At 63.8% G+C, this 54,869-nt stretch carries 60 protein-coding genes and 1 pseudogene (1 of these 61 running past the window's edge); 39 read left to right on the top strand and 22 right to left on the bottom strand.

All coding sequences use genetic code 11. The features are described from left to right. The 3 genes from katE to FB481_RS11075 form a co-directional block, all read right to left on the bottom strand. A protein-coding gene (gene katE, locus FB481_RS11085; protein WP_147176375.1) for a catalase HPII crosses the window boundary here: on the bottom strand, positions 1-202 show its beginning. The gene continues 1,937 nt to the left of window position 1, outside the view; 202 of the gene's 2,139 nt are visible here — the first part of the coding sequence; it begins with the start codon at positions 200-202; its stop codon lies off the left edge, out of view. A 251-nt stretch (positions 203-453) separates the two neighbouring features. Next, a complete protein-coding gene (locus FB481_RS11080; RefSeq protein WP_147176374.1) occupies positions 454-2,910 on the bottom strand; it encodes a glycogen/starch/alpha-glucan phosphorylase in 2,457 nt (818 codons plus the stop codon). A gap of 18 nt (positions 2,911-2,928) precedes the next feature. Continuing rightward, positions 2,929-3,327 carry a DUF2513 domain-containing protein gene (locus tag FB481_RS11075; RefSeq protein ID WP_178109867.1) on the bottom strand — a complete coding sequence of 133 codons (399 nt, stop codon included), beginning with the start codon at positions 3,325-3,327 and terminating at the stop codon, positions 2,929-2,931. A 204-nt stretch (positions 3,328-3,531) separates the two neighbouring features. Between FB481_RS11075 and FB481_RS11070 the strand changes: the two genes are divergently transcribed. Beyond that, positions 3,532-3,909, top strand: a complete 378-nt coding sequence (locus FB481_RS11070; protein WP_147176372.1) for a termination factor Rho — start codon at positions 3,532-3,534, stop codon at positions 3,907-3,909. 11 nt (positions 3,910-3,920) lie between these two features. Continuing rightward, complete coding sequence (locus FB481_RS11065) at positions 3,921-4,181, top strand: DUF2892 domain-containing protein (protein ID WP_147176371.1); 261 nt, start codon at positions 3,921-3,923, stop codon at positions 4,179-4,181. A gap of 4 nt (positions 4,182-4,185) precedes the next feature. On the opposite strand, the gene FB481_RS11060 is transcribed toward FB481_RS11065, so the two are convergent. After that, complete coding sequence (locus FB481_RS11060; protein WP_093501639.1) at positions 4,186-4,578, bottom strand: hypothetical protein; 393 nt, start codon at positions 4,576-4,578, stop codon at positions 4,186-4,188. Positions 4,579-4,779: 201 nt separating this feature from the next. On the opposite strand from FB481_RS11060, the gene FB481_RS11055 reads away from it, so the two are divergent. Beyond that, the gene (locus tag FB481_RS11055; protein WP_093501641.1) at positions 4,780-5,229 is read left to right on the top strand and encodes a MarR family winged helix-turn-helix transcriptional regulator; all 450 of its coding nucleotides are present in this window, start codon (positions 4,780-4,782) and stop codon (positions 5,227-5,229) included. A 189-nt stretch (positions 5,230-5,418) separates the two neighbouring features. Continuing rightward, positions 5,419-5,847, top strand: a complete 429-nt coding sequence (locus FB481_RS11050) for an organic hydroperoxide resistance protein (RefSeq protein WP_073264773.1) — start codon at positions 5,419-5,421, stop codon at positions 5,845-5,847. Between the two features lie 60 nt (positions 5,848-5,907). Here the strand turns inward: FB481_RS11050 and FB481_RS11045 are convergent, their stop codons facing one another. Then, positions 5,908-6,183 carry a putative quinol monooxygenase gene (locus FB481_RS11045; protein ID WP_147176370.1) on the bottom strand — a complete coding sequence of 92 codons (276 nt, stop codon included), beginning with the start codon at positions 6,181-6,183 and terminating at the stop codon, positions 5,908-5,910. A 59-nt stretch (positions 6,184-6,242) separates the two neighbouring features. Then, entirely contained in the window at positions 6,243-6,980 is a 738-nt protein-coding gene (locus FB481_RS11040; protein WP_093501645.1) for an SDR family oxidoreductase, read from the bottom strand. A 276-nt stretch (positions 6,981-7,256) separates the two neighbouring features. Here FB481_RS11040 and FB481_RS11035 point away from each other — a divergent pair, with 276 nt between their 5' ends. Beyond that, positions 7,257-8,168, top strand: a complete 912-nt coding sequence (locus FB481_RS11035) for an AraC family transcriptional regulator (RefSeq protein ID WP_093502504.1) — start codon at positions 7,257-7,259, stop codon at positions 8,166-8,168. Positions 8,169-8,402: 234 nt separating this feature from the next. Here the strand turns inward: FB481_RS11035 and FB481_RS11030 are convergent, their stop codons facing one another. From FB481_RS11030 to dnaX, 6 genes are all read right to left on the bottom strand, one after another. Next, entirely contained in the window at positions 8,403-10,865 is a 2,463-nt protein-coding gene (locus FB481_RS11030; protein ID WP_093501647.1) for a TonB-dependent siderophore receptor, read from the bottom strand. 115 nt (positions 10,866-10,980) lie between these two features. Beyond that, positions 10,981-11,928, bottom strand: a complete 948-nt coding sequence (locus FB481_RS11025) for a FecR domain-containing protein (protein WP_147176369.1) — start codon at positions 11,926-11,928, stop codon at positions 10,981-10,983. 3 nt (positions 11,929-11,931) lie between these two features. Beyond that, positions 11,932-12,438, bottom strand: coding sequence for a sigma-70 family RNA polymerase sigma factor (locus FB481_RS11020; protein ID WP_093501651.1), 507 nt, complete (start codon positions 12,436-12,438; stop codon positions 11,932-11,934). Between the two features lie 102 nt (positions 12,439-12,540). Continuing rightward, on the bottom strand, positions 12,541-13,140 hold the full coding sequence (recR, locus tag FB481_RS11015; RefSeq protein ID WP_147176368.1) for a recombination mediator RecR: 600 nt from the start codon (positions 13,138-13,140) through the stop codon (positions 12,541-12,543). Positions 13,141-13,306: 166 nt separating this feature from the next. Further along, on the bottom strand, positions 13,307-13,633 hold the full coding sequence (locus FB481_RS11010; protein ID WP_042555660.1) for a YbaB/EbfC family nucleoid-associated protein: 327 nt from the start codon (positions 13,631-13,633) through the stop codon (positions 13,307-13,309). A gap of 17 nt (positions 13,634-13,650) precedes the next feature. Further along, positions 13,651-15,780, bottom strand: a complete 2,130-nt coding sequence (gene dnaX, locus FB481_RS11005; RefSeq protein WP_147176367.1) for a DNA polymerase III subunit gamma/tau — start codon at positions 15,778-15,780, stop codon at positions 13,651-13,653. Between the two features lie 585 nt (positions 15,781-16,365). On the opposite strand from dnaX, the gene FB481_RS11000 reads away from it, so the two are divergent. Both FB481_RS11000 and FB481_RS10995 read left to right on the top strand, forming a co-directional pair. Beyond that, positions 16,366-16,587 (top strand): hypothetical protein, encoded by a 222-nt coding sequence (locus FB481_RS11000; RefSeq protein ID WP_147176366.1) that lies wholly within the window; start codon positions 16,366-16,368, stop codon positions 16,585-16,587. Positions 16,588-16,702: 115 nt separating this feature from the next. Next, the gene (locus FB481_RS10995) at positions 16,703-16,990 is read left to right on the top strand and encodes a DUF3509 domain-containing protein (RefSeq protein ID WP_093501658.1); all 288 of its coding nucleotides are present in this window, start codon (positions 16,703-16,705) and stop codon (positions 16,988-16,990) included. A 59-nt stretch (positions 16,991-17,049) separates the two neighbouring features. On the opposite strand, the gene FB481_RS10990 is transcribed toward FB481_RS10995, so the two are convergent. Beyond that, the gene (locus tag FB481_RS10990) at positions 17,050-17,622 is read right to left on the bottom strand and encodes a DUF1287 domain-containing protein (protein ID WP_178109877.1); all 573 of its coding nucleotides are present in this window, start codon (positions 17,620-17,622) and stop codon (positions 17,050-17,052) included. A gap of 181 nt (positions 17,623-17,803) precedes the next feature. On the opposite strand from FB481_RS10990, the gene FB481_RS23180 reads away from it, so the two are divergent. After that, the gene (locus FB481_RS23180) at positions 17,804-17,980 is read left to right on the top strand and encodes a PA1571 family protein (protein WP_167363101.1); all 177 of its coding nucleotides are present in this window, start codon (positions 17,804-17,806) and stop codon (positions 17,978-17,980) included. A gap of 18 nt (positions 17,981-17,998) precedes the next feature. Here the strand turns inward: FB481_RS23180 and pdxB are convergent, their stop codons facing one another. Continuing rightward, positions 17,999-19,150: a 4-phosphoerythronate dehydrogenase PdxB gene (gene pdxB / locus FB481_RS10985; RefSeq protein WP_147176364.1), complete on the bottom strand. Its 1,152-nt coding sequence runs from the start codon at positions 19,148-19,150 to the stop codon at positions 17,999-18,001. Between the two features lie 48 nt (positions 19,151-19,198). On the opposite strand from pdxB, the gene FB481_RS10980 reads away from it, so the two are divergent. Further along, positions 19,199-20,656, top strand: coding sequence for an MATE family efflux transporter (locus FB481_RS10980; protein WP_372239566.1), 1,458 nt, complete (start codon positions 19,199-19,201; stop codon positions 20,654-20,656). Positions 20,657-20,904: 248 nt separating this feature from the next. Here the strand turns inward: FB481_RS10980 and tusA are convergent, their stop codons facing one another. Both tusA and rlmM read right to left on the bottom strand, forming a co-directional pair. After that, positions 20,905-21,147, bottom strand: coding sequence for a sulfurtransferase TusA (gene tusA, locus FB481_RS10975; protein ID WP_147176362.1), 243 nt, complete (start codon positions 21,145-21,147; stop codon positions 20,905-20,907). A 77-nt stretch (positions 21,148-21,224) separates the two neighbouring features. Continuing rightward, a complete protein-coding gene (rlmM, locus tag FB481_RS10970) occupies positions 21,225-22,280 on the bottom strand; it encodes a 23S rRNA (cytidine(2498)-2'-O)-methyltransferase RlmM (protein WP_147176361.1) in 1,056 nt (351 codons plus the stop codon). Positions 22,281-22,523: 243 nt separating this feature from the next. Here rlmM and acnA point away from each other — a divergent pair, with 243 nt between their 5' ends. The 11 genes and pseudogenes from acnA to FB481_RS10920 all read left to right on the top strand — a co-directional run bounded on the left by acnA (position 22,524) and on the right by FB481_RS10920 (position 31,182). Then, the gene (gene acnA / locus FB481_RS10965; protein WP_147176360.1) at positions 22,524-25,262 is read left to right on the top strand and encodes an aconitate hydratase AcnA; all 2,739 of its coding nucleotides are present in this window, start codon (positions 22,524-22,526) and stop codon (positions 25,260-25,262) included. Between the two features lie 333 nt (positions 25,263-25,595). Beyond that, positions 25,596-25,925: pseudogene (locus FB481_RS23570) on the top strand (PAS domain-containing protein); the annotation flags it as partial. Between the two features lie 318 nt (positions 25,926-26,243). Then, the gene (locus FB481_RS23565; RefSeq protein ID WP_371318711.1) at positions 26,244-27,161 is read left to right on the top strand and encodes a methyl-accepting chemotaxis protein; all 918 of its coding nucleotides are present in this window, start codon (positions 26,244-26,246) and stop codon (positions 27,159-27,161) included. A gap of 690 nt (positions 27,162-27,851) precedes the next feature. Continuing rightward, positions 27,852-28,292, top strand: coding sequence for a hypothetical protein (locus tag FB481_RS10955; protein ID WP_147176358.1), 441 nt, complete (start codon positions 27,852-27,854; stop codon positions 28,290-28,292). 110 nt (positions 28,293-28,402) lie between these two features. Beyond that, complete coding sequence (locus tag FB481_RS10950) at positions 28,403-28,723, top strand: hypothetical protein (RefSeq protein ID WP_147176357.1); 321 nt, start codon at positions 28,403-28,405, stop codon at positions 28,721-28,723. Between the two features lie 116 nt (positions 28,724-28,839). After that, entirely contained in the window at positions 28,840-29,334 is a 495-nt protein-coding gene (locus FB481_RS10945) for a DinB family protein (RefSeq protein ID WP_147176356.1), read from the top strand. Positions 29,335-29,375: 41 nt separating this feature from the next. Continuing rightward, on the top strand, positions 29,376-29,714 hold the full coding sequence (locus FB481_RS10940) for a hypothetical protein (protein WP_147176355.1): 339 nt from the start codon (positions 29,376-29,378) through the stop codon (positions 29,712-29,714). A 37-nt stretch (positions 29,715-29,751) separates the two neighbouring features. Further along, a complete protein-coding gene (locus FB481_RS10935) occupies positions 29,752-30,084 on the top strand; it encodes a hypothetical protein (RefSeq protein ID WP_147176354.1) in 333 nt (110 codons plus the stop codon). A gap of 86 nt (positions 30,085-30,170) precedes the next feature. Further along, positions 30,171-30,593 carry a GNAT family N-acetyltransferase gene (locus FB481_RS10930; protein ID WP_147176353.1) on the top strand — a complete coding sequence of 141 codons (423 nt, stop codon included), beginning with the start codon at positions 30,171-30,173 and terminating at the stop codon, positions 30,591-30,593. 29 nt (positions 30,594-30,622) lie between these two features. Further along, positions 30,623-30,784 (top strand): DUF2986 domain-containing protein, encoded by a 162-nt coding sequence (locus FB481_RS10925; protein WP_147176352.1) that lies wholly within the window; start codon positions 30,623-30,625, stop codon positions 30,782-30,784. A gap of 92 nt (positions 30,785-30,876) precedes the next feature. Continuing rightward, positions 30,877-31,182, top strand: coding sequence for a hypothetical protein (locus tag FB481_RS10920; protein ID WP_147176351.1), 306 nt, complete (start codon positions 30,877-30,879; stop codon positions 31,180-31,182). A 12-nt stretch (positions 31,183-31,194) separates the two neighbouring features. On the opposite strand, the gene FB481_RS10915 is transcribed toward FB481_RS10920, so the two are convergent. Next, positions 31,195-31,566: a hypothetical protein gene (locus tag FB481_RS10915; RefSeq protein WP_147176350.1), complete on the bottom strand. Its 372-nt coding sequence runs from the start codon at positions 31,564-31,566 to the stop codon at positions 31,195-31,197. A 78-nt stretch (positions 31,567-31,644) separates the two neighbouring features. After that, positions 31,645-32,340, bottom strand: a complete 696-nt coding sequence (locus FB481_RS10910; protein ID WP_147176349.1) for an alpha/beta family hydrolase — start codon at positions 32,338-32,340, stop codon at positions 31,645-31,647. A gap of 99 nt (positions 32,341-32,439) precedes the next feature. On the opposite strand from FB481_RS10910, the gene ccoN (FB481_RS10905) reads away from it, so the two are divergent. The 15 genes from ccoN (FB481_RS10905) (at position 32,440) to hemN (ending at position 46,870) form a co-directional block, all read left to right on the top strand. Next, positions 32,440-33,879 carry a cytochrome-c oxidase, cbb3-type subunit I gene (gene ccoN / locus FB481_RS10905; RefSeq protein WP_147176348.1) on the top strand — a complete coding sequence of 480 codons (1,440 nt, stop codon included), beginning with the start codon at positions 32,440-32,442 and terminating at the stop codon, positions 33,877-33,879. Beyond that, on the top strand, positions 33,879-34,487 hold the full coding sequence (gene ccoO / locus FB481_RS10900) for a cytochrome-c oxidase, cbb3-type subunit II (RefSeq protein ID WP_073264723.1): 609 nt from the start codon (positions 33,879-33,881) through the stop codon (positions 34,485-34,487). The genes ccoN (FB481_RS10905) and ccoO (FB481_RS10900) overlap by 1 nt, the downstream gene beginning before the upstream one ends. A 4-nt stretch (positions 34,488-34,491) precedes the next feature. After that, positions 34,492-34,677, top strand: coding sequence for a CcoQ/FixQ family Cbb3-type cytochrome c oxidase assembly chaperone (locus FB481_RS10895; protein WP_013791955.1), 186 nt, complete (start codon positions 34,492-34,494; stop codon positions 34,675-34,677). Further along, positions 34,674-35,603, top strand: a complete 930-nt coding sequence (ccoP, locus tag FB481_RS10890) for a cytochrome-c oxidase, cbb3-type subunit III (protein WP_147176347.1) — start codon at positions 34,674-34,676, stop codon at positions 35,601-35,603. Before FB481_RS10895 ends, ccoP (FB481_RS10890) begins: the two co-directional genes overlap by 4 nt. A 164-nt stretch (positions 35,604-35,767) precedes the next feature. Further along, positions 35,768-36,217, top strand: coding sequence for a transposase (locus FB481_RS10885; RefSeq protein ID WP_147176346.1), 450 nt, complete (start codon positions 35,768-35,770; stop codon positions 36,215-36,217). A gap of 291 nt (positions 36,218-36,508) precedes the next feature. Then, positions 36,509-37,963, top strand: a complete 1,455-nt coding sequence (gene ccoN / locus FB481_RS10880) for a cytochrome-c oxidase, cbb3-type subunit I (RefSeq protein ID WP_147176345.1) — start codon at positions 36,509-36,511, stop codon at positions 37,961-37,963. Further along, entirely contained in the window at positions 37,960-38,568 is a 609-nt protein-coding gene (gene ccoO, locus FB481_RS10875; RefSeq protein ID WP_027910389.1) for a cytochrome-c oxidase, cbb3-type subunit II, read from the top strand. The genes ccoN (FB481_RS10880) and ccoO (FB481_RS10875) overlap by 4 nt, the downstream gene beginning before the upstream one ends. A gap of 4 nt (positions 38,569-38,572) precedes the next feature. After that, positions 38,573-38,776, top strand: a complete 204-nt coding sequence (locus FB481_RS10870; protein WP_093501694.1) for a CcoQ/FixQ family Cbb3-type cytochrome c oxidase assembly chaperone — start codon at positions 38,573-38,575, stop codon at positions 38,774-38,776. Beyond that, positions 38,773-39,720, top strand: a complete 948-nt coding sequence (gene ccoP / locus FB481_RS10865; RefSeq protein ID WP_147176344.1) for a cytochrome-c oxidase, cbb3-type subunit III — start codon at positions 38,773-38,775, stop codon at positions 39,718-39,720. The genes FB481_RS10870 and ccoP (FB481_RS10865) overlap by 4 nt, the downstream gene beginning before the upstream one ends. A 180-nt stretch (positions 39,721-39,900) precedes the next feature. Further along, positions 39,901-41,307, top strand: a complete 1,407-nt coding sequence (gene ccoG / locus FB481_RS10860) for a cytochrome c oxidase accessory protein CcoG (RefSeq protein WP_147176343.1) — start codon at positions 39,901-39,903, stop codon at positions 41,305-41,307. Between the two features lie 118 nt (positions 41,308-41,425). After that, positions 41,426-41,932 (top strand): FixH family protein, encoded by a 507-nt coding sequence (locus FB481_RS10855; RefSeq protein ID WP_147176342.1) that lies wholly within the window; start codon positions 41,426-41,428, stop codon positions 41,930-41,932. Further along, on the top strand, positions 41,932-44,370 hold the full coding sequence (locus tag FB481_RS10850; protein WP_178109876.1) for a heavy metal translocating P-type ATPase: 2,439 nt from the start codon (positions 41,932-41,934) through the stop codon (positions 44,368-44,370). The genes FB481_RS10855 and FB481_RS10850 overlap by 1 nt, the downstream gene beginning before the upstream one ends. After that, the gene (gene ccoS / locus FB481_RS10845; protein ID WP_147176340.1) at positions 44,367-44,570 is read left to right on the top strand and encodes a cbb3-type cytochrome oxidase assembly protein CcoS; all 204 of its coding nucleotides are present in this window, start codon (positions 44,367-44,369) and stop codon (positions 44,568-44,570) included. The genes FB481_RS10850 and ccoS overlap by 4 nt, the downstream gene beginning before the upstream one ends. Continuing rightward, entirely contained in the window at positions 44,563-45,246 is a 684-nt protein-coding gene (locus FB481_RS10840) for a sulfite exporter TauE/SafE family protein (protein WP_147176339.1), read from the top strand. Before ccoS ends, FB481_RS10840 begins: the two co-directional genes overlap by 8 nt. 241 nt (positions 45,247-45,487) lie before the next feature. After that, positions 45,488-46,870, top strand: coding sequence for an oxygen-independent coproporphyrinogen III oxidase (hemN, locus tag FB481_RS10835; protein ID WP_147176338.1), 1,383 nt, complete (start codon positions 45,488-45,490; stop codon positions 46,868-46,870). Positions 46,871-46,905: 35 nt separating this feature from the next. Here hemN and FB481_RS10830 read toward each other — a convergent pair whose 3' ends face one another. Next, the gene (locus FB481_RS10830; protein ID WP_256662732.1) at positions 46,906-47,388 is read right to left on the bottom strand and encodes a hypothetical protein; all 483 of its coding nucleotides are present in this window, start codon (positions 47,386-47,388) and stop codon (positions 46,906-46,908) included. 142 nt (positions 47,389-47,530) lie between these two features. Here FB481_RS10830 and fnr point away from each other — a divergent pair, with 142 nt between their 5' ends. Further along, on the top strand, positions 47,531-48,265 hold the full coding sequence (fnr, locus tag FB481_RS10825) for a fumarate/nitrate reduction transcriptional regulator Fnr (RefSeq protein WP_013791968.1): 735 nt from the start codon (positions 47,531-47,533) through the stop codon (positions 48,263-48,265). 26 nt (positions 48,266-48,291) lie between these two features. Continuing rightward, positions 48,292-48,840, top strand: a complete 549-nt coding sequence (locus tag FB481_RS10820) for an adenine phosphoribosyltransferase (protein WP_147176337.1) — start codon at positions 48,292-48,294, stop codon at positions 48,838-48,840. A 172-nt stretch (positions 48,841-49,012) separates the two neighbouring features. Here FB481_RS10820 and FB481_RS10815 read toward each other — a convergent pair whose 3' ends face one another. From FB481_RS10815 to FB481_RS10805, 3 genes are all read right to left on the bottom strand, one after another. Beyond that, positions 49,013-49,966, bottom strand: a complete 954-nt coding sequence (locus tag FB481_RS10815) for an ABC transporter substrate-binding protein (RefSeq protein WP_147176336.1) — start codon at positions 49,964-49,966, stop codon at positions 49,013-49,015. Positions 49,967-50,034: 68 nt separating this feature from the next. Beyond that, entirely contained in the window at positions 50,035-50,979 is a 945-nt protein-coding gene (locus tag FB481_RS10810; protein ID WP_093501718.1) for an ABC transporter substrate-binding protein, read from the bottom strand. A 17-nt stretch (positions 50,980-50,996) separates the two neighbouring features. After that, a complete protein-coding gene (locus tag FB481_RS10805) occupies positions 50,997-52,061 on the bottom strand; it encodes an LLM class flavin-dependent oxidoreductase (protein ID WP_147176608.1) in 1,065 nt (354 codons plus the stop codon). A 390-nt stretch (positions 52,062-52,451) separates the two neighbouring features. On the opposite strand from FB481_RS10805, the gene FB481_RS10800 reads away from it, so the two are divergent. Further along, positions 52,452-53,054 (top strand): cysteine dioxygenase, encoded by a 603-nt coding sequence (locus tag FB481_RS10800; protein WP_147176335.1) that lies wholly within the window; start codon positions 52,452-52,454, stop codon positions 53,052-53,054. Then, a complete protein-coding gene (locus FB481_RS10795) occupies positions 53,051-54,634 on the top strand; it encodes a rhodanese-related sulfurtransferase (protein WP_093501722.1) in 1,584 nt (527 codons plus the stop codon). Before FB481_RS10800 ends, FB481_RS10795 begins: the two co-directional genes overlap by 4 nt. Positions 54,635-54,869: the final 235 nt, after the last annotated feature.

Here is a 54,869-nt window from a genome sequence, read left to right as displayed (position 1 = left end):
CGAGCAGCGACGGACCGCGCTCGCCAGCGCGCAGGCTGTTCTGGTTGTCGGCGATGCGCGTGCCGTGGTCGTTGGTCAGGGCCTGGCCGGTGGCGTCTTCACGGAAACGTTCGAGTTGCTCGATCTTCTTGTTGCTGTTGCCGCGATCGACGGTATCGGTTCCCGCCAACTCGCTGGTACGGCCCTTGTCTTTGGATTCCATCAGTCATCTCTCCTCACATGGGTATCGCCCGCCGGATCGATCGATCGGGGGCAACAGCGTCCTCCGCGCTCAGGCAGGCGCGTTATGGACGTATGGACGCCTCAGGAATGTGAGGCCATGTGAGTAGGGACGTTCGAGTTATTTAGCGAGGCGATGCCCTGCAACAGGACGGACGGCACCAACGCCTGGCCTGAGCATGAAAAAGCCCGGCATGTGCGAGGCATGCCGGGCTTCTCATTGTTGCGCAGCGATCAGTTGTCGATGCCGGACACGTTCCAGATTTCCTTGGCGTACTCGCGAATAGTGCGATCCGAGGAGAACCAGCCGGTGCGCGCGGTGTTGAGCACCGCCGCCTGCCACCAGCGATCCGGCGTGCGCCAGAGGATGTCGACCTTGCGCTGCGCTTCCCAGTAGGCCTGGAAGTCGGCGCAGACCAGAAAACGGTCATGGGCCAGCAGACCGTCGATCAGCCCGGTGTAGCGGCCCGGATCGTCCGGCGAGAACACCCCGGAGCGGATCGCCTCCAAGGCCCCCGCCAGCCGCTCGGAAGCCGCCACCTCAGCGCTCATGTTCAGGTCACGCCGCGAACGGGCCGCGACCTGCTGGGCGGTCATGCCGAAGATGAACATGTTCTCACGGCCGATCTGCTCGGACATCTCCACGTTGGCGCCATCCAGGGTGCCGATGGTCAGCGCGCCGTTGAGGGCGAACTTCATGTTGCTGGTACCCGACGCCTCCAGGCCGGCCGTGGAAATCTGCTCGGAGAGATCCGCTGCCGGGATGATCACCTCGGCCAGGCTGACGTTGTAGTTGGGGATGAACACCACCTTGAGCAGCCCGCGCAGGGTCGGGTCGGCGTTGACGGTGCGGCTGATGTCGTTGGCCAGCTTGATGATCAGCTTGGCCTGGTGATAGCTGGCCGCGGCCTTGCCGGCGAAGATCTTGACCCGCGGTGCCCAGTCGGTGGCCGGGTCGTTGCGCATCGCCTGGTACAGCGCCACGGTGTGCAGCAGGTTGAGCAGTTGGCGCTTGTATTCGTGGATACGCTTGACCTGCACGTCGAAGATCGCCTGGGTGTCCAGGCTGATGCCCATGCGTTCGCGCACCAGTTCCGCCAGGGCCTTCTTGGCGTGCTGGCGCTGGGCGGCGAACTGCTTGCGGAACGACGATTTGGCGGCGAACGGTTCGAGCGAACGCAAGGTGGTTTCCGGCGTGTCGAGCACGCCCTCGCCCAGCGCGCCGACCAGCAGCTCGGTCAGCTGCGGGTTGGCCTGGAACAACCAGCGGCGGAAGGTCACGCCGTTGGTCTTGTTGTTGATGCGCTCCGGGTACAGACGATGGAAGTCGCTGAACACGCTCTTGCGCATCAGGTTGGTGTGCAGCGCCGACACGCCGTTGATGCTATGCGAACCCAGGAATGCCAGGTTGCCCATGCGCACGCGGCGGCCATGATCCTCGTCGATCAGCGAGATGGAGCGCAGCAGGTCGAAATCGTGGATGTCCTTCGCGCGCAGCGAATCGATGTGGTACGCATTGATCAGGTAGATGATCTGCATGTGCCGCGGCAGCAGGCGCTCCATCAGCGATACCGGCCAGGACTCCAGCGCCTCGGGCAGCAGGGTGTGGTTGGTATAAGACAGGGTCGCGGTAGTCAGCTTCCAGGCCTCGAACCACTCCAGGCGGTACACGTCGACCAGCAGGCGCATCAGCTCGGCCACGGCGATGGCCGGGTGAGTATCGTTGAGCTGGATGGCGACGCGGTCGGGCAGCGAATGAATGTCGAGGTTCAGCTCCAGGTGCCGGGCGATCAGGTCCTGCAGCGAGGCGGACACGAAGAAGAACTCCTGGCGCAGGCGCAACTCCTGGCCGGCTTCGGTGCTGTCGGCCGGATAGAGCACGCGGGAGATACTCTCGGCCTTGACCACGTCGGCCACCGCGCCGAAGTGATCGCCGGCGTTGAAGCGCTCCAGCTGCAGATCTTCCTCGGCACGGGCCCGCCACAGGCGCAGGGTGTTGACGCTGGAATGGCGCCAGCCGACCACCGGGGTGTCGTAGGCAATGGCGCGCACCTGCTCGTTGGGATGCCACTCGTGGCGCGAGATATCGCCGGAGTCGGCCAGGTTCACCACGCTGCCGCCAAAGCCGACGCTGTAGCTGACTTCCGGGCGCTCGAACTCCCAGGGGTTGCCGAAATCGAGCCAGGTTTCGGTGTGCTCCTGCTGCCAGCCGTCGACCACCACCTGCCGGAACAGGCCGTGCTCATAGCGAATGCCATAACCGTGGGCGGCGATATTCAGGGTCGCCATGCTTTCCATGAAGCAGGCGGCCAGGCGGCCCAGACCACCGTTGCCGAGGGCAGCATCGGGCTCCAGATTGCGAATCTGCTCGAAGTCCACGTCCAGCTGCGCCAGCGCTTCGCGGGCGGTATCCAGCAGGCCGAGGTTGCTGAGGTTGTCGACCAGCAGGCGACCGATCAGGAACTCCAGCGAGAGGTAGTAGACGCGCTTCTGCTCCTGACGATCGACCTGCAGGGAAGCATCTTCCCAGTGGTCGATCAGATGGTCGCGAGCGGCCAGGGCGACCGCTTCGAACCAGTCGTGGGCGAAGGCGTTACCTGGATCCTTGCCCACCGAATACCTGAGCTTGGCCAGGATCAGTTGTTTGAAAGTATCGACGGTGTCTGTTGCTTTCACTGTTTCCTCGGCCATGCGGGTTCGCTCCCTGAATCAGTTGTAGACGTGGCCGTTATGACCCTCTTCGGCGCCGCGGCTGGCGGCGAACAACATGGAGTCGGCGGTCGGCGCGTTCTTCAGACCTTCATAGGTGATGCCGCCGGCGCGGGCCTGCAGAAAGGCCTTCTTGGCTTCCCAGAGCGAATCTTCGCGGATGCCGTCGAGCAGATCATGGCCGGTCAGGGTCAGGCCGTTGGCGATGGAGACCGGCGCGCCGTTCCACGGATGGTGCTGGGAGCACTCGATCAGGTTGGCCTGGCAGATCAGATGAATATGGTAGCTGACCGATTCGGCAGTGTGCTCGCCGACCTGCTGCGGGTAAAAGTGGTGTCCGGTTTCCAGTGCTTCGATCTGCAGCAGCAGTTCACGGATCAGTTCCCAATCACGTTTCATCAAGGATCTCCTCAAATAAGGTTCAGCGGCTGGCGGGCGCATGCCAGAGCGCACCCGGCCCAAAAGCACTTAGCAATGAGTCCGGTACCCAGAGGAGAGTTCCATTGCTCTGCCCAAATGCCGACGACCACTCATCCAGCGCCCTGAACCCGACGCTATGCCGGCCTGCCACACAGGTATGACCCCGCTTTGGAGGAGACCGAGATGCCACGTGGAAGCAAAGACAAGTACACCGAGGCCCAGAAGCGCAAGGCAGCGGCCATCGAATCCAGTTACGAGGAGCGCGGCATTCCCGAAGATGAAGCCCGCGCCCGGGCCTGGGCGACCGTCAACAAGCAGTCCGGCGGCGGCGAGCGCGCAGGCGGCTCGGGGCGCCAGACCAGCGCAGGGAAGAAGGCCAGCGCCCGCCAGGATTCCGCCCGTCAAGCAGCCGCTAGCCGACGCGGCGAGGTGCATCCCAACCGCCCCCTGGACGAACAGAACAAGCAGGAACTGCTGCATCTGGCCCGCGCCCGACAGATCAGCGGTCGCTCGACCATGCGCAAAGCCGAACTGCTCAGCGCCCTGAAGAAAGCCTTTTGATAGGAGCCCCCATGCCTGCACATGACAACAAACGCAGCGCGACCAACCTGGCGCCCATGGAACGGGTGATCTCCATCGCCGGCGGCGCACTGTTGATTCGCAAGGGGCTTGCCATCGGCGGCCTGTTCGGGCTGACCGACATCGCGGCTGGCGCGCTGGGCATCTTTCGCGGAGTGACCGGCATCTGCCCGGCCAAACGGCGTATGGCGGCGCGTGGCAAGGCCGCAACGCTGAAACGCCTGCCGCCGCCGCAGCGCCTGTTGGAACAGTAATCGACTAGCGGTAGGAGCAGATCATCGCCAGAAACTGGTTTTCGGTGCTGGTGCCGTGGGGTGCGGCTTCATCCCAGAGAAGCAACTCGCCGTTGTAGTAGGCGAAATACAGCGCGCCTTCCTGATCATCGCGCTTGGCGAAGCCGCACACCGCCAGGTCATCGCCGGCCGCATTGGCCGCCGTACCGAACAGGGTGTCGAATTCGACGCCATCGGCATCGATGGCCGTGAACAGACTGGCCTTGGCCGACTCGATATCCGCTTCGCTCGGCGTGACCTGCACCCGGGTTGGGTTGATCTTGCCGGTCACCGGCACCTGCAACGCCGGCGGCTTGCCGGGCGTGGTGCAACCGGTCAGCAACAACAGCACCGCGAAACCCGCCATCAGGCTCTTCATCTGCTCACTCCCAAGTCGATGCCGGGCTATATGTAGCAGCGGCGCCGCATTGTATGCCAGATCGGTGCGTCACGCCGGTTAGGGCCGGCGTGACAGTTGGACTCGTGGCGACCGGCGATTCCGAAGCGTGCCGCTTTGGCTGGCATCGACCGAACCGGCGCGCTAAATTGCGCCCTTGCCTGCCCTCATTCCGGAGCTTCCATGACCACCGACGACACCTGCGCCGATCTGCTGCTCGACAATCAGGTGTGCTTCGCCCTGCATTCGACCTCGCTGATGATGACCAAGGTCTACAAGCCGCTGCTCAAGAAGCTCGGCCTGACCTATCCGCAGTACCTGGCGATGTTGGTGTTGTGGGAAGGCGACGGCATCACCGTGAGCGAGATCAGCGCACGCCTGCTCACCGACCCGGGCTCGCTGACCCCGCTGCTCAAGCGCCTGGAAGCCGAGGGCCTGATCGACCGCAAGCGCAGCAGCACCGACGAGCGCGTGGTGCATCTGCACCTCACCGACAAGGGCCGCGCCCTGCACGCCGAGGCCCGACAGATTCCCGGCTGCATCCTCGACGCCAGCGCCCAGACGGCAGATCGCCTGGCCAGCCTCACCGCGGAACTGACAGCCCTGCGCAAGCAACTGCAGGACAGCCTCTGAGCACAGGCGTGCAATCGACAGGTAGTAGCCCGGATCTACACTGAGCATCGTCGAGACGATTCAGGTTCGCCAATCTTGCGATTTCTCGAAAATACCTTGCGCGCAAACTAAATAACAACTAGAGTTCACATCGAGTAGTTAAATTGCGCGCCAACAAACACCGCACAAATCAAATACGAGGATTTCACCATGTCTATCGAAACCGTTGCCTACCGCGCCTACGCCGAAGCCACTGGTGGCCGTGAAGGCCGTGCCATTTCCTCCGACGGCGTGCTCGACGTCGCGCTGACCACACCGAAGGAGCTGGGCGGCGCTGGCGGCCAGGGCACCAACCCCGAGCAGCTGTTCGCTGCCGGCTACTCGGCCTGCTTCCTGGGCGCGATCAAGTTCGTCGCGGCTCGCGACAAGCACAAGGTTTCGCCGGACAGCTGGATCGAAGGCATCGTCGGCATCGGCGCGGTGCCCACCGGCTTCGCCATCGAAGTGGAATTGAAGATCACCCTGCCGGGCCTGGATCGTGAAGAGGCCAAGGCGCTGATCGACAAGGCGCACATCGTCTGCCCGTATTCCAACGCGACCCAGGGCAACATCGACGTGACTCTGACGCTGGTCGAGTAAGCGCCCGCCGCACCAACGCAAACGCCCCGGCATGGACCGGGGCGTTTGCGTTTTCTGCCGTCAGGCAGCGCGGCTTTGCAGGTGCTGGATCGCCCCGCTCCTCCATGCGCTACCGAGCACCTCCTGCAACAGCGGCTGGGCGAAGTAGCGCTCGAGGTCGGCAGGGCTGCGCCAGCGGCTGTGCAGCTGCCAGCGTCGGCGATCACCTTGCAGTTCGAACGCCAGGCAACCGTCCAGCCGGCGTGTCGGCTCCAGCAGGTCACGCAGGTAGCCACCCAGTTCCTCACAACGGCCAGGAGCGGCTTCGAGAAAGGTGATGTGGGTTTGCAGGGTCATGTTTTTCTCCCTAGATCCAGTCGGCAATGCCACGGCGGTTTCGCCGTGGCATTGCCCTGTCAGTGAATGCTTGCCGTCGGGCGCACCACCAGTTCGCTGACGTCGACGTCCGCCGGCTGCTCGATGGCATAGGCCACGGCCCGGGCGATGGCCGACGGGCTGATGGCCACCTTGCGAAATTCGCGCATGGCGTCGCGGGCGCCTTCATCGGAGATGCTGTCGGCCAGTTCCGATTCCACCACGCCAGGCGACACCAGGGTGACGCGGATGTCGCCACCGACCTCCTGACGCAGGCCGTCGCTGATCGCCCGCACCGCGTATTTGGTGGCGCAGTACACCGCCGCGGTCGGCGAGACCCGGTAGGCGCCGATCGACGCCACATTGATGATCTGCCCGCTACGCTGGGCCTGCATGACCGGCAAGGCTGCAGCGATGCCGTGCAGCACGCCGCGGATGTTGACGTCGATCATGCGATTCCACTCGTCCAGCTTCAGCGCCTCGATCATCGACAGCGGCATCACCCCGGCATTGTTGAGCAGCACGTCGACGCGGCCGTACTCGGCCATGGCGGCATCGACGAAGGCCTGCACGTCGGCCGCATCGGTCACGTCCAGGCGACGGGCGATGGCCTGACCGCCGGAAGCGCGAATCTCCTCCACCAATTGCTCGAGGCGCTCGACCCGGCGGGCGCCGAGCACGACCCGCGCGCCCTTCTCGGCCAGCAAGCGCGCACAACCTTCGCCAATGCCACTGCTGGCGCCGGTGATGAGTACGACTTTTTCTTGGATATTGTTCATGGTGCGATCCTCTGGTCAGTGCGGCAAACCGTGCCGCGATGGATCCAGAGTAGGAGCCGAGGTCCCTTTCACGTTAGCCGGATACTGGAACATTCTTGCCTGATCGTGCGGATCTGCGTAAAGAATCTGCCAGAGGCGGCCCATTGTGGGGCATGCAGCGCAGGTGATTGCCTAATGCTGCGCAACGCTTGCCCAATACTCCGAAGATCGATGGCCGCGCAGGACGTCTGGGCAATTCCCGGATAGGCTTCGCACAAATTCGCGAGTGAGTTCATGATGCAAACAGACCAGCCTGATGACCTGGCCCTTCGCCAACGCGAACTGGCCCACCTGATTCAGCAGAACACCCCGACCGAGGGCATGCACGATACCCTCATCGACGGCCTGGGGCTGGCCTACACCACGGCGCCCAGCCTGCCCATGCCGACGCTGTACCGGCCGTGCCTGTGCATCATCGCCCAGGGCCGCAAGGAAATTCGCCTGGGTGCCGAGCAGTATTACTACGACCCGCTCAATTACCTGGTGGCCTCGGTCACCCTGCCGGTCACCGGCCAGGTGATCGAAGCGACCCCCGAGCAGCCCTACCTGAGCGTGCGCCTGGACATCGACCCGGCGGTGATCAGCGAACTGCTCTCCGCCGCCGGGCCGATCGGCCTGCCGGCGCCCGGCCCGAGCCGCGCGTTGTTCGTCGATCGCCTCGACGCATCGATGCTCGATGCGGTGATTCGCCTTCTGCGCCTGCTCGACACGCCCCGCGACGCAGCCATGCTGGCGCCGCTTGCGCTGCGCGAGATTTTCTATCGCCTGCTGCGCAGCCCCCAGGGCCAGCGCCTGCGCGAAATCGTCATGGCCGACAGCCAGAGCCATCGTATCGCCCGCGCCATCGAATGGATCAACCGCCATTACGACAAGCCGCTGCGCATCGAAGAACTGGCCCGCGAGGTCAACCTCAGCGCCTCCACCCTGCACCACCGCTTCAAGGCCGTCACCGCCCTGAGCCCGTTGCAGTACCAGAAGCAGCTGCGCCTGCAGGAGGCGCGCCGGCTGATGTTCAGCGAAGGTTTGGAAGCGGCATCGGCGAGCTTTCGCGTCGGCTACGAGAGCCCCTCGCAATTCAGCCGGGAGTACAGCCGCCTGTTCGGCGCCCCGCCGCTGCGCGACATGCACCGCCTGCGCAACGCGGGTTGAGCGCTGGAAGGCAAAAGCGGTCGGTGACCGTAGGATGGGTGAAACCCATCAAATCGCGATGGGTTTCACCCATCCTACGGCCTTCACCTGTGGGAACGGCCCATGCCAGTGATTTTTCGCGGGTATGGCCCGCTCCCACAGATGATCACCACGCCGTCCTGAGGGAGCAACTGGCCGCTCCCGCCACTTTCCAGTCCGCCTCGATGAATCCGAACGCAGCGACGAAGCCGTCTCTCAGAAACGCTGAGTGACGGTCGCCGTCACTGTCCGCTCCTCGCCCAGATAACACGCCACAGCCGAGTAGCAGGACGCCACGTAGTACTCGTCGGTGAGGTTGCTGGCGGTGAGCTGCAGCGATGTTCCCTTCAAGCCGACCTGGCTCAGGTCATAACCCACCGACGCATCGAACAGCGTATAGGACGGCACGTTGAAATCGTTCAGCTCGCTGCCCTCGCTGTGGCCGACATAGCGCGCACCGGCACCGACGGTCAGCCCGGCCAGTGCGCCATCGCTGAAGCGGTAGTCGGCCCACAGGCTGGCCATTCGCTCGGGCGTCTGCGGCGGCGTATTGCCCTTGGCGTCCACCACGGCGGCACCATCGTTGACGAAGTAGGATTTGCTGTAAGAAACGTCCGCGTAGGTGTAGCTGGCGATCAGTTGCAGGTTGTCGACCGGCTTGAAGCGCGCCTCCAGCTCGACGCCACGTGACCGGATGCCGCCCACGCCCTTGTAGAAGCTGTCGGTGACCAGGCTGTTTTCCTTGGCGTACAGGTTCTCCATTTCCAGGTTGAAGAACGACAGGGTGTACAGATCGTCCGTCCCCGGCGGCTGAAACTTGAGGCCGGCTTCCCACTGCTCGCCGGTGGTCGGGTCGAGGATCTGCGCACCGCTGGAGTAATTGGAGGTCGGGTTGAACGAGGTCGAATAACTGACATAGGGCGAGAGGCCGTTATCGAATGCGTAGAGCACGCCGACGTGGCCGCTGAGCTTCTCCCCCTGGTTATCGTCCTTGCCGCTGATCTCGTCATCGATGGATACGTCGTACCAGTCCTGGCGCAGGCCGAAGGACAGGTTCCAGTTGTCGATCTCGACCAGGTCCTGCAGGTACAGGCCGGTCTGCTTCTGCCGCCGCAGGGCATCGTTGATCGAACGCAGGGCCGTCAGGTCACCGTAATCCTGCACCGGGTCGAACACGTCGATGGGTGCGCCTGCGGTATCGCTCTGGGCGGCGATCTTGTTCTTCGAGTACTGATAATCCAGGCCCAGCACCAGGGTGTGCTGGGCTGCGCCGGTGGCGAAATCGGCCTGCAGCATGTTGTCGACGATCCAGGCGTGCAGCTGCTCCTGGCCGCCACTGTAGCCGCGGCGCAGCTGGTTGCCACTGACGTAACCGGAACCCCAGACCTGGCTGTTCGACACCCGGGCATCCAGATAGCGGAAGTTCTGCCGCGCGCTCCAGGTGTCGTTGAAGCGATGCTCGAGTTCATAACCGAGCATCTGCTGGGTGCGGGTGAACTCGTCGAGCGCCGGGTCGCCCTCGAAGAAGCTGCTCGAGATACGCCGCCCATCACGTTTGTGCACGGTACCGGAGGCCGGCAGGCTGCCGTGATAGCCGCCGTTGGGGTCGTCCTGCAGATAGGCGTAGAGCGTCATGAAGGTGTCGTCACTGAGGTTCAACGCCAGGCTGGGCATCAGCGCATAGCGCGTCTCGGTGACGTGATCGGCCTGGGCATCGGCGTCCTTGGCGAGGCCGACCACCCGGTAGGCGACGTTCTCGCTCAAGGGCCCGGTGACGTCGAAGCCCAAAGACTTGCGGGCGTTGTTGCCATAGGACAGGTCGACCCGGCCGGACTGGGTGAAATCCGGTCGCTTGGTGCTGATGGCCGCCAAGCCGCCCGGGTTGCTGCGCCCGTAGAGCACCGAAGAAGGCCCCTTGAGAATGTCGATGCGCTCGATGAAGTACGGGTCGATCTGCAGGCTGCTGTAGGAGCCGGGATCGCCCATGGACTTGAGGCCATCGATGGTGATGTTGTCCACCGAGCCGTCGTTGATGCCGCGAATCGCCAGGTAGTCGTAACGGTGGGTGTTGCCATAGGGGTTGGTCAGCACGCCCGGGCTGTAGCGCATGGCATCGGCAGCGGTGAGCGCGCCCTGGCGCTCGATCTGCTCGCGGGTGACCACCGATACGCTCTGCGCGGTTTGTGCCAGCGCCTTACTGGTCTTGGTCGATACGCTGCTGTGGGTGGCGTTGTAGCCATCCATGCTGCCCAGCGCATTACCCAGCGCGAAGGCGCGCACATCGGTGCTCTCCAGCTCCAGCGAAGCGCTGCCGGTTGGCGCCGCGGCTTCCAGGGAGTAGCCGCCGCTACCATCGGCGACGACCTGCAGGCCGCTGCCCTGCAGCAGCCGCACGAAGCCCTCGTCGACACCCGCCTCGCCCTGCAGGCCCGGGCTCTGCTTGCCGGCAGTCAGCCGCGCATCGACCGACAGCAGCACGCCCGCCTCCGCCGCGAAACGGCTCAGCGCCGCCGACAGCGGCCCAGCCGGAATCTGGTAGCTGCGCGTCACCTGCTGATGGCTGCCGGCATCGATGGCCTGGGCCTGCACGAACAGCGGCGAACAGGCCGTCAGGGCCAGGGTAGCCAGGCGGATCGAACGGCGCAGAGCAAGGGGCGAAAAGCAGAGCGGTGACGACATGCAGCAGTCCTCGTGACATCGCCCGCGCAGGGTGCGCAAGGGCCGGATGTACTGAGGCCAGGCGAGATCGAAAAAGGGGAACCGCATTCGCAAAAATAATTTCACCGGCAGGCCATCAGCCGGTCAGCGGCTCTACCGTTACCCACCAGGGCAACCGCCGATTGACGCGGATCGGCAGGCTGCCGGCCAGGGCGTCGAGAATGCGCCCGGTGTCGCCCAGCGGATAGGCGCCGACCAGGCGCAGATCGGCCACCCGCGGGTCGCAGCCCAGGTAACCGGGCACGTAGTCGGCCAGTTCGGCAATGAAATCGTCCAGGCGCCGGTCATTGGCCAGCAACACGCCGCGGCTCCAGGCCTGGCGCGCCGGGTCCGCGGGCTCGCTGGCCGAAATGTCGCTGGCGCTGAAGCGCACCTGCTGGCCGGCCTGCAACACCTGGGCGGCGCGTGCGGGCGACGGGTCGATACGCACGGCCCCGGCGAACACGCTGAGCAGGGTGAAACCCTCGCCTTCGCGCACGCTGAACCGGGTGCCGAGAGCCTGCAGCCGCCCGTGCCGGGTATCGAGCAGCAGCGGGCGCGGGTCCTTAGCGGTGTCGAGCAGCACCTCGCCCTGCAGCAGTCGCAACAAGCGGGTCGAGGCGCTGTAATCGATGTCCACGGCGGTGCGACTGCCCAGCCAGAGGTGACTGCCATCGGCCAGGCACAGATCCCGGATTTCCCCGGTGCCGGTACGCTCGCTGGCCAGCCAGGTGCGCCAAGGCCGGCCCTGCCCGGCAGCCGCCAACAATCCTGCGCCACCCAGCACGGCGAACAGTCCGAGCACCTGCCGCCGGCTGCGTGCAGGGCTGCGCAGGGCCTGAGCCGCGGCGCGCCGGCGGGTGTCGGCAGGCAGCCTGGCGAACTGGCTGCTGATCGCCTCGACCCGCTGCCAGGCCGCCGCATGTTCGGGGCGAGCCGCCAGCCATTGCTGCCAGACACGCTGCTGCTGGGCGCTGACTGGCGGATCGGCCAGCACCGCGAACCACTCGGCAGCCTGCTGCAAGGCAGCGTGATCAGGCGCCACGGCTCAACCCTCGGCCAACAGCAGGCACTGCAGCATGGCCTGGGCCATGTACTTCTTGACCATGCGCTCGGACACCTGCAGGCGCGTGGCGATGGCGGCGTAGGTCAGCCCGTCGAGCTGGGAAAGCAGGAACGCCTCGCGCACCTTGGCAGGCAGGCGCAGCAACATGGCATCGATGGCCAGCAGGGTTTCGATGATCAGCTCGGTGGTTTCCGGCGACGGTGCGTGCGGTTCCGGCTGCATCGCCAGGGCTTCGAGGTAGGCGCGCTCGATCGCCTGGCGACGCCAGTGGTTGACCAGCAGCGAATGGGCGATGGTCGACAGATAAGCCCGCGGCTCACGCAGTGACGGCACTTCGCGGTGCTTGGCGAGCAGGCGCACGAAGGTGTCCTGGGCCAGATCCGCGGCGTTTTCCGCGCAGCCCATGCGCTTGCGCAGCCAGCCGTTCAGCCAGCCGCTGTGCTCGAGATACAGCTGCTGCAAGGACTGCTGGGGGGAAACGAACGACATCGAGCACACCATCACCGTGCGGAGATAACGCACGAATGGTAATGCTTCTCAGAAACAAATTACAGGTATTCTTAACTCAGCCAGAGGGCGCCCTGCTATCAATCAGAGGTTGATTGGCCGGCGCCCTGCCAGAGCGTGAGCCAGCGTGCCGCCATCGACCAGCTCCAGCTCGCCACCCAGCGGCATGCCGTGGGCGATGCGCGAGGCGACCATGCCTTTGCCGGCCAGGAGTTGGGCGATGTAATGCGCGGTCGCTTCGCCTTCCACCGTCGGGTTGGTGGCCAGGATCACTTCACTGAACTGCCCCGCCTCGATACGCGCCAGCAGTTCGGGAATGCCGATGGCCTCCGGCCCCAGGCCGTCGAGGGGCGACAGGTGGCCCTTGAGCACGAAGTAACGCCCGCGAAAGCCGGTGTGCTCAACGGCATACACGTCCATCGGCCCCTCCACCACGCAGAGCAGGCTGTCGTCGCGGCGCGGGTCTTCACAAATCTGGCAAAGCTCGCTCTCGCTAAGGCTGCGGCACGACTTGCAGTACCGCACGCCCTCCATCGCCTGGCTCAGTGCCTGGGCCAGCCGCTGAGCACCATTGCGGTCGCGCTCGAGCAGTTGCAGCGCCATGCGCTGGGCGGTCTTCTGGCCGACACCGGGCAGGATGCGCAGCGATTCGATCAGTTGGCGGATCAGGGGGCTGAAGCTCATGGGGCAGTGCTCGAAGAGGGTAAGGCGTGAAGATTTAACAGGCCGTAGGATGGGTGAAACCCATCGACGATTGATGGGTTTCACCCATCCTACGCGGCCCGACGCATCCTACAGGGCGGGCCATACCCATATCGCGGGCATGGCCCACTCCCACATGGAAGCGGCCTTAGAACGGCATTTTGAAGCCGGGCGGCAATTGCATGCCAGAGGTCATGCCGGACATCTTGTCCTGGCTGTTGGCTTCGATCTTGCGTACGGCGTCATTGACGGCGGCGGCGATCAGGTCTTCGAGGATTTCCTTGTCTTCCTGCATCAGGCTGTCGTCGAGGCTGACGCGCTTGACGTCGTGGCGACCGGTCATCACCACGCTGACCAGGCCGGCGCCGGACTGGCCGGTGACCTCGGCGTTGGCCAACTCTTCCTGCATCTTCTGCATCTTTTCCTGCATCTGCTGCGCCTGCTTCATCAGGCCGGCCATGCCACCTTTCATCATGATGTTGTCCTCGGTAGTCAGGGATTAACGACGTTATCGACGGGTTCGATACTGCCCGCACGCACGGAGGCGGCGAACTGGGAAATCATTTGCTGCACCAGCGGATCGTTCTGGATCGACGCCTCGGCTTCACGCTGACGATTGGCGCGCTTGCGGGCGGCGGCCTGGGCCGGGGTTTCCTGCTCGGGCTTGATCAGTTCGATGCTCAGCTGCATCTCGCGGCCATGATAGGCGTTGAGGGCATCGTTCAGTCGGCGCTGCTGGGTCGCGTTGAACAGTGCACTGTGGCCGGGGTCCAGGTGCAAGAGCCACTTGTCCCCTTCGGTGGCGATCAGCGTGCAGTTGGCGGCGATGCTGCCGGTCATGCCGCTCAGGCCGAGCTTGGGGAACAGCTCGAGCCATTCCGCGGCCAGGCCGGTGGCGGGCATCGCGGCAGGCTCTGGCTCAGGCTCGGCCTGGGGCTGATCATCGCCGAGCGCATCGGCGAAATCGTAATCCAGGTTGTCGACGTCCATCGACACGTAGTCGTAGTCGCCGGGTGGCGGCTCGTCATCGCTGTCCGGCGGATTGAGGTCGCTGGTGTCGATCACCGGCACGTCGGCCAGTTCCGGAACGGGCAGCTCGGCGGCAGGTTCGGGCTGCGGCTCGGCTACGGCGGCAGGCTGTTGCGGCGCGCGTGCTGCGGCGACCGGTTCGGGGGACGGCGCAGGTGCATGTTCTGGTGCTGGCGCTTCGCTGACCGGCGCTACGGGGGCCTCGGGCTCGACTGCGGCCGGCATCTCTTCCCATGGCGGCGTGACAATCGGTGCGGCGGCAACAGGTGCAGCCACTGCGGGTGCGACGACCGCAGGCGCAGGCTGCGCAGCAGGCGGCTCGACGGCGGCCGGCGCCGGCTGGCTGGGCACCGCGGGCTGGCTTGGCGTGGCAGGCGCCTGGGGTGCAGCGCTGGCAATGGCTGGCGACGCAGCAGGCGCTGCGTCGGCCACCGGGGTTACCTGGGGATCAACCTTGGCCTGGCTGATCCCCAGTGGCTTTAGCGCCACCTTCGGGGCATCGCCCTCGCCCGCCGGTCTGAATGCCAGCATACGCAACAGCACCATCTCGAAACCGCTGCGCGGATCCGGCGCCAAGGGCAGGTCGCGACGGCCGATCAGGCCCATCTGGTAATAGAACTGCACGTCTTCGGCCGGCAGCGCCTGGGCCAGTTGCAGAACCCGCTCGCGGTCGCCCTGGCCGTTGTCCACCGCATCGGGCAGCGCCTGGGCGATGGCCACGCGGTGCAGCACGTTGAGCATCTCGGCCAGCACGCCACTCCAGTCCGGGCCCTGCTCGGCGAGCTGACGCACCGCTTCGATCAGGCCGCGGGCATCGCCTTCGATCAGCGCATGCAGCACGCCGTACACCTGACCGTGGTCGAGGGTGCCGAGCATGGAGCGCACATCGGCCGCCAGTACCTTGCCCTCGCCAAAGGCGATGGCCTGGTCGGTGAGGCTCATGGCATCGCGCATCGAACCGTCGGCGGCGCGGCCGAGCAGCCAAAGGGCATCGTCCTCGAAAGGAATGTTCTCGGCGCCGAGTACGTGGCTCAGGTGCTCGACCACCCGCTCGGGCGGCATGTTCTTCAAGGAGAACTGCAGGCAGCGCGACAGCACGGTGACCGGCAGCTTCTGCGGGTCGGTGGTGGCGAGCAGGAATTTGACGTGGGGTGGCGGCTCCTCGAGCGTCTTGAGCAACGCGTTGAAGGAGCTGGTGGACAGCATGTGCACTTCGTCGATCAGGTAGACCTTGAAGCGCCCACGGCTGGGCGAGTACTGCACGTTGTCAAGCAGCTCGCGGGTGTCTTCCACCTTGGTGCGGCTGGCGGCGTCCACTTCGATGAGGTCGACGAAACGACCTTCGTCGATCTCCCGGCACACCGAACAGGTGCCGCAGGGCGTGGAGCTGATACCGGTTTCACAGTTCAGGCACTTGGCGATGATGCGCGCGATGGTGGTCTTGCCGACCCCGCGGGTGCCGGTGAACAGATAGGCATGGTGCAGACGCTGGCTGTCGAGTGCGTTGATCAGCGCTTTCAGCACATGGGTCTGCCCGACCATCTCGCGAAACGACCGCGGGCGCCATTTGCGTGCAAGAACCTGATAACTCATTGAAAACCGTCGCCAGAGGAAAGCAAAAGAGCGCTAATGCTAGCTCAAGTCGGCCTATCAGTGCGACGCCGATCAGCGCACAGAAAAAGATCGAATCAGGGCTGGCTAATTTTTATACAGCCGCGTATAGTCCGCCCCGTTCGTACCACGCTGCAAGTCATCCGGCCCCCGGGCCTTCCTGATGGTTTCCTGGCAATCGGCATCCAATCGATGCACGTATCTCTGCCATGACCCCCTCCGCTGACTGATCTGGCCGTCTCGCTCATGCGCTGACCTCGCCAGTCTTCCGAAGTACAGACCCGCTACAGCAAGCCGCTAGAGAACCCTCTGCATTGCCATTGTCGCGTTGAAACCAGGCTCGTCGAAATGCTCGTTTACAGCTCGTGAACGGCGCTTTCTCGCCTGTCTTCGCCTCGCAGTGGCGGCCTCGCTCAGGTTCCCAAATGGCCCGCTGGTCCACCCTAGATAGGTTGAACTTAAAAGCGCGCAGCTCGCTCCGATAACCAATCCCGTTGGCATGAGCCAATGACCGGAGCCCTATTTTTATGGCGCGATCATGCGCCTGCAGTACAGGAACACCCGAATATGAATACAACTCAACAAATCCAGAACGCTATCCATACCCTTTCCAACGCATTCGCCCCGTTGGCCTGCCATATTCTGGCGCCGCGCAAGGGCAGCTTCAGCTTCACCGTGGTTGACCACACCGGTGTGGCTCAGCATACCCAGCGCCTCTACCCCGGCCAGTACGGCGCCGAGACGCTGCCAGGCGTGATCGAGCGTACGCGCCAGGCACTGCGTCGCTGATCACCGAGATAAAAGCGAAAATTTTCGAACATAAGTGAGCGAAAACGCACCCATCGTCGAACTAAATGATTTCCAGCCACTCATAGGGGTTCCTACGTAAAACTGGAGTTCGTCAATGGAAAATGGTCATCGACAGCTTGTCGAGAAGCTATTCGCCCCACTACGTGCCACCTTCAGTCGGCCTCGCCCGGACGGTAGCGTCGTTCTCTCCCTGATCGATGAAGCGGAAACCACCGCCTACAGCCGGGTCTTGCAGAAACTGCAGATCAATGACTCGAACGCTTTCAATCAAAGCCTCGAAGATATCCGCCTGGAGTTGGCCGTCAGAGCCGGCAACATCCCGGCCGAGATGCGCAAAGTGCTCAAGGAGCAGGACAGCATCATCAGCTACCACCACGCCTGATCGCCGTCCCAGCCGAAGCCCCGCTGCCCACAAGACGCGGGGCTTCGTCGTTTCTGTGGTTAGCTTGGCGTGAAGCGGTAATGCCCTGTGATGGGAAAGCGAAACAGGATGGCCTCCTCCCGCGTTCCGGCGCCGATATTGTGCAGGATCAGTGGCTCGCCCGCCGAGGACAGCCGGTCGGACACGATGCCGATGTGGGTCTGGCCGCGGCCCAGATCCCAGGTGACGATATCGCCGGCTCGGTAATCACCGGCTTCGCGACCTATCTGCAGCGCCATGCCCTGACGTTTGAACCAGATCATCAGATTAGGTACGCGGCGGTGGTCGATGTTGCGATCCGGGCGCTTCAGCCCCCACTGCTTGGGGTACGCCGAAAAATTCGCCGCCATGTCCTCGTGTACCGCCTTCTGCAAATCCAAGCCCTGCAGGCGCAGGGCGCGGATCACCACATCGGTGCACACGCCGGTCTGTATCGGCACGTCGCCGCCGGGGTAGGCGATGCGCCGGTAGGCGGGATCGTAGGACAACGTCACACCCACCTGCTCGCGCGCACCGCTCACCAGCGCTGCCGGCTCGATGGCCGCTACCTGCAGGCTCAGCAGGCAGCCCAGCAGCAACAATCCGATTCTCAGCACTTCCTGCCTCCTTATAATCGCGAAACCGTTCGACACGCTCTCTTCTTTATCCGGTAATTTTTTGCGACAGTATGGCTGGGCACGGTTGAAGCCTTATTGGGATGCCCCCATCACTAGATAACGTCGTCAAGCATGGATGCCTTGGACAATGCGCATACCACCTGATGAGGAGACCACCATGAGCAGCACCGACAAGCAGCAGTCACCGCAGTCCGATACGTCATGTGAGCTCGCCCACGGCGCGCTGATCGATCCCAACGGTCGTGAGATTCCGATTACTGAAAGCATGATCCAGCAGGCCTGCAACGAGCTCGACAAGGGCACGGCCGCCGAACGCAAAGACTCGCCTCACTGACCGTTCACCTGCGCATCGTCACTTCAAGCTGATCACGCGCGCACCCAGCGCGCTGATCAGCGCGCTCAGCGGCTCGTCCGAGCCCTCCAGCTGTACGTCCAACCCTTCTATTTCACGCCTCACCGGATAGCGCTTGCGCAGCAGGTCGAAGCCGGCCTTGCGCGCCTGCTCGTCCACCACCAGGCTGCGGCGCAGATCGGCGTCGTCACGACGTGGGTCGTAGATCGCCCGGCATACGGTGGCCAGCGCCCAGGCCGGATCACTGCCGGCGGCGATGCTCAGGCGCTGCAGCCAGCGTCGCGGCGTCAATGACTCCAGAGAAATCATCGCCTCGATGCCCTGGGCGCGGCAGAACGCCTGGTAGATCTGCGCGGTGCCGCGCAGCTTGCCCTCCAGGCTGTAGCCGGCGATGTGCGGCGTGGCGATATGACACAGTGCAGCCAGTTCGAGATCGACCAGCGGCTCGCCCTCCCAGACGTCCAGCACCACATGCAGATCGGCGCGGCGCTGCAGCAACGCACAGAGCGCCGCGGTATCGAGCACCTCACCACGGCTGGCGTTGAGCAACCAAGTGCCCTGGCGCAGTTGTTCCAGCAGCTCGGCGTCCAGCAGATGGCGGGTGGCGAACTCACCATCGCGCGTCAGCGGGGTGTGCAGGCTGATCACGTCGCACTGCTCGATGATGTGTTGAAGGCTCACATAGTCGCCGCCCTCCGCGCGCTGCCGTGGCGGATCACAGACCAGCACACGCCAGCCAAGGCCGCGCAGCACCTTGATCAGCCGCTCACCCACCTGCCCGGCGCCGACCACACCATAGGTGCGCTGCGCCAGTTCGGCACCCAGGCGTTCGCCGAGCACCAATAGGCTGCCCAGCACGTAGTCGACCACCCCACGGGCGTTGCAGCCCGGCGCGCTGCTCCAGGCGATGCCAGCTTCGCTGAAGTAATCGAGATCTAGGTGATCGGTGCCGATAGTGCAGGTGCCGACGAAGCGCACCGGGCTGCCCTGCAGCATCGCGCGGTCGACGCAGGTTACAGAGCGCACCAGCAGCACATCGGCGTTGGCCACCGCCGCGCGGTCGATGGCGCGGCCAGGCAGCCGCTGAATCTCACCGAAACCGGCAAAGAACTCGTCGAGCAGGGGAATGTTTTCGTCAGCAACGATGCGCATGGCAGTTCTCCACAAACCGGCGGGCATTCTACTCGCAAGTGCGGCACTCTGCCTTTCCTGACCGATCCGTCAGCGGGTAAACTGCGCGGTTTTCTCTGCCCTGTGAACCTCGTCATGCCTGCCCACTCCCGCCTGCAGCGGGTGCGCACCGAACTGCGCACGTTGCTCGCTCTTGCCCTGCCGATCATCGTCGCGCAACTGGCCTACACCTCGATCGGCTTCGTCGATACCGTGATGTCCGGGCGTTTCAGTGCCCGCGACCTGGCCGCCGTGGCCCTGGGCAACTCGATCTGGGTGCCGGTGTTCCTGCTAATGACCGGCATTCTGCTGGCCACCACGCCGAAGGTGGCGCAGCGTTTCGGTGCCGGGCAACTCGACGAAATCGGCCCACTGGTACGCCAGGCGCTCTGGTTGGCGCTGGCGGTCGGCAGTATGGCGGGCGTTTTGTTGTGGAACGCGGAGTTCGCCCTGTGCGTGATGAAAGTCGATGAAGACCTGATCGAGCCCGCCATGGGCTACCTGCACGGCGTGGCCTTCGGTTTCCCCTGCGTGGCGCTGTATCACGTGTTGCGCTGTTACAGCGACGGCATGGGTCGCACACGACCGAGCATGGTGATCGGCCTGCTCGGCCTGCTGCTGAACATCCCCCTCAATTACGTGCTGATCTACGGCAAGCTCGGCATCCCGCCGCTTGGCAGCGTGGGCTGCGGCTGGGCGACGGCAGGCGTGATGGCCTTCATGCTGCTGGCGATGATCGTCTGGGTTCGGCGCGCCTCGGCCTATCGGCAAACCACGCCACTGCGCCGCTTCGAGCCACCACGCTGGGCGCCGATCAAGCGCTTGCTGGGTATCGGCATGCCCATTGGCATTTCGGTATTTGCCGAGGCCAGCATCTTTTCGGTGATCGCGCTGCTGATCGGCGGCCTGGGCGCTACCGTGGTGGCCGGCCACCAGATCGCCCTGAACTTCGCGTCGCTGGTGTTCATGATCCCCTACTCCATCGGCATGGCCGCCACCGTTCGCATCGGCCAGGCACTGGGCCGCGGCGCCCCGCGTGACGCACGCTTCGCCGCCGGCGTGAGCATGGTCACCGCCCTTGCGTACGCCTGTGTATCGGCGAGCTGCATGTTGTTGCTGCGCGAGGACATTGCCGCGATCTACACGCCGGCACCCGAGGTCATCGCCCTGGCGGCGAGCCTGATCGTCTATGCCGCGCTGTTCCAGTTCTCCGACGCCATCCAGGTCACGGCCGCAGGTGCATTGCGTGGCTATCAGGACACCCGGGCGACCATGATCATGACGCTGTTCGCCTATTGGGGTATCGGCCTGCCGGTCGGCTATGTGCTCGGCCTGACCGACCTGTTCGGCCCAGCCAGCGGCCCGGCAGGACTCTGGGAAGGACTGATCGTCGGCCTGACCTGCGCCGCGTTGATGCTCACCTTGCGGCTGAAAACAAGCGCCAGGCGGAGGATTCGGCTGCAGCCGGTTGCAGCTACTTCGGCTTAATGCAGTGATTTTCTGGGTATCGCTGCGCTCACATTAGTAAGCAATAGACAGCGATCCCTTGTGGGAGCGGGCCATGCCCGCGAATGGCAGGTGTGGGCTACGCGCCAGCTCTGGTTTCCTCAAAAGCAGGTCGCCCTATAGCTCAGGTCACCCGATCAAGCCGGACTTCGTCGCGTCCCATCTAATCGAATCGCGGGCATGGCCCGCTCCCACAGGTAGGGTGTCGATGACTGCTATTTGCGAACTGCTCAATCGATCTTCTTGCGAATCCAGTACAGATAAGTCTCGGCATCCTGCGCCTGCTCCACCAGCTCGTGGCCGAGAAACACGCAGAACTTGGGAATGTCGCGCTGGGTCGAGGGGTCGGTGGCGATGATCTTGAGCAGGCCGCCGGCCGGCAGGTCGCGCACCTTGTTGTGCAGCATCATCACCGGTTCGGGGCAGAACAGGCCGGTGGCGTCGAGGGTGTCGTCAGGGGTTGCATCGAGCATCACGGGCTCCGCTTGATCATTCTTGCTGCATTCGGGAAGTGGCTGCCGGCACGGGCAGCTCACCGTTCAAATTCGCTCTATTTGCTCAGCCGGCGCAGGTGGCAGGTCACTTCCTCGCGGTCGTGATACAGCTGCTTGCAGGCGATGCTCGCCTTGACCTTGCGCGCGGCCAGGCCTTCGGCAATGCGTTCGAGCAGGCGCTGCACCTCGGCGTAGCGCTGCTTCATCGGCAACTTGAGGTTGACCACCGCCTCGCGGCAATGGCCCTCGCCGATCCAAGTTTCCAGCAGCGCGGCGCTGCGTGCGGGCTTCTCGACGATGTCGCAGACCATCCAGTCCACCGGCTGCTTGGGCTTCCAGGTGAAGCCGTCGACCATCAGGTGCTTGACCAGGCCGGTGTCCATCAGGCTTTCGGCCATCGGGCCGTTGTCGATGGCGGTCACCAACATGCCGCGGCGTACCAGCTGATAGGTCCAGCCACCCGGTGCGGCGCCCAGGTCGACACCGGTCATCTCGTCCGACAGGCGCTCATCCCACTGCTCACGCGGAATGAAGGTGTGCCAGGCCTCTTCGAGTTTCAGGGTCGAGCGGCTGGGCGCCTCGCGGGGGAACTTGAGGCGCGGAATGCCCATGGGCCAGATCGCCGAGTTGTTTGGCGCGGCTATGCCGAGAAATACCTCGCGGCCACTCTTGAAGGTCAGCAGCAGGCGCGGCGCACGGGCGTTCTCCGTCAGCTTGCCGGCGCCGCTCAGGGCCTTGCGCAGCGGGCCTTCGAACTTCTTGCAGAAGCCGGACAGCGCCTTGCCGTCGTTGGTGTCGAACACTTCCAGCCACAGGCTGCCGAAAACCGGCAGCGGCGCCAGGTGCTCGAGCAACACGCTGATGCGATCCTTTTCGGGCAGCTCGATGAAGCTGCCGCGCGCCCACTGGCGGATGAAGATCAACTGGCTGAAGCGCAGCCCGGCCATCAGCCGCTCGGCGCCCGCCTCGTCACTGCAGATGAATTCGGCGCAGGCGGTGTCCGGCTTGGCCTTGGCGTAGCCGGGCACGTCGAGACGCGCAGCATGCTCGGATATCTCCGAACACACCTCGTTCTCGAATCCGGGGCGGCAGTGCAGTAACAAAGTCTTCATTTAAGCATCTCCATAGGCCGCGCATGATAGCGAAAACTGGAACCCAGGGCCTCTGCTCCCTGTCCAGAGAACAGCATCCCGGCATCGCCGGCTGCGCCTGCGGGCTATGCTCGACAGGCGCACGATCAGGCGACGGCTCACCGCAAGCCGCACGAGCCTGGCCAAGGGAATCATCGCGCAGGGCCACAGAGCCCCTGCCAAACCAGAACGGCTTGTACCGTGCAAGCCACAAGGAGATGCACGATGTCCTCCATCGATAGCCTGAACTGCCGCCGCACCCTCGACGTGGACGGTAAATCCTACGATTACTTCAGCCTGCCGGACGCCGCCAAACAGCTGGGCGACATCGACAAGCTGCCGGTTTCGCTCAAGGTACTGCTGGAAAACCTGCTGCGCTGGCAGGACGACAAGACCGTCACCCAGGATGACCTGCAAGCCATCAGCGACTGGCTGCACAAGCGCAGCTCCGACCGCGAAATCCAGTACCGCCCTGCCCGCGTATTGATGCAGGACTTCACCGGCGTACCCGCCGTGGTCGATCTGGCCGCCATGCGCGACGCCATGGCCAAGGCTGGCGGCGACCCACAGAAGATCAACCCGCTGTCGCCGGTTGACCTAGTGATCGACCACTCGGTGATGGTCGACAAGTTCGCCAGCCCCGAGGCCTTTGGCGAGAACGTCGAGATCGAGATGCAGCGCAACGGCGAGCGCTACGCGTTCCTGCGCTGGGGCCAGAGCGCCTTCGACAACTTCAGCGTGGTGCCGCCGGGCACCGGCATCTGCCACCAGGTCAATCTGGAATACTTGGGCCGCACCGTGTGGACCAAGGACGAAGACGGCGTGACCTACGCCTACCCCGACACTCTGGTCGGCACCGACTCGCACACCACCATGATCAACGGCCTCGGCGTGCTGGGCTGGGGCGTCGGCGGTATCGAGGCGGAAGCGGCGATGCTCGGCCAACCGGTATCGATGCTGATTCCCGAAGTGATTGGCTTCAAGCTGACCGGCAAGCTCAAGGAAGGCATCACCGCTACCGACCTGGTGCTGACCGTCACCCAGATGCTGCGCAAGAAAGGTGTAGTCGGCAAATTCGTCGAATTCTATGGCGACGGCCTGGCCGAGTTGCCCCTCGCCGATCGCGCCACCATCGCCAACATGGCGCCGGAATACGGTGCCACCTGCGGGTTCTTCCCGGTCGACGACATCACCCTGGATTACCTGCGCCTGTCCGGCCGCCCGGATGAAACCATCAAGCTGGTCGAGGCTTATTCGAAAGCTCAGGGCATGTGGCGCCAGGCCGGCAGCGAGCCGGTGTTCACCGATACGCTGGAGCTGGACATGGGCCAGGTCGAAGCCAGCCTGGCCGGCCCCAAACGCCCGCAGGATCGCGTTGCCCTGCCCCAGGTCGGCCAGGCCTTCGAAGACTTCCTCGGCCTGCAACTCAAGCCGCCGCGTAAAGAGGAAGGTCGCCTGGAAAGCGAAGGCGGCGGTGGCGTGGCCGTCGGCAACGCCGCGCAGAACGAGATCCACTACGAGATGGACGGCCAGCGACACCCGCTGAGCGACGGCGCCGTGGTGATCGCGGCGATCACCTCCTGCACCAATACCTCCAACCCGAGCGTGATGATGGCCGCCGGCCTCCTGGCCAAGAAGGCCGTGGAGAAAGGCCTCCAGCGCAAGCCCTGGGTCAAGAGCTCGCTGGCGCCGGGCTCCAAGGTGGTGACCGAGTATTTCGCCGCCGCCGGGCTCACCGAATACCTCGACAAGCTCGGCTTCGACCTGGTCGGCTACGGCTGCACCACCTGCATCGGCAACTCCGGCCCGCTGCCGGACCCGATCGAGAAGGCCATTCAGGAACATGACCTGACCGTCGCCTCAGTGCTCTCCGGCAACCGCAACTTCGAAGGCCGCGTGCACCCGCTGGTGAAAACCAACTGGCTCGCCTCGCCACCCCTGGTGGTCGCCTATGCCCTGGCCGGCAGCGTGCGCGTGAATATCGCCGAGGAGCCGCTGGGTGAAGACCGCGACGGCAACCCGGTGTACCTGCGCGACATCTGGCCCAGCCAGAAGGAAATTGCCGAGGCCGTACAGAAGGTCGACACCGCCATGTTCCGCAAGGAATACGCCGAAGTGTTCGAAGGCGACGAGCAGTGGCAGGCCATCCAGGTGCCGGAAGCCGACACCTACACCTGGCAGAACGACTCCACCTACATCCAGCACCCGCCGTTCTTCGAGGCCATCGACCAGGCGCCGCCGGCGATCACCGACATTGCCGATGCGCGCATCCTGGCGCTGCTCGGCGACTCGGTGACCACCGACCACATCTCCCCGGCCGGCAACATCAAGGCCGACAGCCCGGCCGGTCGCTACCTGCGCGAACAAGGCGTCGAGCCGCGCGACTTCAACTCCTACGGCTCGCGCCGCGGCAACCATGAAGTGATGATGCGCGGCACCTTCGCCAACATCCGTATCCGCAACGAGATGCTCGACGGCGAGGAAGGCGGCATCACCCTGCACGTGCCGAGCGGCGAGAAACTGGCGATCTACGATGCCTCCATGCGCTACCAGCAGGAAGGCACACCGCTGGTGGTGATCGCCGGCAAGGAATACGGCACCGGCTCCAGCCGCGACTGGGCGGCCAAGGGCACCAACCTGCTGGGCGTCAAAGCGGTGATCGCCGAGAGCTTCGAGCGTATCCACCGTTCCAACCTGGTGGGCATGGGCGTGCTGCCTCTGCAGTTCACCGGCGGCGCGGATCGCAAGAGCCTGGGCCTGACCGGCAAGGAAACCCTGGCGATCAAAGGCCTGGACGGCGTCGAGGTGCGCCCGCACATGCCGCTGACCCTGGAAATCACCCGTGAGGACGGCAAACTGGAAAGCGTCGAGCTGCTGTGCCGCATTGACACCCTCAACGAGGTCGAGTACTTCAAGGCCGGCGGCATCCTGCACTACGTGCTGCGTCAGCTGATCGCCGGTTGACGATCACCCGCGCAGCGTCGCTGCGCGGGACTTTCCATAACCCGGGTCGAGCCCAGCGACACCCGGGTTTCTTTTGCTCGCTCGAACGTGCCCGCCCACCCTCGACCAATGGACCGTCGTTTTACCGGCGTCAAAACGTTCCACGCCTTGAAAGTTGGGTACACTGCAGGCCTGCCACGCGTAAGCGATAACCATAAAAGCGTTGCCTGTAGGATCGGCCTTTTTAGCCCACATGTGGGCCAGGCCCATAGTTGTAGTCTGTAGGCAGTTGTATTCCTTCACCCGCCTGCCCTACTTCCTCCCAGGCATCGCACTGACATCAGGGTAGATGCCATGCGTAACAACCAGCCCATCACCGGTAACGAGCGGACTTTCCCGGCGCAACAGCGCCTGATCTCGACCACCGACCTCAAGGGCCAGATCACCTACTGCAACGATGCCTTCATCGAGATCAGCGGCTTCTCCCGCGACGAACTGATTCGCGCGCCGCACAACCTGGTGCGCCATCCCGACGTGCCGCCGGCCGTGTTCGCCCATATGTGGGAAACCCTGAAAGCCGGCCGGCCATGGATGGGCATCGTCAAGAACCGCTGCAAGAACGGCGACCACTACTGGGTCAACGCCTACGTGGTGCCGGTGCTGGATGACGGCAAGGTCACCGGCTACGAGTCGGTGCGCAGCAAGCCCACCGCCGAGCAGGTGCAACGTGCCCAGGCGCTCTACTCGCGCATCAATGCCGGTAAGGCAGCGATCCCCAGCCGCGACCGCTGGCTGCCGGTTCTGCAGAACTGGCTGCCGTTCATTCTGGTCAGCCAGGTCGGCTTTCTGGTCGGTGCCTGGCTGGACAGCACCTGGGGCTTCGTCGCCGCCGCGGCGTTGTCGATTCCTCTCGGCCTGCTCGGCCTGGCCTGGCAGAGCCGCGGCATCAAGCGCCTGCTGCAACTGGCCGAACAGAGCACCTCCGACCCGCTGATCGCGCAGATGTACACCGACAACGGCGGCGTCGAAGGCCGTCTGGAACTGTCCATCCTCAGCCAGGAAGCGCGCCTGAAAACCTGTCTCACCCGCCTGCAGGACAGCGCCGAGAACCTCGCCAAACAGGCGGCCCAGGCCGACGTGCTGGCCCATAACAGCTCCACCGGTCTGCAGCGCCAACGCGAGGAAACCGACCAGGTCGCCACTGCCGTCAACGAAATGGCCGCCACCACCCTGGAAGTGGCCAACAACGTGGCACGCACCGCCATCGCCACCCAGGAAGCCAACCGGCTTACTCAGGAGGGCCGCACCATCGCCAGCGAAACCCGCGAAGCGATCCAGCGCCTGTCCCTGTCGGTGGGCGAAACCGGCGAAACCGTCACCCGCCTCGCCCAGGACAGCAACGAGATTGGTGGCGTGGTCGACGTGATCAAGGGCATCGCCGACCAGACCAACCTGTTGGCCCTCAACGCCGCCATCGAAGCCGCCCGCGCCGGCGAAATGGGCCGCGGCTTCGCCGTGGTCGCCGACGAAGTTCGCTCCCTGGCGCAACGCACCGCCGAATCCACCGGCCAGATCCACGCCCTGATCGCCAAACTGCAACGCACCGCCGACGAAGCCGTGCTGACCATGGACATCGGCCGCAAACAGGCCGACGAAGGCGTCGAACGCGTGCAACAGGCCGATCAGGCCCTGGCCGGCATCAGCGACGCAGTGGCCAATATCAACGAAATGGCCGACCAGATCGCCGCCGCCGCCGAAGAACAAAGCGCCGTGGCGGACGAAATCAGCCGCAATATCACCACCATCGCTCAACTGTCCGACCAGACGGCCGGTGAGGCACAGAGTACGGCGTTGTTGAGTGAGGAGCTGACCAGTACGGCGCAGGGGCAGTATTCGTTGGTGGCACGGTTTAATCGGTAGGCAGTTGAGGCGCAGCGTAAAGTTGCGACTTTTCGCTGGCATTAGGTTCAGGGATGACGTCAGACTCGGCACCTATCAACGTATCGAAAGCGTGGTGTATAACTCGCCAAGCACTCCGGCACCTCGCCGTGTGCCGCGAGCTAGCCGGCTCAGCAAAAAGGGCATGGGATGTTATACACCACGCCCCGTCCTGTGAGTTATGCACCACTCGGTGCCTATTTAGTAGGCGGAAGAAGTTCCATGTCAGAAAAACAAGTTCTTATCAACAATCTCTTGTCATTGAGTCGTCGTGAACTGGCAAAGGTTATGCATGAGTTCTCCGAAAGAAACAGAATCCGTGAAAATTATCAAGATGGTGACTTTTATGAATACTCTCTAGTGCTGGCCGAGGTATCGTGGGGTTGCGATGCTGGAGTAAACGACTCCGAACCAACAATTACATTCATTGGCAAAGAGCACTCCTCGGCAAGTCATGTGAACTGGGGAGACAGCTACAGCCAAGAAGGAAAGTGCACATATTGCAATTCTATAATTTCGTGTATCGCCAAGACCGCAGTGTGTCCAGTCTGCGACTCAACTGTTTCATGCACCTAATATATAGCACGCTTAAATACGGGATCCAACCGTTCGCTTTGCTCACTTGAACGCGCTAAAGCCCGCACCTTAACCAACCGCTATACGAGGTATCTTTTGGAGAGGAAAATAGTCGCCATTGAGCCTGGCGTAGGCGCCGGCCCGATAATACTCGGCAATAATCGAGAATCCATTCAGAACGCCTATAAGTATATTTACTCAAGCTTCTTTAAAAGTAGCGACTCTAAATTTCGATCAGATCATTGCAAAATTGCGGGTTTCATCGCGCACTATGACCTAGCTGGAGATACCAATTATATTGAAATCTTCAACGAAGAGAACCAAGAGGTTGACTACGCAATTTACGGGACAAGAACAAAGGGTATAACACTAGGTAAACTGAAGAAAATTCTTACTTTGAGAAACATCCATTTCGAAGTCAACGAATACGGTATAGAAGCCGAAAGCATTGGCCTTTCTACATTCAATCACGACCTGCAATCAGACGAAGACGTAATTGAAAGCTTCGGAATTTTCAAATCGGCGCAAAGAGCATGACAATGCGCTGGAGGCCGCTCATCACAATCGCCACAAAAAGGGGAAAGATTTATTTATTGAATCACTGGAATGGGCCGCCCCTTGTGCACTTTAACTAGCCAAGGAAGAATATGACCGATCTTGAATTAGTAGCCGCTCTCAAGGCCCTTCCAGATGAAGATTTGGCGTTGGTACTTGGAATGGTGCTTCCTGAACGCAACCCGTTCGCCAAAGAGCCCGAAGTGGTCATCTCCAGAATGTTTCTTGGTATATATACCGAATATACGGACGAGCGTTCAATTAGCATCATTGCTTACCCCAAAGATGGTGAGCAAGGGCCTTACTGGGGGTTCTGCCAATCTGCTGACTCACCAATTTCAGGCATAAGTTTCGTCTCATCCAAGAAAGAAGCGATATCCCCCCTGAATGGAACAACAATTAGTCTTACCTAACAAGTAGGATGGATGAGGCATCGGTCAAGGGCCCCATTCCCCTACGAAGCTAAGGTAATTTACGCCTAACGATGTTTATGGACTCTCCTCTTCAAACAGCGCCCAAGGTCAACTCAATGCTCATCCACAACACCCTCCACTACAAAGCCTGGGCAGACCGTCGAACACTGGACGCAGTCGCTCAGCTCGATCCATTGGCGCAGCACGAGGCCTTGGCCTTTGCTCGGCAGCAGCTCAACCATATGGTTCGCGTTGAGGAGTTGTTTCGTGCGCGTCTGCTTGGAGAGCCGGCGCCGCATGACAGTACCAACACCGATACCCTGCCCCAGCTCGATGAGCTCGACCGCCGACTGACGGCGGCCAATCAGTGGTTGGCCGCGTACCTCCGTGGCCTCGAGCCCGAGCAGCTTCAGGAGCCTATTCGTTTCGTTTTCGTGGATGGCAAGCAGGGCATGCTGAGCCGTGAAGAAGCGATCTTTCACTTGGTCAACCATGGCACTTATCATCGCGGCGCCATCGGTCATGCTCTTGACCGGGCTGACGGCAACCGGCCCGCCGATACCTACACGGTGTTTATTCATGGAGCAGAGCCTGAGCGTCGAAACGCCTGAGGCATACTCCCGTTCGATACAGACTCACCACCCGGCGCACCATGACCAATCCGCAAAGCCAGCTGAATGAACTGATCGCTCACCTTGAGGCGCTCACCGATATTCTCGCCCTCGACCCAGATAGCCACTGGGGCACGCATTTCCGCAATTGCCTGACGACTGCCAGAGCGCTGGCGGGCAGCAGTCACGATGGGGATGAACTGACGGGCCTGGCGTGTTCGGTGATGTCCGTTTACGGCGGCATGGGCAGCTTCAACGATTACGCGCCGTGGCAGAATGGCCGCTTCATTGCCGGCATGGAGTCGCTGGATGAGGCGTCTAACCGCGTCTATATGGCGGCTCGGGCGATAAGGCTGCGCAACGCCACAGATGTAGACTGAAGTCCCGCATACACCACAGCAGAGGCCACCTGAATCGATGTCCAACACCAGCCTATCCGAACTCTTCCAGACCGAGCCCATCACTTGGGGCTGCCGGGGTGATCCCTACCTGTGGCAGGAAATGAGCGAGGCACTGGCTGCGCTGACGCTTCCGCCAAGCGAGGCGCAACTGGCCGAAATCCTTGAGGCGACCTTCGAACGCCTGGTTGGCTTGCCGATAACCGCGCAAGAGTCGTCGGTGTTCGTTGAGCGGCACGCCCATGGCGGCATGTCGTCGGGGCATATCAGCCTGAAGTTCTGGCGCGAGACGGCGTTGCCATTGTTGTTGGCGCGCTACCATGCAGCTCTTATCGACAGCGACGCCGGCTGATTCGCCTCGGCACCTCTTTTCAGCGGTAATCAGCTGGCAGCCGTTCACCGCAGGCGGCGTATCATGCCTAGCAAAGGACTCATCGAATGACCGAAACCGCCTACTCCCTCGTGCGCGCCACTCCGTCGGTGGAAACCTATCGCCATCTGCGCACTGCAGCCGGGCTGAGCGGCAAAACCGTCGAGGCGGCGAGCCGCGGCCTACCCAACAGTCTGTTCGCCGTGCAGGTGCTCTGCGCCGGCGAGCCGGTGGGCATGGGCCGGGTGATCGGCGATGGCGGCGCTTTCTATCAGGTGGTGGACATCGCCGTGCTGCCGGAGCATCAGGGCCGTGGCCTGGGCAAGATGATCATGGCGGCGATCGGCGATTACATCGCCCGCGAGGTGCCGGAGTCGGGCTACGTCAGCCTTATCGCCGACGGCGAAGCGTACCGCCTGTACCAGCAGTTCGGCTTTGCACTTACAGCGCCGGCAAGCCAAGGCATGGCCCTGAAGAAAACCGCAGGCTGAAGCGCCCGACACTTACCACAGGTACCCAGATGAATCGCCGCAAGAAGATCAAACAGTTGCTGGAGGCCCACGCCAAGAAGGCCAATGCCAAGCTGGCGCCCAAGAGCAACAAGCCCAGATACATCAGCAAGGCGGACCGGGCGAAGCTGGAAGCCGAGGCGACTGAAAGCCCGAGCAGCACCGCCGAGTAACGCAAACTGCTTCATTAGTTTTCCATCAGGCATATGGCGTTGTAACTGGAGCCACACTGGCAATGGCTACCCACTAACAAGGACGCCCTGCCATGAGCCAGAACGCTTACAACCGCCTGCGCAGCCAGGTGGATTTTCTGGAATCACTGCTCGCCGTGCTGGTGATCGCCCTGTTCGTGCTGGCGATCTCCGGCGCTCCGGATTTCGCGGTGATGACCTTGGCCGTGGTCATCAGCGGTGGCCTGCTCAATCTGTATCGCCAGCATCAGCTGCTGGAGCGTTACAGCTGCCCCAACTGCCGCAATACGCCCCACAACAAGATCGACGAACGCGCCGGCGACTACCATGACCCGGCGACTGCGAACTGCCTGCATTGTGGGGAGCGGTTGACGGACTAAGCGCCTGAACCCTCAAGGCGCCGACCGCGGCCCGGCGCAACGGCTCTTGTTCCACTCGTCCGCCAACACGCTTGGCGCCACGCCCTGGCCGAGAATGGCGACAAAGCCCATGGGCGCCGTGCGCTTTCCGTCTTTACCGATATAACTGAATCGGCCGCAGGTGCCGTGATGGTCACTGAGGATCAGTGTTGCGGGGTCGGCGCCGGCGCCGCGCACGTAGTCCTTCATCATCTCGATGGATGCTGGATTCGCCGGCACGCCCGCCAGGTACCACTTGCTCTTGCCCAGCAGCATGATCAGGCACAGCAGGACGGCCGCCCATAGCGCCAGGCGTTTGAAGCGCTTGGCGCTTCGGTGAATCTGCAGCACGTCGCGGTAATGCATCCCTGATTTCCTGCCTCCCAATCCCAACTGCCGATGTTAACCAGCGAGATGCATCAGGGCTGCGACGCAGGCCTGCTTTCAGCGCTTCTTGGCGTGTTCGCGCAGAAAGCCCACCACCGCATCCGCCGCCGACTCCAGATGCTGCTCGTGGCTGTAGCCGGACACCTTCAGCGGTTTGAGGTCGTGGTCGCCCGCCGTCAGCCAGCACAGTTCGATTGCCGCCGAGAGTTGGTAACCGGCCACGGTGTGGAGGTCGCCCATGGCGTCGCGTTCGCCCTGCACGATCAGGGTCGGCGTTTTCAGGTCGGCCAGGTGCGCGGTGCGCGGTTTGTCGGCCTTGCCGATGGCGTGGAAGGGGTAGCCCAGGCAAACCAGGCCGTCAGCATCCAGTTCGTCGGCCAGCAGACTGGCCATGCGCCCGCCCATGGATTTGCCGCCGATGGCCAACGGCCCCGTGACCTGGTGTCGCACGGCGGCGTATACGGCTCGCCAGCAGTCGAGCAGTTTCGCCTGGGGGTTGGGTGGGCGTTTCTTGCCGTCCTGGCGGCGCGCGGCCATGTAGTCGAACTCGAAGCGCACCACCGTCAGCCCGCGGGCGGCGAGCTTGCCTGCCATCAGGTTCATGAAGTCGCTGTCCATCGGCGCGCCGGCGCCGTGGGCAAGGATCAGCGTGGCCTGGCTGGCGCCCGTCGGCCGATCCCAGAGCAGCGCTGGCGCTGGGCTTTCCTGTGCCTGTTGACCGGCGTCAATACCGCTTCGCTGCCCTTCTCGCATGCTTGCCTCGCTCATAAAAAAGCCCTTTTTCGTGTACGGATTTGTCCGTGCGCGGGGGCTGCAGATGATCTGCCCATAACCGTGGATGGAAACCCAGACATGAACACAACAACCAGTTCCGCCTATAACTACAAGGTGGTTCGCCAATTCGCCATCATGACGGTGGTGTGGGGCATAGTCGGGATGGGGCTCGGCGTGCTTATCGCAGCGCAGCTCGCCTGGCCGTGGCTCAACTTCGACCTGCCGTGGACCAGTTTCGGTCGCCTGCGGCCCCTGCACACCAACGCAGTGATCTTCGCCTTCGGCGGCTGCGCCCTGTTCGCCACCAGCTACTATGCCGTACAGCGCACCTCCCAGGCCACGCTGTTCGCACCGAAGCTGGCGGCCTTCACCTTCTGGGGCTGGCAACTGGTGATCCTGCTGGCAGCCATCAGCCTGCCGCTGGGCTACACCAGTTCCAAGGAATACGCCGAGCTGGAATGGCCGATCGACATTCTGATCACCGTCGTCTGGGTCAGCTACGCGATCGTGTTCTTCGGCACCATCATCAAGCGCAACGTCAGCCACATCTATGTGGGCAACTGGTTCTTCGGCGGGTTCATCGTCACCGTGGCGCTGCTGCACGTGGTCAACAACCTGGAAGTACCGGTCACCCTGACCAAGTCCTACTCGCTGTACGCCGGTGCCACCGACGCGATGATCCAGTGGTGGTACGGCCACAACGCGGTGGGCTTCTTCCTGACCGCGGGCTTCCTGGGGATGATGTACTACTTCGTGCCCAAGCAGGCCGGGCGTCCGGTGTATTCCTATCGTCTGTCGATCGTGCACTTCTGGGCGCTGATCACCCTGTACATCTGGGCCGGCCCGCACCACCTGCACTACACCGCCCTGCCGGACTGGGCGCAGTCGCTCGGCATGGTCATGTCCCTGGTGCTGCTGGCACCGAGTTGGGGCGGCATGATCAACGGCATGATGACCCTGTCGGGCGCCTGGCATAAGTTGCGCACCGACCCGATCCTGCGCTTTCTGGTCGTATCCCTGGCGTTCTACGGCATGTCGACCTTCGAAGGCCCGATGATGGCCATCAAGACCGTCAACGCCCTCTCCCACTACACCGACTGGACCATCGGCCACGTGCACGCAGGCGCCCTGGGCTGGGTCGCCATGGTGTCGATCGGCTCGCTGTATCACCTGATTCCCAAAGTGTTCGGCCGCGAGCAGATGCACAGCATCGGCCTGATCAACGCGCACTTCTGGCTCGCCACCATCGGCACCGTGCTGTACATCGCCTCGATGTGGGTCAACGGCATCGCCCAGGGCCTGATGTGGCGCGCGGTGAACAGCGACGGCACGCTCACCTACTCCTTTGTCGAGGCGCTGGAAGCCAGCCACCCCGGCTTCGTGGTGCGGGTGATCGGCGGCGCGATCTTCTTCACCGGCATGTTGCTAATGGCCTGGAACACCTGGCAGACCGTGCGTGCCAGCAAGCCGGAAGAACTCGAAGCCGCTGCGCTTTATTCGGTTGAGGGAGCCCACTGATGAAACACGAAATCGTCGAAAAGAACGTCGGCCTGATGGCCCTGCTGATGGTGTTCGCCGTCAGCATCGGCGGGCTGACGCAGATCGTCCCGCTGTTCTTCCAGGACGTGGTCAACGAGCCGGTCGCCGGCATGAAGCCCTACACCGCTCTGCAGCTCGAAGGCCGCGACGTGTACATCAAGGAAGGCTGTGTGGGCTGCCACTCGCAGATGATCCGCCCGTTCCGCGCCGAGACCGAGCGCTACGGCCACTACTCGGTAGCCGGTGAAAGCGTATGGGATCACCCCTTCCTGTGGGGCTCCAAGCGCACCGGGCCGGACCTGGCCAGGGTCGGCGGCCGTTACTCGGACGAGTGGCACCGCGCGCACCTCTACAACCCGCGCAACGTGGTGCCGGAGTCGAAGATGCCGTCCTACCCCTGGCTGGTCGAGAACGTGCTCGACGGCAAGGACACCCCCGCCAAGCTCAAGGCCATGCAATTTCTCGGCGTGCCCTACACGGATGACGACATCGCCGGCGCCAGCGCTGCGGTGAAAGGCAAGACCGAGATGGACGCCTTGGTCGCCTACCTGCAAGTGCTCGGCACTGCGCTGAAGAACAAGAGGTGATCCCATGCTTACCGACCTGATCGACATCGGCATGGTGCGCGGCATCGGTACCGCCCTGGTACTGATCGCCTTCACCTGCGTGACGCTGTGGGCCTACAGCGGCAAGCGCGCCAAGGCCTTCGAGGATGCGGCGAACCTGCCCTTCGCCGATGAACCCAACAAAGCAGCAGTAAGGAAAGACACCCCATGAGCACTTTCTGGAGCTGGTACATCACGCTGCTGACCCTCGGCAGCCTGGTCGCGTTGTTCTGGCTGCTGTTCGCCACACGCAAAGGGGAACGCAAGAACACCACCGACCAGACCATGGGCCATTCCTTCGATGGCATCGAGGAGTACGACAACCCGCTGCCACGCTGGTGGTTCATGCTGTTCCTCGGCACGCTGATCTTCGCCGTGGGTTACCTGGCGCTGTATCCAGGCCTGGGCAACTTCAAGGGCCTGCTACCCGGCTATGAAGACGGCTGGACGCAAGTCGCCCAGTGGGAGCGCGAAGTGGCCAAGGCCGATGCCCAGTACGGGCCGATCTTCGCCAAGTACTCGGCCATGCCGCTGGAACAGGTGGCCCAGGACGAGCAGGCGCTGAAGATGGGCGGCCGGCTGTTCGCCACCTACTGCTCGATCTGCCACGGCTCGGACGCCAAGGGCGCGGTGGGCTTTCCCAACCTGACCGACGAAAACTGGCGCTGGGGCGGCGACGCCGAAACCATCAAGACCACCATCCTCAACGGGCGCATCGGCGTGATGCCGGCCTGGGGCCAGGTGCTCGGTGATGACGGCGTGCGCAACGTCGCCGGCTACGTGCGCCACGAATTGGCTGGCCTGCCGCTGGCCGATGGCAGCAACATCGACCTGGAACAGGGCAAGCAGCTGTTCTCCACCACCTGCGTGGCCTGCCACGGCCCGGCAGGCACCGGCACGGCCGCCATGGGCGCGCCGGACCTGACCCACTCGGGTGGCTGGATCTACGGCTCGAGCCTGGCGCAACTGCAGCAAACCATCCGCTACGGCCGCAACGGCCAGATGCCCGCGCAGGAGCACTACCTGGGCAACGACAAGGTTCATCTGCTGGCGGCTTATGTGCTGAGTTTGAGTCGCAAACCACAACCTGGCGAATGATGCCCACGTGTAGGAGCGACCGGGCGAAGATCGGCTTTAGCCGCGAGCTCTTTAGTGCCTGGTCGGGTGCTAAAGCTCGCGGCTGAAGCCGCTCCTACGAAATCGCTCCCGCAGGTCGCCAATCTATCAGCTACCGTTGCTTTACCTACTCAGGAGGCAACGGAATGCCGCACTCAGTCAGTTTGCGCAAAGGCCGGATCTCGCAAACCAATCAAATCTACCTGCTAACTGCCACCGTTAAAGACCGCCAGCCAGTCTTTGCCAGTTTCGCACTCGGTCGCCTTCTTGTTCGTGAACTGCAACGTGCCGAAAACCTGGGGCTGGCAGAATCGCTCGCCTGGGTGGTCATGCCCGATCACCTGCACTGGCTGGTATCACTGCGACAAGGCTCGCTCAGCGAATTGATGCGTCGCGTCAAGGGGCGCAGCGCCTTGCAGGTGAACAGCCGGCTCGGTCGCCGAGGCAGACTATGGCAAGAGGGTTTCCATGACAGAGCGCTACGCCGTGAGGAGGACATACTGCCAACTGCCCGATACATCGTTGCCAATCCTTTACGGGCAGGCTTGGTAACGCGTGTCGGCGATTACTCTTTTTGGGATGCGGTGTGGCTCTGAAGATCTGCTCAATAGCTTCAGCCTGACTACAGAATCTCAATGCACGCAATCGTGGGAGAGGCTTTAGCCCCGAGTTCTTTGTTCCAGACTAAAAGCTCGGGGCTAAAGCCCCTCCCACATATGCAGGCTCCCAGCAAAACAGGCTGGCCCCTCGAAACACTGCAAGGCTCACAACAGAGCGCTTTCCACATATTTCCAACGCATTGCACCACCCGTGCCGGTCGGGGATACTCGCGCCGCCTGAAATGCCTGTCGCCTCACGGCAGCGCCCAGCCCAGCGTGGAACCCAGCATGAGCCCAGCAAGCAGTCCGGCTGCCTACAACTACAAGGTGGTGCGCCAGTTCGCGGTGATGACCGTGGTCTGGGGCGTGGTCGGCATGGCGTTGGGGGTGTTCATCGCCGCACAGTTGGTGTGGCCGCAACTGAATTTCGACCTGCCCTGGACCAGCTTCGGCCGCCTGCGCCCGCTGCACACCAATGCGGTGATCTTCGCCTTCGGCGGCTGCGCGCTGTTCGCCACCAGCTATTACGTGGTGCAGCGCACCTGCCAGGTGCGGCTGGCGTCCGACCGCCTGGCGGCCTTCACCTTCTGGGGCTGGCAGGCGGTGATCGTCGCTGCGGTGATCAGCCTGCCAATGGGCTACACCAGCAGCAAGGAGTACGCCGAGCTGGAATGGCCGATCGACGTTCTCCTGGGCATCGTCTGGTTCGCCTATATCGGCGTGTTCTTCGGCACCCTGTTCAAGCGCCGCACCCGGCATATCTACGTGGCCAACTGGTTCTTCGGCGCCTTCGTCCTGGTCACCGGCATGCTGCACCTGGTCAACAGCGCCGCCGTGCCGGTCAGCCTGTTCAAGTCCTACTCGCTGTACGCCGGCGCCACGGACGCGATGATCCAGTGGTGGTACGGCCACAACGCGGTGGGTTTCTTCCTGACCACCGGCTTTCTCGGGATGATGTATTACTTCGTGCCCAAGCAGGCCAACCGGCCGATTTACTCCTACCGGCTGTCCATCGTGCACTTCTGGGCGCTGATCACCCTGTACATCTGGGCCGGCCCGCACCACCTGCACTACACCGCCCTGCCGGACTGGGCCCAGAGCCTGGGTATGGTGATGTCGATCATCCTCCTGGCGCCGAGCTGGGGCGGCATGATCAACGGCATGATGACGCTGTCGGGCGCCTGGCATAAGTTGCGTACCGACCCAATCCTGCGCTTTCTGGTCGTCTCTCTGGCGTTCTACGGCATGTCCACCTTCGAGGGGCCGATGATGGCCATCAAGACGGTCAACGCACTGTCGCACTACACCGACTGGACCATCGGCCACGTGCACGCCGGCGCCCTGGGCTGGGTGGCGATGATCACCTTCGGCTCGCTGTATCACCTGATTCCCCGGGTGTTCGGCCGCGAGCAGATGCACAGCCTGGCAGCGATTCACCTGCACTTCTGGCTGGCGACCATCGGCACCGTGCTGTACATCGTCGCCATGTGGGTCAACGGCATCACCCAGGGCCTGATGTGGCGCGCGGTGCACGACGACGGCACGCTCACCTACTCGTTCATCGAGTCGGTGGCGGCCAGCCACTGGGGCTACGTGGTGCGCATGATCGGCGGTGCGATCTTCTTCAGCGGCATGCTGCTGATGGCCTGGAACACCTGGCGCACCATTCGCGGCGCGGGACCGGCCGACTACGATGCCAGCGCGCGGATTCCCCTGGCGCAAAACGGGGAGACCGGCCGATGAAGCACGACCTGATCGAAAAGAACCTCGGCCTGATGACCCTGCTGATGGTCATCGCCGTGAGCATCGGCGGCCTCACCCAGATCGTGCCGCTGTTCTTCCAGGACGTGGTCAACGAGCCGGTGGCCGGCATGCGGCCCTACACCGCGCTGCAGCTCGAGGGCCGCGACATCTATATCCGCGAAGGCTGCGTAGGTTGCCATTCGCAGATGATCCGCCCGTTCCGCGCCGAAACCGAGCGCTACGGCCATTATTCGGTGGCCGGTGAAAGCGTCTGGGATCACCCCTTTCTGTGGGGCTCCAAGCGCACCGGCCCGGACCTGGCGCGGATCGGCGGGCGTTACTCGGACGAGTGGCACCGCGCCCACCTGATCAACCCGCGCGACCTGGTGCCGGAATCCAAGATGCCCGCCTATCCCTGGCTGGCCGAGCGCACGCTCGATGGCGCCCTGAGCGCCGAAAAGCTCAAGGTCATGCAGGGCTTCGGTATTCCCTACAGCGACGACGACATCGCCAAGGCCCGCGAGGCGGTGGCCGGCAAGAGCGAGCTGGACGCACTGATCGCCTACCTGCAGGTGCTCGGCACCTCGATCCAGAACAAGCGGTGACGCCATGCCAGCCTTCCTGACCGACATCGGCACCATCCGCGGCATCGGCACCGCCGTGGTGTTCATCGCCTTCGTCGCCGTGGTGCTCTGGGCCTACAGCAGCAAGCGCAAGTCCAGCTTCGACGAAGCGGCCAACCTACCCTTCGCCGACGAGCAGCTACCGAGCGCCAGCCAGCAGAACCACAAGCTCGAGGACGACAAACCTTGAGCACCTTCTGGAGCCTGTTCATCGCGCTGACCACCCTCGGCACGCTGCTGGGCCTGGCCTGGCTGCTCATCGCCACCCGCAAGGGCCATCGGCCGGGCGACAGCGAGCAGACCACGGGGCACAACTTCGACGGCATCGAGGAATACGACAACCCGCTGCCGCGCTGGTGGTTCCTGCTGTTTCTCGGCACCCTGGCATTCGCCTTCGGCTACCTGCTGCTCTACCCCGGGCTGGGCAACTTCAAGGGCCTGCTGCCCGGCTATGACGAAGGCTGGACCCAGGTCGGCCAGTGGCAGCGCGAGATGGCCGCCGCCGACGCACGCTACGGCCCGCTGTTCGCCGGCTACGCGGCCACACCCATCAGCGAACTGGCCAGGGACGAGAAGGCGCTGAAAATCGGTGGCCGGTTGTTCGCCAACAACTGCGCCGTATGCCACGGCGCCGATGCCAAAGGCGCCTTCGGTTTCCCCAACCTGACCGATGACGACTGGCTGTACGGCGGCGACCCGGAAACCATCAAGACCTCCATCATGCAGGGCCGCCAGGGCGTGATGCCGGCCTGGCAGGAGATTCTTGGCGGCGACGGCGTGCGCGACGTGACCGGCTACGTGCGCAGCCTCTCGAACCTGGAAAACCCGGCGCACATCGCCGTCAACCTGGACGCGGGCAGACAGCTCTACGCCACCAATTGCGCCATGTGCCACGGCCCCGACGGCAAGGGCCTGCAGGTGCTCGGCGCACCGAACCTCACGGACAAGGTGTGGCTGTACGGTTCCAGCTTCGCCCAGGTGCAGCAGACCATTCGCTATGGGCGCAGCGGTAAGATGCCGGCGCAGGCGGAATTTCTCGGCAACGACAAGGTGCACCTGTTGGCCGCCTACGTGTACAGCCTGTCGCAGCGCGAAAAGGCGCCGGCAGAAGTGCAAAACCGGGAGAAAGATTGAGTGCACTGATCTGGGTCAGGACGGCTCCGGCATGCTGCGCCTAGCATGGCCTTGCACCTACCCTGCGACGGGTAGCCGCAAGCCCGATCTGGCGTTGCGGCGTACCATCGGCGCAGCGAACGATCGCGACCGGCACGTATCGGCCGCGGCAGGCCCGACCAACCGTTGTGGTAGCCCTCGATGAGCCAACAGATCCCCGTCAAGAACGTCACGCCGCCCGCCGGCGAGACCATCGACCTCTACGCCAGTCGCGAGAAGATCCACACCCGCGCGTTCAGCGGCTTCTACCGCAACCTGCGGCGTGCTGGCGGGGCTCTGCTGTTCGTCCTCTACTTCGGCACCGTGTGGCTGAACTGGGACGGCCACCAGGCGGTGTGGTGGAACCTGCCGGAGCGCAAGTTCCACATCTTCGGCGCCACCTACTGGCCCCAGGATTTCGTGCTGCTCTCGGCGCTACTGATCATCGCCGCCTTCGGGCTGTTCTTCATCACCGTGTTTGCAGGCAGAGTGTGGTGCGGCTACACCTGCCCGCAGAGCGTGTTTACCTGGATATTCATGTGGGCGGAAAAGATCACCGAGGGCGACCGCAACCAGCGCATGAAGCTGGAAAAGGCGCCGATGAGTGCCAACAAGTTCGCTCGTCGCTTCGCCAAGCACAGCATCTGGCTGGGCGTTTCCCTGGTCACCGCACTGACCTTCGTCGGCTATTTCGCGCCAATCCGCGAACTGCTCGCCGAACTGGTCACCTTCGAGGCCAGCGGCTGGGCGCTGTTCTGGATCGCCTTCTTCACCCTCGCCACCTATGGCAATGCCGGCTGGCTACGCGAGCAGGTGTGCATTCACATGTGCCCCTATGCGCGCTTCCAGAGCGTGATGTTCGACCAGGACACGCTGATCGTCTCCTACGACCCGCGCCGTGGCGAAACCCGCGGCCCGCGCAAGAAGACCGCCGACCACAAGGCCCAGGGCCTGGGCGACTGCATCGACTGCACCCTGTGCGTGCAGGTATGCCCGACCGGCATCGACATTCGTGACGGCCTGCAGATCGAGTGCATCGGTTGCGCCGCGTGCATCGACGCCTGCGACGCCGTCATGGACAAGATGAACTACCCGCGCGGGCTGATCAGCTACACCACCGAACACAACCTCTCGGGGCAGAAGACGCGCCTGCTGCGCCCTCGGCTGATCGGCTACGCCATCGCCCTTCTGGCCATGCTGGCGGTATTCGCCTGGGCAGTGAGCAACCGCTCGCTGGTCGAGCTGGACGTGCTCAAGGATCGGGTACTCTACCGCGAGAACGAGCTGGGGCGAATCGAGAACGTCTACACCCTGAAGATCATGAACAAGGCCCAGCAGGACGTCGTCTACCGCATCGACGCCGACGGCCTGGACGGCCTGGTCTACGAGGGCCGTCGCGAAGTCCGCGCCCTGGCCGGCGAAGTGCTGGCGATCCCGGTGGAGCTGTCCATCGACGCCGAGAAGCTGCCGTCGAGTACCAACGAGATCACCTTCCACATCCGTGCCACCGATGACGACAGCATCCACAACGACGCCAGCAGCCGCTTTATCGGCCCGAGCGTGAGATAGCCGAAGACCGGTGGGCTTCGCGGCCCACCCTACGCAATCCAACGCGATCTAACTCGTAGGATGGGCGCCAGCCCATCAAGCAGACGCCCAGACACCGCATATGCAAAGCAGGCCAACCATGAACGAAGACCTCCAACCCGCCCCCTGGTACAAGCAGTTCTGGCCCTGGTTCCTGATCGCCCTGCTCGGCTACTCGGTGATCCAGGGGCTGACCCTGCTGACCGTCGCCACGCGCAATCCGCCGGGATTGATCTCCGACGATTATTACGACGTCGGCAAGGGCATCAACCAGTCCCTGGAGCGCGAGAACCTGGCGCTGCGCCTGAAGCTGCAGGCGACACTGGACCTGGACGACGAACGCGGCATCGCCGAGTTGCAACTGCACGGCGCCAGCGCCCCCGCGCAACTCGTGCTCAACCTGGTATCGCCCACCCAGCCGGAGCGCGATCGCCGCGTAGTGCTGCAACATCAGGGTGAAGGCCTGTATCGCGGCAACCTGCAGGACAGTGTACAGGGCCGGCGCTTCGTCGAGCTGATCGGCCAGGAAGGCGGCCAGGACTGGCGCCTGTTCGAGGAAGAAACCCTCGAAGCCGGCAAGCGCATCCAGCTGGGGGATGAACGCTGATCGACACCTCGCTTGCCACCGGCGCGCCGCTTGAGCGCAGCAGCCCGGCACCCTGCTACCACTGCGGCCTGCCGGTGCCGGCGGGCAGCCACTTTTCAGCTGTGGTGCTGGGCCAGTCGCGCGAGCTGTGCTGCCCAGGCTGCCAGGCGGTGGCCGAAACCATCGTGCAGAATGGCCTGGAGCATTACTACAGCCACCGCAGCGAAGCGGCCAACAACCCTCAGCAACTGCCCCAGGCACTGCCCGACGAGCTGGCCCTGTATGACCGCCGCGACGTGCAGCAGCCCTTCGTCGAACAAAGCGGCGAATGGCGCGAAACCAGCCTGCTGATCGAGGGCATCAGTTGCGCGGCCTGCGGCTGGCTGATCGAAAAGCACCTCGCTGCCCTGCCCGGCGTGGTCGAGGCGCACCTGAACCTGTCCAACCATCGCCTGCGGGTACGCTGGAGCGCCAGCGCCCTGCCCTTGAGCGAACTGCTCGGCGAAGTGCGGCGCATCGGCTACGCCGCCCATCCCTGGCAGGCCGATGCCGCCGCCGAGCAGCTGACCCGCGAGAATCGCCGCGCGATGCGCCAGCTGGGCGTCGCCGGGCTTCTCTGGATGCAGGTGATGATGGCCAGCATGGCCACCTGGCCGGAATTCAACGTCGACCTGAGCCCCGAGCTGGACAGCATCCTGCGCTGGGTCAGCCTGTTTCTCACCACGCCCATCGTCTTCTACTGCTGCGGCCAATTCTTCCGTGGCGCGCTGCGCGACCTGCGCACCCGCCACCTGAGCATGGACGTCTCGGTGTCGCTGGCCATCGGCGGCGCCTACGCGGCGGGCATCTGGTCCACGGTCATGGGCCATGGTGAGTTGTATTTTGATGCCGTGGGTATGTTCGCTCTGTTCCTGCTCAGCGGTCGCTACCTGGAGCGCCGCGCCCGGGAGCGCACCGCGGCGGCTACCGCGCAACTGGTCAAGCTGCTGCCGGCCTCCTGCCTGCGCCTGGATGAGCAGGGTCACAGCCAGCGCATCCTGCTCAGCGAGCTGCAACCCGGCGACCGCGTGCTGGTGCCGCCGGGTGCGCTGCTGCCGGCCGATGGCCAGGTGCTGGCCGGGCAGTCCAGCGTCGACGAATCCCTGCTCACCGGTGAATACCTGCCTCAATCGCGCAGCGTCGGCGATGCCGTGACCGCCGGCACGCTGAATGTCGAGGGCCCGCTGACCGTCGAAGTACAGGCGCTGGGCGACGCCACCCGGCTGTCGGCCATCGTCCGCCTGCTGGAGCGAGCGCAAGGCGAGAAGCCGCGTCTGGCCGAGATCGCCGACCGGGTGGCGCAGTGGTTCCTGTTGATCGTGCTGGTGGTGGCGGCCATCGTCGGGGTTGTCTGGTGGCAGCTCGATGCGTCGCGGGCGTTCTGGGTGGTGCTCGCCCTGCTCGTCGCCACCTGCCCCTGCGCCCTCGCCCTGGCTACGCCGACGGCGCTGACCACCGCCACCGGCACCCTGCACAAGCTCGGCATGCTATTGACCCGCGGTCATGTGCTCGAAGGCCTGGAGCAGATCGACACGCTGATCGTCGACAAGACCGGCACCCTCACCGAAGGCCGCCTGACCTTGCGCGCCGTGCAACCGCTCGGTGACCTGGATGGCGACACCTGCCTGGCCCTGGCCGCGGCACTCGAAAGCCAGTCCGAACACCCCATAGCCCGCGCCTTCGGCCACGCCACGGCGCCGGTAGAAGCGCTACAGAACGTGCCAGGGCTGGGCCTCGAAGGTGTCGTCCAGGGGCGCCGGCTGCGTATCGGCCAGGCCGATTTCGTCAGCGCACTCAGCGCCAGCCCCGCACCGGCCATCAACGGTGAACAGGGCCAGTGGTTGCTGCTGGGTGACGAACAGGGACCGCTGGCCTGGTTCATACTCGACGACCGCCTGCGCGACGATGCGCCAGCCCTGGTCGAGGCGGCGCGCGGGCGCGGTTGGCAGGTCCTGCTGCTCAGCGGCGACAGCTCGCCCATGGTCGGCGAAGTGGCCCGCCAGCTGGATATCGAGCAGGCCCGCGGCGGGCTGACCCCGGACGCCAAGCTGGCCATCCTGCGTGATCTGCAGACGCAAGGCCGCCGCGTGCTGATGCTCGGTGATGGCGTCAATGATGTGCCGGTGCTCGCCGGCGCCGACATCAGCGTGGCCATGGGCTCGGCCTCGGATCTGGCCAAGACCAGCGCCGACGCCGTGCTGCTCTCCAACCGGCTGACCAGCCTGGTCGACGCGCTGCGCCTGGCACGCCGCACCCGCACGGTCATCATCGAGAACCTGGCCTGGGCGGGTCTGTACAATGGCCTGGTGCTGCCCTTCGCCGCCCTCGGCTGGATCACGCCGATCTGGGCCGCCCTAGGCATGTCGCTCAGCTCACTGCTGGTGGTACTCAACGCACTGCGCCTGGGGAAAGCACCATGACCGCGCTGTACATCCTGATTCCCGTCGCCCTGGTGCTGGTCGCCTTCGCCGTGTGGCTGTTCTTCTGGGCGGTGGACAGTGGCCAGTACGACGACCTCGACAGCCCGGCGCACCGCATCCTCTTCGATGACGATGACCCGCGCCACCAGGCGGCGGTGAAACAGGCCAAGCACGAGCCCGCCGCCAAAGACCATGACTGACCTGCTGCCGCAACTGCTCTCCGCGCTGATGCTCGGCCTGCTCGGCGGCGGCCATTGCCTGGGCATGTGCGGCGGGCTGATGGGCGCGCTGACCCTGGCCATCCCCGCCGAACGACGCCACCAGCGCCTGCGCTTGCTGGTCGCCTACAACGCCGGGCGCATCCTCAGTTACACGACGGCCGGCCTGCTACTCGGCCTGGCCGGGTGGGCACTGGCCAGTGGTCCGCTCGCCGCGGTAATGCGCAGCATCGCCGGCCTGTTGCTGATCGCCATGGGCCTGTACCTGGCCGGCTGGTGGAGCGGCCTGACGCGTATCGAAGCGCTGGGCCGCGGCCTCTGGCGGCACCTGCAACCCGTCACCCGACGCTTTATGCCGATCACCAGCGCGCCGCGTGCCATGGTGCTGGGCGGCCTGTGGGGCTGGCTGCCCTGTGGGCTGGTGTACAGCACCCTGCTGTGGGCGGCGAGCCAGGGTGATGCCCTGCGCAGCGCCGCCCTGATGTTCGCCTTCGGCCTCGGCACCCTGCCGGTGCTGCTGGCCACGGGGCTGGCGGCCGAGCGCCTGGTCGGCCTGCTGCGCCGGCGTGGCGTGCGCATCGCCGGCGGCCTGCTGGTGATCCTGTTCGGCCTGTGGACCCTGCCCGGCCCTCATCAGCATTGGCTGATGGGTCACTAACGCTGCGGCGTATTGGCTTTTGTAGCCTGGGTAGAGCGCAGCGAAAACCGGGAATCGATCCCTGGGTATCGCTGCGCTCAACGCCAGGCTACGGCGCGCAGGTGGCGGGTGGGCTTTGTAGCCTGGCCAAGAGATAAGCTCAGCGGTAGCGCTCCTGCTGCGACCCCATGACTCAGATCAAAAAGCCCCGCCCATACGCCCCCTAGACTGCTGAGCATTCAACGCTGAAGCGGAATTCGCCATGCTCGACGCCATCCAGTGGGACTGCGACCTGATCCGCCGCTACGATCAAGCCGGCCCGCGCTACACCTCCTACCCGACCGCCGTGCAGTTCCACGACGGCGTCGGCTCCTTCGACCTGCTGCACGCCCTGCGCGAGAGTCGCCGCGCCCTGCGTCCGCTGTCGCTGTACCTGCACCTGCCGTTCTGCGCCAACATCTGCTACTACTGCGCCTGCAACAAGGTCATCACCAAGGATCGCGGCCGCACCCAGCCGTACCTGCAAGCCCTGGAACGGGAGATGGCGCTGATCGGCCATCATGTCGACAAGCGCCAGCGCATCGAACAGCTGCACCTGGGCGGCGGCACCCCGACCTTTCTCAGCCATGACGAACTGCGCCAGCTGATGGGCAAGCTGCGCGAGCACTTCACCCTGCTCGACGACGATTCCGGCGACTACAGCATCGAGATCGACCCGCGCGAGGCGGACTGGTCGACCATGGGCCTGCTGCGCGAGCTGGGCTTCAACCGCGTCAGCCTCGGCGTGCAGGACCTGGACCCCAACGTGCAGCGTGCCATCAACCGCCTGCAGAGCCTGGAGGAGACCCGCGCGATCATCGAGGCGGCGCGCACCCTGCAATTTCGCTCGGTGAACATCGACCTGATCTATGGCCTGCCGCTGCAGACACCGGAGAATTTCGCCCGTACCGTGCAGCAGGTCATCGCCCTGCAGCCCGATCGCCTGTCGCTGTTCAACTACGCCCATCTGCCGGAGCGTTTCATGCCGCAACGGCGCATCGACAGCGGGCAGTTGCCGAGCGCGGCAGCCAAGCTGGCCATGTTGCAGGGCAGCATCGAACAGTTGGCCAGCGCCGGTTATCGCTATATCGGCATGGATCATTTCGCCCTGCCCGATGACGAGCTGGCCAGCGCCCAGGAGGACGGCAGCCTGCAGCGCAACTTCCAGGGCTATACCACCCACGGCCACTGCGACCTGATCGGCCTGGGCGTGTCGTCGATCAGCCAGATCGGCGATCTGTACTGCCAGAACAGCGCTGACCTGGCCACCTATCAGACCAGCCTGAACAATCGCCAGTTGGCGACCCAGCGCGGCCTGGGCTGCAAAGACGACGATCGTATTCGCCGCGCCGTGATCCAGCAGCTGATCTGTCATTTCCAGTTGGAGTTCGTGGACATCGAACAGCGTTTCGCCGTCACCATGCCCAGCTACTTCGCGGACGCCTGGCCGGCGCTACAGCAGATGCACCGCGACGGTCTGATTGATTTGCGTGAAGGCAGCATCGAAGTGCTGCCGGCGGGACGACTGCTGGTGCGCTCGCTGTGCATGCTGTTCGACCGCTACCTGGGCGAGACCAACCTGCAGCGTTTTTCGCGGGTGATCTGAGCAGGGCAGCCGAGGTGGCTGCCCTACCCGCTGCCTCACTTGGCCAGCAGCGCCCCCACGCTGGCGCTCTGTTCGCTGGTCAGCTTCTGGTCGCGCATCACTTTCACCAATTGGGCGTTGGCGGTGCTCAGGGCACTGCTGATCGAACCCACTTCGGTCTGCAAGGCACGCACCTTGGCCTGTTGCGCGTCATCCTCCATATCGCCCTGGGCCATCAGCGCCTGCAGCTCGGCCATCTTCTCGGCCAGTTGCGCCTTGAGCTCGCGGATCATCTTGAGTAGCTGCTTGATCTCGTCCGGCAGATTGCTCTCGTCGATATCGGCGTTCTTGTTTTCAGCTTCCTTGGAGCGCGCCAGGCCGACGGCAGACAGGCTCACCTTCACACCCGGCTCGGCGCTCTTTTCCTCGGCAGATGCGCTAGCGCTTGGCTCTGTCGTTTCGGCAGGCGCTGCGGCTACAGGCGCCGCACCTGGCGCAACGTAACCGCGCTCACTCGCACCACTGGTGGCCACTTGCATCACACCGCTCCCTGTCTTCCATTCATCGATACAAGCCTATCGGCAGGCGCCTGCGACACTTGAGCACCCTGCGGCAGGTGGCCGCGCACCCCTCTGGTGCGTTACCCTTACAACTTCTGAGTGATTACCTAGGGATAAGGGCATGTCCGAAAGTATCAAGCTGCGCACGACTCATCAGACTCATTGCAAGGACTGCAGCCTCGCCAGCCTCTGCCTGCCCCTGTCCCTGGATCTCGAGGACATGGACGCCCTCGACGACATCGTCAAACGCGGCCGTCCGCTGAAGAAAGGCGAGTTCCTGTTCCGCCAGGGCGACACCTTCAACTCGGTGTTCGCCGTGCGTTCCGGCGCCCTGAAGACCTTCAGCCTGAGCGACGCCGGCGAAGAACAGATCACCGGCTTCCACCTGCCCAGCGAGCTGGTCGGCCTGTCCGGCATGGACACCGAGCTGTACCCGGTCTCCGCCCAGGCGCTGGAAACCACCTCGGTCTGCGAGATTCCCTTCGAGCGCCTCGATGAGCTGTCGGTGAGCCTGCCGCAGCTGCGCCGCCAGCTGATGCGGATCATGAGCCGCGAGATCCGCGACGATCAGCAGATGATGCTGCTGCTCTCCAAGAAGACCGCCGACGAGCGCATCGCCACTTTTCTGGTCAACCTTTCCGCGCGTTTCAGCGCCCGCGGCTTCTCGGCCAACCAGTTCCGCCTCGCCATGTCGCGAAACGAGATCGGCAACCACCTGGGCCTGGCCGTGGAAACCGTGTCGCGAGTGTTCACGCGCTTCCAGCAGAGCAACCTTATCGAAGCCGAGGGCAAGGAAGTGCATATTCTCGACCCGATCGAGCTGTGCGCTCTGGCAGGTGGTAACCTTAACGGCTGATACTCCCGTTAAGGATTCACCCTGCCATGATCTTTGATGAATTCACCATCAAGACCCTTATCCGCCCGATCAACGACTTCCCCAAGCCGGGCGTGGTATTTCGCGACATCACCCCGCTGTTCCAGTCCCCACGCGCTCTGCGCATGGTCATCGACAGCCTGATCCAGCGCTACGTCGAAGCGGACTTCACTCACGTCGGGGCGATGGATGCACGGGGCTTTCTGATCGGATCGATTCTCTCCTACGAGCTGAACAAGCCGCTGGTGCTGTTTCGCAAGCAGGGTAAGCTGCCGGCTGACGTGCTTAGCCAGGGCTACCAGACAGAATACGGCGAGGCCTTCCTGGAAGCGCACGCCGACAGCCTGTGCGAAGGCGACAAGGTGCTGATCGTCGACGACCTGATCGCCACCGGCGGCACCTTGCTGGCCGCCGTGCAACTGGTCAAGCGCATGGGCGCCGAGTTGTACGAGGCGGCAGCGATCATCGACCTGCCGGAGCTCGGCGGCTCGCGCAAACTGCAGGACATGGGCATTCCCACCTACAGCCTGACGGCCTTCGCCCTCGACGAGCGCTGAGATCGCTTCCCCGCAATGCGCCCATCGACGAGCGAAACGCTCGCTTAACCGATGGGCGCTCGCCACTCCCGTCCTGCGATGTGCTTTTCGGCGCCCTCCGCCGGCAGTTTCTACTAGCCAAACTCGGCCTATCAGAACCCACCCGGCGCCCATCGAGCGCCAGGATCTTTGCTCATTTCGCCTGGGCAGTGGTCGGCTGCAAGGTCGAAGTGAAAGATCTATCGAACAGCCGCTCGGCCGGGTAACCCTTTACCAGCCCCAGGCCGGCGAAAAAGTCGACGGTCTGTTGCGCCTGCTCGATGGCTGCCGGCGTTACCGGGCCGATGTCGGTGCGGGCACGGGCGAACCAGGCACGGGCGACGGATTCGTCAGCGCGGGTGTGCTTGGCCCAGGCGCTGGCATAGGCGTCGGTATGGGCTGGGTTGGCCAGCGCCCATTCACGGGCGCGTTTCAGGCGCTGCAGAAAGTCGCCGATGATCTCGCGTTTGCCGGCCAGGGCCTTGTCACTGGCCACGGCGAAGCTCTGCGCGGGGATCAGCCCCTCGGCGGTGGTCAGCACACGGGCGCCGTGGCGCTCGGCCTGGGTGACGTAGGGCTCCCAGGTGGCGATCACGTCCACCGAGCCACCCTCCAATGCATGGGAGGCGTCGAGCGCGCTCAGGTAGCTCAACTGCAGATCATCCCGGGCAATGCCCTCACGGTCCAACGCGGTGAACAGCAGTTGCTGGCTCCAGGAACCCTTCCACACGGCGGCGCGCTTGCCGCGCAAATCCGCCAGGCTGCGAATCGGCGAGTCCTTGCGCACCAGGATGGCCACGCCTTGCAGATTCTGTTTGGTTACCGCCACCACCTTGATGGGCGCGCCCAGGGCGCCGAGGAACAGCGGCGGTGCATCGCCGAGAAAACCCAGGTCGAGGCTGCCGACATTGAGCGCTTCGGCTACAGGCGAGCCGGCGGTGAACTGCTTCCAGTCGACCTCATAGGGCACGTCATCGAGCACGCCGGCGGCCTCCATGACGGTACGGGTGTTGTAGCTCTGGTCGCCGATGACCAGGGTCTCGGCCAGAGCGGAGAGCGAAAACAGCGCGGTGGCCGTGGCCAGCGCCAGAGAGCGAAAGATGCGCATAGGGGGCGTCCTGTGGTGTGGGCTACCGATCCGCGCGCGCGGTCTCGTGAAATGGCGATTGAAATGGGTTATTCGAAGGCTTTTTCGAAGGAGGTATCGATGATGCTGCTGGTATCGATTTTCTGCTTCAGCGCACCGGTTTCGACGAGAAAGTCGGCGGTCTCCTGATAGTCGCGCGCAGCCTGCTCGTCGACCGGGCCGACGGTCATGTTGGCGTGGCCGATCCAGTTGCGTGACACGGCCTGATCCAGGTTGGCCTTCTTGGCCCATAGGTCGGCGTAGTCTTCCTTGTTGGCTTCGACCCAGGCGCGGGCTTTCTGCAGGCGGCCGAGGAAGTCGGCGATGGCCGCGCGTTTGGGCTCGATGGAATCGGCATTGGCAGCAATGCTCGACAGCCCGGGCATAAGCCCCTTGGCCGTGATGATCGGCTTGGCACCGGAGAACAGGGTTTGCTGGGAGATATAGGGCTCCCAGACTGGGAACGCATCGATACTGCCTTGGGGAAAGGCCGCAGCGGCATCGATGGGCATCAGCTTGACGAACTCGACGTAATCCTGCGGCAGACCGGCTTTTTCCAGCGCACGCAGGGTCAGCTGCTGGCTCCAGGCGCCGGGCCAGTAGGCGACCTTCTTGCCCTTGAGGTCTTCGATGGTCTTGACGGAGGAGTCCTTGGGCACCAGCAATGCGATGGTGTCCGGGTTCTGCCGCGACACGCCGATCAGCTTGACCGGCGCGCCTTTGGCCGCCAGGAAGATGAAGCCCGAATCGCCGAGAAAACCCAGGTCGACGGCGCCAGCTTCGAGCGCCTCGGCGACCGGTGCGGCGGACTGAAAATGCTTCCAGTCCACGGTATACGGTGCGCCCTCCAGCACGCCGGACGCTTCCACCGAGGCGCGCACGTTGTAGTAGTTCTGATCACCAACGCGCAGCACCGTAGTGTCTGCGGCATGTGCCAGGGGCGCAGCCACCGCGATGGCCGCCAAGCTGCGGCGCAACAGGAAAAGCAGTTTCATTGGGGCACTCTCCAGAGTCAGCCAGCCCGGCGCTGTTGCAGGGTGGCGATATGTTCGCGAATCGCCGGGATCAGGCCCCGGCCATAGAGTTCGGCGTCGTCCAGGGGATCGAAGCCGCGAATCAGAAAGGTGGACGCGCCGTGCTGCCAGTAGCGTCCGAGCGACGCGGCGACCTGCTCGGCGGTGCCGACCAGCGCGGTGGAATTCCACTGTGCGCCAGTCAGGCGGGCCACGCCGGTCCACAGCCGCTCGTCAAGCACCTCACCGCGCTGCGCCGCCGCCAGCAGGCGCTGCGAACCGGCATTGGCTGGCGCGTGGTCATTGATCGGCAGACCTAGGCGGGTGCGGCTCTCGCGAATGCGTTCGAGCAGTTCGGCAGCACGTTTCCAGGCGGCCTCCTCGGTATCGGCGATGATCGGCCGGAACGACACCGACACCCGCGGGCTACGCCCTTGGCGCTGGGCCGCAGCGCGCACGTGCTGCACGTGCTCGGCGAAATCCGCGAGCGGCTCACCCCACAGCATATAAGTGTCGGCATGCCGCGCCGCTACCTGAATGGCGGCAGGTGACGAGCCGCTGAAGTAGATCGGAATGTGCGGTTTTTGCCGGGTACGCACGGTGGGCAACGCCCCCTTGAAGCGGTAGTAGTGCCCTTCATGATCAATCGGTCCCTGAGCAGTCCAGATTGCCTTGAGGGCATCGAGGTATTCGTCGGTGCGGGCGTAACGCTGGTCATGATTGAGCCAGTCCCCGTCGCGCTGCTGATCGGCATCACTACCTCCACTGATCACATTGAGCGCCAGGCGGCCGTTGCTGAACTGGTCCAGCGTCGCCAACTGGCGGGCCGCGAGCGGCGGCGCGATCACCCCGGGCCGGTAGGCCAGCAGGATACCCAGTCGCTCGGTGGCAGCTGCGATGAACGAGCTGACCACCGCACCTTCAGCACCATTGGAGAAGTAGCCAACCAGGGCGCGGTCGAAGCCCGCGCGCTCATGGGCCTGGGCGAAACGCCGGACGAAGTCGGCATCCACCGCGTCGCCCAGTGGTTGGTCCACTTCCGAACTTGGAGTGGCGGTAATCATGCCGATGATTTCCACGCTCATGTCGCGCTCCTGATTGAGATGGGCAGGCGCCAGCACGACAGAGCATTTTCTTTATAAAAGCGCGTCAGTGCCTAACGAATACTTATAACGCTACGCAAGCGGCATTCAGTTAGGAAATTCATTTTAGGCATAACCTAATATGCATAAACAGCAGTTGGCATTGTTCATCGCATCCTGGCTTGCAGGTTCGCTCAGCGAAAGTATCTATCGAGCGCTAGCCAGCCGCCGAGGCAGCCATCAAGCCTGTCAATAAATTCTTAATTCGCATATTAGCTTATGAATAAATTGAATTTTTATAAGAACAACCGGTTTGCTACCGTGAGCGCTCGATGCCCAGCAGGGCGTTAAGCAAACCACCGGATATTCCGCATGAGCGCCCAACCCAATGTGCAACGCCTGCGCCAGTTCATCGACGCACTGGCGCAATTGCTCGACAGCTCACCCGAAGAACATGTGGTACTCGAGCGCGGCGCCGAGCTGCTGCAACAGCTGGTCCGTCATGACGACTGGCTACCGCCCGCCTTCGCACAGCCCGACCCGCAGCGCTATCAGCAATTTCTGCTGCACACCGATTCGCGCCAGCGCTTTTCCATCGTCAGCTTCGTCTGGGGGCCTGGCCAGAGCACGCCGGTGCACGATCACCGCGTCTGGGGCCTGATCGGCATGCTGCGTGGCGCGGAGCTGTCCCAGGGTTTCGTTCGCGATGCCGCCGGGCTGCGCCCCGAAGGGCCAGCCGTACACCTGCAGCCTGGCCAAGTGGAAGCCGTGTCACCACGCATCGGTGATATCCACCGTGTCAGCAACGCCTTCGACGATCGCACCTCCATCAGCATCCACGTCTATGGCGCCAACATCGGCGCGGTACGGCGTGCCGTCTACCTCGACGACGGCAGCGAGAAGCCTTTCATTTCCGGCTATTCCAACAGCCTTCTTCCCAACCTCTGGGACCTGTCCAAAGAGAACCCTGCATGAGCCAGATCGCCACACGCTCCTTTCACGCCATCCGCCAGGCACTGCTCGACAAGCAGGAAGTGGCGCTGATCGATGTCCGCGAAGAGGCGCCGTTCGCCGAAGCGCATCCGCTGTTCGCCGCCAATATTCCGTTATCCAAGCTGGAACTGGAGGTCTACGCACGTATTCCGCGGCGTGGTACCGCCGTAACCGTGTATGACGACGGCGAGGGCCTGGCGCAGGAAGCGGCCAAACGCCTGGTCGCCCTGGGTTATAGCCAGGTGGCGCTGCTCGAAGGCGGCCTGGCCGGCTGGCGCAATGCCGGCGGTGAGCTGTTTCGCGACGTCAACGTGCCGAGCAAGGCGTTTGGCGAACTGGTCGAGAGCGTGCGCCACACACCATCGCTGGCTGCCGAAGAAGTCAAAGCCCTGCTCGATGCCAGGGCCGACGTGGTGGTGCTCGACGCCCGCCGCTTCGATGAATATCAGACCATGAGCATTCCTACCGGCATCAGCGTGCCGGGCGCCGAGCTGGTACTGCGCGCCCGCGAATTGGCGCCCGATCCGGCTACCCGTATCGTGGTGAACTGTGCCGGTCGCACCCGCAGCATCATCGGCACCCAGTCGCTGGTCAACGCCGGCCTGCCCAACCCGGTAGCGGCGCTGCGCAACGGCACCATCGGCTGGACCCTGGCCGGTCAGAAGCTGGAACACGGCCAGGCGCGGCGCTTCGGCGAGGTGAGCGAGCACAATCACCAACAAGCCGCGCAGTCGGCGCGCGCCGTGGCAGACAAGGCTGGAGTCGGCCGCGCCAGCCTGCAGGACCTGACACGTTGGCAGGGCGAGAGCACTCGCACCACCTACCTATTCGACGTCCGCACACCCGAGGAATACGAGGCCAGCCATCTGCCGGGTGCCCGCTCTACGCCGGGCGGCCAGCTGGTGCAGGAAACCGATCATTTCGCCAGCGTGCGCGGCGCCCGCGTGGTGCTCGCCGACGATGACGGCGTGCGCGCCAACATGAGCGCCTCGTGGCTGGCGCAGCTGGGCTGGGAAGTGCACGTGCTCGATGGCCTGCAGGACGGCCACTTCAGCGCCCGCGGCGCTTGGCAGCCGCCATTGCCGGCCTTGCCCCAACCCGCCGCTATCGATGCGCAGACGCTGGCCGCCTGGCAGGCCGCAGGCGACACGCTGGTGCTGGACTTCACTGCCAGCGCCAACCATGTGGCCCGGCATATCCCCGGCGCCTGGTGGGTATTACGTTCGCAACTGCCGCAAGCCCTGGAAAAATTACCGGTAGCTAAACGCTATGTGCTCACCTGTGGCAGCAGCCTGCTGGCCCGCTTCGTGGTCAGCGAACTGGAGGAGCTGACCGGCAAGCCAGTGGCACTGCTCGAAGGCGGCACCGCGGCCTGGGTCGCTGCCGGCCTGCCGACGGAGAGCGGCGAACAGCACCTCGCCGTACCGCGCAGCGACCGCTACCGTCGCCCCTACGAGGGCACCGACAACCCCCGCGAGGCCATGCAGGCCTACCTGGACTGGGAGTTCGGCCTGGTCGAGCAACTGGGCCGCGATGGAACCCATCACTTCCAGGTGATCTGAGAACCTGCGCATAGTCTTGCAGTACAGGTTCGTCGATTTCGGTAGCAAAGTGCCGGGAACGGCCGTTCGCGTAACTCGTAGGAGGGGCTTCAGCCCCGAGCTGTGTACTAGGGGGGCAAAAGGGCTCGGAGCTAAAGCCCCTTGTATGGTGATACTCGAAGGGGTGGTGGGACGACAAAGCCAATTCTGACTGTTCGCAGCAGTACAGACGGTAGGAGACCTCGCCCCACCCCTT

Origin of the sequence: Pseudomonas sp. AG1028 (genome assembly GCF_007993955.1) — a bacterium.
GTDB lineage: Bacteria > Pseudomonadota > Gammaproteobacteria > Pseudomonadales > Pseudomonadaceae > Aquipseudomonas > Aquipseudomonas straminea.
This window is presented reverse-complemented; position numbering and strand designations above follow the sequence as displayed.

Excerpts from the sequence above, each read along its gene's own strand:
- FB481_RS11080 (WP_147176374.1), bottom strand. The coding sequence starts at position 2,910 with ATGGCCGAGGAAACAGTGAAAGCAACAGACACCGTCGATACTTTCAAA.
- FB481_RS11075 (WP_178109867.1), bottom strand. The coding sequence starts at position 3,327 with ATGAAACGTGATTGGGAACTGATCCGTGAACTGCTGCTGCAGATCGAA.
- FB481_RS11070 (WP_147176372.1), top strand. The coding sequence starts at position 3,532 with ATGCCACGTGGAAGCAAAGACAAGTACACCGAGGCCCAGAAGCGCAAG.
- FB481_RS11065 (WP_147176371.1), top strand. The coding sequence starts at position 3,921 with ATGCCTGCACATGACAACAAACGCAGCGCGACCAACCTGGCGCCCATG.
- FB481_RS11060 (WP_093501639.1), bottom strand. The coding sequence starts at position 4,578 with ATGAAGAGCCTGATGGCGGGTTTCGCGGTGCTGTTGTTGCTGACCGGT.
- FB481_RS11055 (WP_093501641.1), top strand. The coding sequence starts at position 4,780 with ATGACCACCGACGACACCTGCGCCGATCTGCTGCTCGACAATCAGGTG.
- FB481_RS11050 (WP_073264773.1), top strand. The coding sequence starts at position 5,419 with ATGTCTATCGAAACCGTTGCCTACCGCGCCTACGCCGAAGCCACTGGT.
- FB481_RS11045 (WP_147176370.1), bottom strand. The coding sequence starts at position 6,183 with ATGACCCTGCAAACCCACATCACCTTTCTCGAAGCCGCTCCTGGCCGT.
- FB481_RS11040 (WP_093501645.1), bottom strand. The coding sequence starts at position 6,980 with ATGAACAATATCCAAGAAAAAGTCGTACTCATCACCGGCGCCAGCAGT.
- FB481_RS11035 (WP_093502504.1), top strand. The coding sequence starts at position 7,257 with ATGCAAACAGACCAGCCTGATGACCTGGCCCTTCGCCAACGCGAACTG.
- FB481_RS11030 (WP_093501647.1), bottom strand. The coding sequence starts at position 10,865 with ATGTCGTCACCGCTCTGCTTTTCGCCCCTTGCTCTGCGCCGTTCGATC.
- FB481_RS11020 (WP_093501651.1), bottom strand. The coding sequence starts at position 12,438 with ATGTCGTTCGTTTCCCCCCAGCAGTCCTTGCAGCAGCTGTATCTCGAG.
- recR (WP_147176368.1), bottom strand. The coding sequence starts at position 13,140 with ATGAGCTTCAGCCCCCTGATCCGCCAACTGATCGAATCGCTGCGCATC.
- FB481_RS11010 (WP_042555660.1), bottom strand. The coding sequence starts at position 13,633 with ATGATGAAAGGTGGCATGGCCGGCCTGATGAAGCAGGCGCAGCAGATG.
- dnaX (WP_147176367.1), bottom strand. The coding sequence starts at position 15,780 with ATGAGTTATCAGGTTCTTGCACGCAAATGGCGCCCGCGGTCGTTTCGC.
- FB481_RS11000 (WP_147176366.1), top strand. The coding sequence starts at position 16,366 with ATGAATACAACTCAACAAATCCAGAACGCTATCCATACCCTTTCCAAC.
- FB481_RS10995 (WP_093501658.1), top strand. The coding sequence starts at position 16,703 with ATGGAAAATGGTCATCGACAGCTTGTCGAGAAGCTATTCGCCCCACTA.
- FB481_RS23180 (WP_167363101.1), top strand. The coding sequence starts at position 17,804 with ATGAGCAGCACCGACAAGCAGCAGTCACCGCAGTCCGATACGTCATGT.
- pdxB (WP_147176364.1), bottom strand. The coding sequence starts at position 19,150 with ATGCGCATCGTTGCTGACGAAAACATTCCCCTGCTCGACGAGTTCTTT.
- tusA (WP_147176362.1), bottom strand. The coding sequence starts at position 21,147 with ATGCTCGATGCAACCCCTGACGACACCCTCGACGCCACCGGCCTGTTC.
- rlmM (WP_147176361.1), bottom strand. The coding sequence starts at position 22,280 with ATGAAGACTTTGTTACTGCACTGCCGCCCCGGATTCGAGAACGAGGTG.
- acnA (WP_147176360.1), top strand. The coding sequence starts at position 22,524 with ATGTCCTCCATCGATAGCCTGAACTGCCGCCGCACCCTCGACGTGGAC.
- FB481_RS23565 (WP_371318711.1), top strand. The coding sequence starts at position 26,244 with ATGTACACCGACAACGGCGGCGTCGAAGGCCGTCTGGAACTGTCCATC.
- FB481_RS10950 (WP_147176357.1), top strand. The coding sequence starts at position 28,403 with ATGACCGATCTTGAATTAGTAGCCGCTCTCAAGGCCCTTCCAGATGAA.
- FB481_RS10945 (WP_147176356.1), top strand. The coding sequence starts at position 28,840 with ATGCTCATCCACAACACCCTCCACTACAAAGCCTGGGCAGACCGTCGA.
- FB481_RS10940 (WP_147176355.1), top strand. The coding sequence starts at position 29,376 with ATGACCAATCCGCAAAGCCAGCTGAATGAACTGATCGCTCACCTTGAG.
- FB481_RS10935 (WP_147176354.1), top strand. The coding sequence starts at position 29,752 with ATGTCCAACACCAGCCTATCCGAACTCTTCCAGACCGAGCCCATCACT.
- FB481_RS10930 (WP_147176353.1), top strand. The coding sequence starts at position 30,171 with ATGACCGAAACCGCCTACTCCCTCGTGCGCGCCACTCCGTCGGTGGAA.
- FB481_RS10925 (WP_147176352.1), top strand. The coding sequence starts at position 30,623 with ATGAATCGCCGCAAGAAGATCAAACAGTTGCTGGAGGCCCACGCCAAG.
- FB481_RS10920 (WP_147176351.1), top strand. The coding sequence starts at position 30,877 with ATGAGCCAGAACGCTTACAACCGCCTGCGCAGCCAGGTGGATTTTCTG.
- FB481_RS10915 (WP_147176350.1), bottom strand. The coding sequence starts at position 31,566 with ATGCATTACCGCGACGTGCTGCAGATTCACCGAAGCGCCAAGCGCTTC.
- FB481_RS10910 (WP_147176349.1), bottom strand. The coding sequence starts at position 32,340 with ATGCGAGAAGGGCAGCGAAGCGGTATTGACGCCGGTCAACAGGCACAG.
- ccoN (WP_147176348.1), top strand. The coding sequence starts at position 32,440 with ATGAACACAACAACCAGTTCCGCCTATAACTACAAGGTGGTTCGCCAA.
- ccoO (WP_073264723.1), top strand. The coding sequence starts at position 33,879 with ATGAAACACGAAATCGTCGAAAAGAACGTCGGCCTGATGGCCCTGCTG.
- FB481_RS10895 (WP_013791955.1), top strand. The coding sequence starts at position 34,492 with ATGCTTACCGACCTGATCGACATCGGCATGGTGCGCGGCATCGGTACC.
- ccoP (WP_147176347.1), top strand. The coding sequence starts at position 34,674 with ATGAGCACTTTCTGGAGCTGGTACATCACGCTGCTGACCCTCGGCAGC.
- FB481_RS10885 (WP_147176346.1), top strand. The coding sequence starts at position 35,768 with ATGCCGCACTCAGTCAGTTTGCGCAAAGGCCGGATCTCGCAAACCAAT.
- ccoN (WP_147176345.1), top strand. The coding sequence starts at position 36,509 with ATGAGCCCAGCAAGCAGTCCGGCTGCCTACAACTACAAGGTGGTGCGC.
- ccoO (WP_027910389.1), top strand. The coding sequence starts at position 37,960 with ATGAAGCACGACCTGATCGAAAAGAACCTCGGCCTGATGACCCTGCTG.
- FB481_RS10870 (WP_093501694.1), top strand. The coding sequence starts at position 38,573 with ATGCCAGCCTTCCTGACCGACATCGGCACCATCCGCGGCATCGGCACC.
- ccoG (WP_147176343.1), top strand. The coding sequence starts at position 39,901 with ATGAGCCAACAGATCCCCGTCAAGAACGTCACGCCGCCCGCCGGCGAG.
- FB481_RS10855 (WP_147176342.1), top strand. The coding sequence starts at position 41,426 with ATGAACGAAGACCTCCAACCCGCCCCCTGGTACAAGCAGTTCTGGCCC.
- ccoS (WP_147176340.1), top strand. The coding sequence starts at position 44,367 with ATGACCGCGCTGTACATCCTGATTCCCGTCGCCCTGGTGCTGGTCGCC.
- FB481_RS10840 (WP_147176339.1), top strand. The coding sequence starts at position 44,563 with ATGACTGACCTGCTGCCGCAACTGCTCTCCGCGCTGATGCTCGGCCTG.
- hemN (WP_147176338.1), top strand. The coding sequence starts at position 45,488 with ATGCTCGACGCCATCCAGTGGGACTGCGACCTGATCCGCCGCTACGAT.
- FB481_RS10830 (WP_256662732.1), bottom strand. The coding sequence starts at position 47,388 with ATGCAAGTGGCCACCAGTGGTGCGAGTGAGCGCGGTTACGTTGCGCCA.
- fnr (WP_013791968.1), top strand. The coding sequence starts at position 47,531 with ATGTCCGAAAGTATCAAGCTGCGCACGACTCATCAGACTCATTGCAAG.
- FB481_RS10820 (WP_147176337.1), top strand. The coding sequence starts at position 48,292 with ATGATCTTTGATGAATTCACCATCAAGACCCTTATCCGCCCGATCAAC.
- FB481_RS10815 (WP_147176336.1), bottom strand. The coding sequence starts at position 49,966 with ATGCGCATCTTTCGCTCTCTGGCGCTGGCCACGGCCACCGCGCTGTTT.
- FB481_RS10810 (WP_093501718.1), bottom strand. The coding sequence starts at position 50,979 with ATGAAACTGCTTTTCCTGTTGCGCCGCAGCTTGGCGGCCATCGCGGTG.
- FB481_RS10805 (WP_147176608.1), bottom strand. The coding sequence starts at position 52,061 with ATGATTACCGCCACTCCAAGTTCGGAAGTGGACCAACCACTGGGCGAC.
- FB481_RS10800 (WP_147176335.1), top strand. The coding sequence starts at position 52,452 with ATGAGCGCCCAACCCAATGTGCAACGCCTGCGCCAGTTCATCGACGCA.
- FB481_RS10795 (WP_093501722.1), top strand. The coding sequence starts at position 53,051 with ATGAGCCAGATCGCCACACGCTCCTTTCACGCCATCCGCCAGGCACTG.